This window comes from Actinoplanes sp. NPDC051405 (assembly GCF_055586185.1).
Window position 1 is genome coordinate 111,165 of the sequence record NZ_JBVJIR010000020.1, and the last position, 55,891, is coordinate 167,055.

Genomic DNA, 55,891 nt, shown 5'->3' on the forward strand with positions numbered 1-55,891 from the left:
GTGGACGATCTTGCGGGCCCGTTCGGTGAGCGGCCGCCCGGACAGCCCGCCCGCCTCGCCCGCCCGCGGCTGGTCCGCCGCCGCCAGCCCGTCGCGGGACAGCGTCGTGTTGGTCGCGATGACGCCGGCCGCGCCGTACGCGAGGCAGACCTCGAGGAGCTCCGCGATGGCCGGTTCGGTCAGGTCCGGGGCGATCTTCACCAGCACCGGCTTCTCGCCCACCAGCGCCCCGAGCAGCGCCGCCAGGGCTGACTTGTCCTGGAGGGTGCGCAGCCCGGGGGTGTTCGGTGACGACACGTTGACCGCGATGTAGTCCGCGTACGGGTGCAGCAGGTTGTAGGACGTCAGGTAGTCCTCCACCGCCTCCTCCAGCGGCGTCACCTTGGACTTGCCCAGCGAGATGCCCAGCGGCACTTCCAGCGGCCCCAGCTCGGCCAGGCGGGTGGCCAGGGCCGCCGCGCCCGCGTTGTTGAAGCCCATCCGGTTGATCACGGCCTCGCTGTCACGCAGCCGGAACAGCCGGGGCTTGTCGTTGCCGGGTTGCGGTTTCGCGGTGACCGTGCCGACCTCGACGAAGCCGAAGCCGAGCGCGGGCCAGGCCGGCAGGGCCACGCCGTTCTTGTCCATGCCGGCCGCCAGCCCCACCGGGTTGGGGAAGCGCACGCCGAAGGCCTCGACCGGAGCCTGCACCGCATACCGGCGGTGCAGCAGCGCCCGCGTCCGGTCACCCAGCGACGCCAGCCGGGAGAGCGTGAACTCGTGCGCCTTCTCCGCGTCACCGCCGCCCAGCCGGAACAGAACCGGCCGGACGGCACCGGTGAAGGCGCTCACGCCATCACCTCCGCCGGCGCTCCGGTGATCGCGAGCCCGCTCACTCGCCCTCCCGCAGCATGGCGTGCAGCTCCTGCAGCGGGCGGACCGTCATGTCACCGCGCATCAGGGCCTCGATGCCCATCACCGCCGCGGCCGCGCCCGGCACGGTGGTGATGCTCGGGATGTCGTACGTGACCGCGGCGCTGCGGATCTCGTAGCCGTCCGAGCGGGCGCTCGCCCCCGAGCCCTGCGGCGTGTTGATGATCAGGGCGATCTCGCCGGCCTGGATCAGCGCCACCGCGTTCTGGCCGGGGCTCTCGAAGTGCTTGGGCACGATCTCGCACTCGATGCCGTGCCGGCGCAGCACCTCGCCGGTGCCGGCCGTGGTGACGATGGTGAAGCCCAGGTCGGCCAGGCGCTTGACCGGGAAGATCATCGAGCGCTTGTCGCGGTTGGCCACCGAGACGAAGATCTTGCCGCTGGTCGGCAGCGAGCCGTACGCCGCCGCCTGCGACTTGGCGAAGGCCGGGCCGAAGCCGGGGTCGATGCCCATGACCTCGCCGGTCGACTTCATCTCCGGGCCGAGCAGGCTGTCCACGCCCTTGCCGGCCGGGGTGCGGAACCGCTTGAACGGCAGCACCGCCTCCTTGACCGCGATCGGCGCGTTCGCCGGTACCTCGCCGCCGTCGCGGCTGCGGAACAGGATGCCCTCCTCGCGCAGCTCCTTGATGGTGGCGCCGAGCATGATCCGGGCGGCCGCCTTGGCCAGCGGCACCGCCGTCGCCTTGGAGACGAACGGGACCGTCCGGGACGCGCGCGGGTTGGCCTCCAGGACGTAGAGCGTGTCGTCCTTGAGGGCGTACTGGACGTTGAGCAGGCCGCGCACGCCCACGCCGCGGGCGATCGCCTCGGTGTAGCGGCGTACCTCGGCCAGGTGCGAACCGGCCAGGGTGACCGGCGGCAGCGAGCAGGACGAGTCGCCGGAGTGGATGCCGGCCTCCTCGATGTGCTCCATGACGCCGCCGAGGTAGACCTCGCCGGTGGCGTCGCAGAGCGCGTCCACGTCGATCTCGATCGCGTCGTCCAGGAAACGGTCGACCAGCACCGGGTGGTCCGGCGAGATCTCGGTGGCCCGGGCGATGTAGTCGGCCAGCGTCGGCTCGTCGTACACGATCTCCATGCCGCGGCCGCCGAGCACGTACGACGGCCGGACCAGCACCGGGTAGCCGATCTCGTCGGCGATGGCCTTGGCTTCCTCGAAGCTGGTCGCGGTGCCGTGCTCGGGCGAGCGCAGGCCGGCCCGGTGCAGCACCTGGCCGAACGCGCCGCGGTCCTCGGCCAGGTCGATCGACTCGGGCGAGGTGCCGACGATGGGTACGCCCGCGGCCTTGAGCCGCTGGGCCAGGCCGAGCGGGGTCTGACCGCCGAGCTGGACGATCACGCCGACCACGCCGGGGCCGCCGGCGGCCTTGCCGGACGAGTCCTCGGAGTGGAACACCTCCAGGACGTCCTCGAAGGTCAGCGGCTCGAAGTAGAGCCGGTCGGCGGTGTCGTAGTCGGTGGAGACCGTCTCCGGGTTGCAGTTGACCATGACGGTCTCGAAGTTGACCTCGCGCAGCGCCATCACCGCGTGCACGCACGAGTAGTCGAACTCGATGCCCTGCCCGATCCGGTTCGGCCCGGACCCGAGGATCAGCACCTTGGGCCGGTCGGACGGCGCGACCTCGGTCTCCTCCTCGTACGTGGAGTAGTGGTACGGCGTGTTCGCCTCGAACTCCGCGGCGCAGGTGTCGACCGTCTTGTAGACCGGCCGCACCCCGAGCCGGTGCCGCAGGATGCGTACACCGTCCTCGCCGGCCAGTTCCGGACGCAGGGCGGCGAGCTGGCGGTCGGAGAAGCCCGAGCGCTTCGCGCGGCGCAGCAGGGCCTCGTCGAGCACCGGGGCCGCCTCGACCGCGTCCCGCAGCTCGATCAGGGCCGCGATCTCGTCGAGGAACCACGGGTCGATGCCGCCGCTGGCCTCGTGCACCTGCTCGACCGTCGCGCCGAGCCGGAGGGCGCGCTCGACCGTGTAAAGGCGCCCGTCGTGCGGGACCCGCAAAGCGGCCAAGGTCGACGCGAGGTCGGCATCGTCAGGCAGAGTCCAGAAGCCGGCGGCCTTGGTCTCCATCGAGCGCATCGCCTTGTTGAGCGCCTCGGCGAAGTTGCGGCCCAGGCTCATCGCCTCGCCGACCGACTTCATCGTGGTGGTCAGCTCGGCGTCGGCGCCGGGGAACTTCTCGAACGCGAACCGCGGGATCTTGACGACCACGTAGTCCAGCGCCGGCTCGAACGCCGCCGGGGTCTTGAGCGTGATGTCGTTCGGGATCTCGTCCAGGGTGTAGCCGATGGCCAGCTTGGCGGCGATCTTGGCGATCGGGAAGCCGGTGGCCTTGGAGGCCAGCGCGCTGGACCGCGAGACCCGCGGGTTCATCTCGATCACGACCAGGCGGCCGTCGGCCGGATTGATCGCGAACTGGATGTTGCAGCCGCCGGTGTCCACGCCGACCTCACGCAGCACGGCGATGCCCAGGTCGCGCAGCTTCTGGTACTCGCGGTCGGTGAGGGTCATGGCGGGGGCGACGGTGACGCTGTCGCCGGTGTGCACGCCCATCGGGTCGACGTTCTCGATCGAGCAGACCACCACGACGTTGTCGTGCTTGTCGCGCATCAGCTCGAGCTCGTACTCCTTCCAGCCGAGCACGCTCTCCTCGATCAGCACCTCGTGCACCGGGGAGGCGGCCAGGCCGCCGCCGGCCAGGCGGTCCAGGTCCTCGTCGTTGTGCGCCATGCCGGAGCCGAGCCCGCCCATGGTGAACGACGGCCGGATGACCACCGGCAGGCCCAGCTCGGCGACGGTCGCGTGCACCTCGTCCATCGAGTGGCAGACCCGCGAGCGCGGCGTCTCGCCACCGGCCTTGGCCACGATGTCCTTGAACAGCTGGCGGTCCTCGCCCTTGCGGATGGCGTCGATGTTCGCGCCGATCAGCTCGACGCCGTACTTCTCCAGGACGCCGTTCTCGTGCAGGGCGACCGCGGTGTTGAGGGCCGTCTGCCCGCCCAGGGTGGCCAGGATCGCGTCCGGGCGTTCCTTGGCGATGACCAGCTCGACGAACTCCGGGGTGATCGGCTCGACGTAGGTGGCGTCGGCGAACTCCGGGTCGGTCATGATCGTGGCCGGGTTGGAGTTGACCAGCGAGACGCGCAGCCCCTCGGCGCGCAGCACCCGGCACGCCTGGGTGCCGGAGTAGTCGAACTCGCAGGCCTGGCCGATGACGATCGGGCCGGAGCCGATCACCATCACGTGCTGCAGATCGGAGCGCTTCGGCATCAGCGGGCCTCAACCTTCTCGACGAGCTCCACGAAGCGATCGAACAGGTAGTCCGCGTCGTGCGGGCCGGCTGCCGCCTCGGGGTGGTACTGGACCGTGAACGCGGGCACGTCCAGCGCCCGCAGACCTTCGACCACGTTGTCGTTGAGGCAGACGTGCGAGACCTCGACACCACCGAAATCGGTGTCGATGACCGTGTTCAGCGGGGCGTCGACCGCGAAACCGTGGTTGTGCGAGGTGACCTCGACCTTGCCCGTGGTCTTGTCGAACACCGGCTGGTTGATGCCGCGGTGGCCGTACCCCAGCTTGTAGGTGCCGAAGCCGAGCGCCCGGCCCAGGATCTGGCTGCCGAAGCAGATGCCGAACAGCGGCACCCGGCGGGTCAGGACCGCCCGGGCCAGTTCCACCGGTACGTCCGCGGTGGCCGGGTCGCCGGGGCCGGGTGACAGGAACACCGCGTCCGGGCTGACCTCCAGCAGCTGCTCGATCGTCGAGGAGGCCGGGAAGATGTGCGTGGTCACGCCGCGCTCGGCCAGCCGCCGGGAGACGTTGCGCTTGATGCCGAGGTCCAGCGCGGCGACCGTGTACCGGTGCTCGCCGACCGCTTCGACCGTGTAACGCTCGGTCGTGGTGACCTCGGCGGACAGGTCGGCGCCGGTCATCTGGGGCTGGGCCAGCACCCGCGCCTTGAGCGAGGCCGGGTCGAGATCGACGGTGGAGATGCCGACCCGCATCGCGCCGCGTTCGCGCAGATGGCGGGTCAGCGCGCGGGTGTCGACGCCGCTGATGCCGACGACGCCCTCAGCGGCGAGCCGCTCACCGAGGTCGCCGGTCGAGCGCCAGTTCGACGGCCGGCGGGCCGGGTCGCGGACCACGTAGCCGGCCACCCAGATCCGGTCCGACTCGTCGTCCTCGGCGTTGACGCCGGTGTTGCCGATCTGCGGCGCGGTCTGCACGACGACCTGCCGGTGGTACGACGGGTCGGTCAGCGTCTCCTGATAGCCCGTCATGCCGGTGGTGAACACGGCCTCGCCGAAGGTCTCCCCCTCGGCGCCGTAGGACTGACCACGGAACGTGCGCCCGTCTTCCAGAACCAAGATCGCTGGTTTCACTTAACAGCCTTCCCATCCAGGACTGTCGGCTCTCCCCGGAGGAAGGTCGCGACGATGCGACCCGGCAGGGTGGTGCCCGCGTACGGTGTGTTGCGGCTGCGGCTCGCCAGCTCGGCCGGGTCGACGACCCGGCGGGCGGACGGGTCCACCAGCGTCAGGTTGGCCGGCGTGCCGGCCGCGAGGTCGGTGCCGTGCCCGGTGAGGCCGGCGATGCGGGCCGGGGCGCGGGACATGCGCTCGGCGATGAGCTCCCACTGCTCCCCGAGCACGGAGAGCACGACCGGCAGCGCCGTCTCGAGACCCACCATGCCCGGGCGGGCGTAGGCCCACTCACATTCTTTGTCCTCGACCGCGTGCGGCGCATGGTCGGTGGCCACGATGTCGATCACACCATCGACCAGGGCCTGGCGCAGCGCCCGCACGTCGGCGGCGGTGCGCAGCGGCGGATTGACCTTGTAGACCGGGTCGTAGCTGGCGGCGAGCTCGTCGGTGAGCAGCAGGTGGTGCGGCGTGACCTCGGCGGTCACCCGTACGCCGCGGGCCTTGGCCTGGCGCAGCACCTCGACCGACCCGGCGGTGGAGACGTGGCAGACGTGCAGCCGGCTGCCGACGTGCTCGGCCAGCAGCACGTCGCGGGCGATGATCGCCTCCTCGGCCACCGCGGGCCAGCCGGTCAGCCCGAGCCGGGTGGAGACCTCGCCCTCGTGCATCTGGGCACCCTCGGTCAGCCGCGGCTCCTCCGCGTGCTGGGCGATGATGCCGTCGAACGCCTTCACGTATTCCAGCGCGCGGCGCATCAGGCGCGGGTCGGCGACGCAGTGGCCGTCGTCGGAGAAGATCCGCACCCCGGCGGCCGAGGTGGCCATCGCACCCAGCTCGGCCAGCTGCTTTCCGGCCAGCCCGACGGTGACCGCGCCGATCGGCTGCACGTCGACCAGGCCGGCCTCGCGGCCCAGCCGCCAGACCTGCTCGACGACGCCCGCGGTGTCCGCGACCGGCGAGGTGTTGGCCATCGCGAAGACCGCCGTGTAACCGCCCAGGGCCGCGGCGCGCGAGCCGGTCTCGACCGTCTCGGCGTCCTCGCGCCCCGGCTCCCGCAGGTGGGTGTGCAGGTCGACCAGTCCGGGCAGGGCGACCAGACCGGCGGCGTCGATGACCTCCGCCTGCGCGTCGGTCCCGGTGGCGATCACCCCGTCGCGGATCAGCAGGTCGGCCGGCGCGGCGCCGAGCAGGGAAACACCCTTGATCAGGTACGAGGTCATGCCTTGCCTCCGAGCAGCAGGTAGAGGACGGCCATCCGGGCGCTGACACCGTTGGCGACCTGTTCGACGATCGTGGAACGCGAGGAGTCGGCCACCTCGGGCGCGATCTCCATGCCCCGGTTCATCGGTCCGGGGTGCATGACGATCGCGTGCTCCGGCAGCTTCCTCATGCGCGGCACGTCGAGTCCGTAGCGGCGGGAATATTCGCGGGCCGAGGGGAAGAAGGAGTCCTGCATCCGTTCGGTCTGCACCCGCAGCATCATCACGACGTCCGCGTCGGGCAGGACGCTATCCAGGTCGTACGACACTTTGGTCGACGGTTCCAGGGCCGCGGCCACGCCGATCGGGATCAGGGTGGGCGGGCCGACCAGGGTGACCTCGGCGCCGAGCGTGCTGAGCAGCAGAACGTTGGACCGGGCGACCCGGCTGTGCAGTACGTCACCCACGATCGCGACCCTCAGGCCGGCGATCCGGCCGAGCCGGGACCGCATCGTGTACGCGTCCAGCAGCGCCTGGGTCGGGTGCTCGTGGGTGCCGTCCCCGGCGTTGATCACCGAACCGTCCACCCAGGACGCCAGGCGGTGCGGCGCGCCGCTGGCCGGGTGCCGGATCACCACCGCGTCGGCGCCCATCGCCTGCAGGGTCAGCGCGGTGTCCTTGAGGCTCTCGCCCTTCGACACGCTGGAACCCTTGGCGGAGAAATTGATCACATCGGCGGAGAGCCGCTTGGCCGCCGCCTCGAACGAGATCCGGGTGCGGGTGGAGTCCTCGTAGAAGAGGTTGACCACCGTACGGCCGCGCAGGGTCGGCAGCTTCTTGACCTCGCGGCCGGCCAGTGCGGCCATCTCGCCGGCGGTGTCCAGGATCAGGGTGGCGGTCTCGGCGTCCAGGTCGGCGGCCGAGCGCAAGTGCTTGATCATCGGGTCTCCTCCGAGCCGGAGAGCCGTACCTCGTCCACGCCGCCGTCGGTCTCGGCCAGCAAGACCCGGACGCTCTCCGACTGCGCGGTGGGGATGTTCTTGCCGACGTAGTCGGCGCGGATCGGCAGCTCCCGGTGGCCGCGGTCGACCAGCACGGCGAGCTGCACGGAGCTGGGCCGGCCGACGTCGTTGAGCGCGTCCAGCGCGGCCCGCACGGTCCGGCCGGAGAACAGCACGTCGTCGACGAGGATCACCCGGCGCCCGTCGATGCCGTCGCCCGGGAGCTCGGTCTTGCCGAGCGCGCGGGTGGCGTGCAGCCGCAGGTCGTCGCGGTAGAGCGTGATGTCGAGCGCGCCGACCGGCACGTCGATGCCCTCGAAGGCGTGGATGCGGGCGGCCAGCCGGCGGGCCAGCGGTACGCCGCGGGTGGGGATGCCCAGCAGCACGGTGCCGGTGGCGCCGGAGGTCTTCTCCAGGATCTGGTGCGCGATCCGGTCGACCACCCGATGCAGATCCGCCGAGGAAAGGACGGTTTTACCTTGCGCAGTGCCGATGTGGGTGTCGCGTAGAGACGCCACAGCGGACCTCCTTCCCCGCCTCACGGGACGGGTCGTTAAAGGACGTCGGTCAAGCAGACCCGGGTAGGGGCCGCTTGATGGCTGACGCTACGTTACCAGTGAGCGCGGCGTTGACCATGGTGACGTGGCTGACCCGCGGACCGGACGGACGAATGCGGGCAACTCAGTCTCGGGCTCGGCGACTCATCGGTCGACACTTGACCAGAGGTTGCAAACTCCGTACCGTCACGCAGCGTAGCGATCCGAGGAAGAACCCTCCGGGCCAGCACAGTACTGGGAGTGTCCGAATGCCGTCTGAGTACGCCAAGTCGTTGGGCGCCCGCCTGCGCTCCATCCGCCAGCAGCAGGGCCTGTCCCTGCAGGGCGTGGAAGAGAAGTCGAACGGCCGCTGGAAGGCCGTCGTCGTGGGTTCGTACGAGCGTGGCGACCGCGCCGTCACCGTGTCGCGCCTCGCCGAACTGGCCGACTTCTACCGCGTCCCCGTCTCGGAGCTGCTGCCCGACGGCAGTGGTGTCCGGCTCGAGGCCACCAACAAGATCGTGCTCGACCTGGAGAAGCTGTACGACGCCGCCGGCGAGGACCTGGCCTACGTCGCACGCTACGCCCGGGCCATACAGCAGCAGCGCGGTGACTACAACGGACGCGTCCTGTCGATCCGTGCGGACGACCTGCGCGCGCTCGCCATCGTGTACGACATCTCGCCGTCGGGTCTCATCGAGCGCCTGACCGAGCAGGGTGTGCTGGTCGCCGACCCGCGGGCGTTCTTCGCCTCCTGATCGCCGCCGCCGAAGAGGGGTCCCGCATACGCGGGTCCCCTCTTCGCGTATTCACCGGCCGGTCCTCGACGCGCCCTCCGGCCGATCCGGCCAGCCCGGCCCGCCCGACCGGCACGCCCGCCCATCAGCCCGGCCCGCCCGACCGGCCCGCCCGACCGCCAGCCCCGCCCGACCGGCACGCCCGACCGGCACGCCCGACCGGCACGCCCGCCAGCCCCGCCCGACCGGCACGCCCGACCGGCACGCCCGCCCAGCACGCCCGCCCGGCACGCCCGCCCGGCACGCCCGCCCGCCAGCACCGCCCGCCCGACCGGCACGCCCTCCCGCCAGCCCGGCCCGCCGGACCGGCACGCCCTCCCGCTGGTCCGGCCCGCCGCCCGGTCACCGCGCCGGGTGACCGCCCCGGGCAGCCTCCTCCGCCCTGGTGACCTCACCCAAAGCGATCAACGCGGGCGCGGCACCAGGTGGGAGATACGGAGCGTTGCCGATCCGGCCCCACCACCGCGATCTTGATCACAATCTCGCGTGTGGCCGGCCCGCCCGGAAGCCGACCCGGCACGACCGGACGCGGTCACCACCGGCGCCGCATCGGTCACCGGCCACTCCTCCACCCGACTCCACCGGGCTAGATCGGCCCTGGTCAATGGCTTCCCTGGACTGATCGTCCATGCCGCTGTGCGCCCGCCGGCGGGCATGCATCCCGTGACCGCGGGTGACCGAATCACTCAGCGCAGCGTCGGGGTTGATCTTCGCGCGCAGCGCGGAAGCGCAACCAAGCAAGCACATGGCAGGGAGCGCAGCGACCGGTCTCGACGGGAGTGACGGTCAGCACCATGCAACCAGGCACGACCAGACCTTGATCTTGATCTTGGGTTTCGCACAAGAAACGGCCCGGACCGACAGGCCCGGGCCGTCGCTGCAAAAACTATCTGCTGGCGAAGTCGGCGATGCGTCCCAGCAGCCCGTTGAGGAAGCGCGGGCTGTCGTCGGTGGACATCTGCTTGGCCAGCTCGACCGCCTCGGAGATCGCCACCGGGTCGTCGATCTCGCCCACGTAGAGCAGCTCGAAGACCGCGATGCGCGCGAGGTTGCGGTCCACCACCGGCATGCGGTCAATGGTCCAGCCCTCGGCGTAGCTGGCGATCAGCTCGTCGATCCGATCGAGGTTCTTGGCCACGCCCTCGACCAGGCCGACCGTGTAGTCCAGGTGGTCGGGGCGGGGTTTGTCGATGCGGTCCAGGTAGGTGACCAGGACCTGCGCCGGCGGCAGATCGCGCAGGTCGGCCTCGTAGAGGACGTCCAGCGCCCGCTTGCGCGCCTTGCGGCGCGCCGGCATCTGGGTCTTGGGGCCCTCGGCCATCAGCTACGGCCGAGGTAACGGCCGTCGCGGGTGTCGACCTTGATCTTCTCACCGGTGGTGATGAAGAGCGGGACGTTGACCGTCGCGCCGGTCTCGACGGTGGCGGGCTTGGTGCCGCCGGTGGAGCGGTCGCCCTGCAGGCCGGGCTCGGTGTAGGTCACCTCGAGGAACACGCTGGTCGGCAGCTCGATGTAGAGCGGCACGCCCTCGTGCGTGGCGACGGTGGCCTCGGCCTCGGGGAGCAGGTAACTCGCGTTGTCGCCGACGGTGGGGCCGGGCACGGTGATCTGCTCGAAGGTGTCCAGGTCCATGAAGACGAAGTCCTCACCGTCCTGGTAGAGGTACTGCATCGTGCGCTTGTCCACGGTCGCGGTCTCGACCCGGGTGCCGGCGTTGAACGTCTTGTCAACGACCTTGCCGGAGAGGACGTTCTTGAGCGTGGTGCGCACGAACGCCCCGCCCTTGCCCGGCTTGACGTGCTGGAACTCGACGACGGCCCAGAGGGCGCCTTCGAGGTTGAGCACGAGGCCGTTCTTCAGGTCGTTGGTGGAAGCCATGTCCTGCCTTGGTCTTTGAAAGCGCTGATTTGGAAAGCGAGGGTCTCAGAATGCGTGAGGGTGACCGAGCGAGTTTACCGGCGTGAGTCGTGAACAGGCGAATCGGGTCAACGGCGACCGGCGATGTGCCGCAGCGCCAGGCGGTAACCGTCGACGCCGAGGCCCGCGATGACCCCGGTGGCCACCGCCGAGACGACCGAGTGGTGCCGGAACTCCTCCCGGGCGTGGATGTTGCTGATGTGCACCTCGACCAGCGGGGCGCGCAGCATCGCGCAGGCGTCGCGGATCGCGTACGAATAGTGCGACCAGGCGGCCGGGTTGAGCACGACCGGGGCCTGCTCGTCGGCGGCGGCGTGCAGCCAGGCCAGCATCTCGTGCTCGGCGTCGGTCTGCCGCACCTCGACGTCCAGGCCGAGCTCCCGGCCCTCCTCCTGGCACAGCTTCACGAGGTCGGCGTACGAGGTGACGCCGTAGACGTCGACCTGGCGGGTGCCGAGCCGGCCCAGGTTGGGCCCGTTCAGGACGTACGTCTTCATGCGGACACCGCCCGGTAGGCCTCGGCCAGGGTCTGCTCGGAAGGACCGGTGAGGATGCCCGGCCGCGCCAGGCCGTCGAGCACGACGAAGCGCAACGTGTCGGCCCGGGCCTTCTTGTCGACGCGCATGGCGGCCAGCAGGTCGGGCCAGGCCGCGGCCGGATAGCTGACCGGCAGGCCGAGCAGGGTCAGCACCGCCCGGTGGCGGGCCGCGGTGGCGTCGTCCAGCCGGCCGGACAGCCGGGACAGCTCCCCCGCGTAGATCAGGCCGACGGCGACCGCGTGGCCGTGCTTCCAGGCGTAGTGCTCGTTCTTCTCGATCGCGTGGGCCAGCGTGTGACCGTAGTTGAGGATCTCCCGCAGCCCGGACTCGCGCAGGTCGTTGCCGACCACGTGGGCCTTGACCCGGATCGCCCGCTCGACCAGCTCCCGCAGCACGGCACTGCGCGGGTCGGCGGCCGCGGCCGGGTCACCCTCGATGAGGTCGAGGATCACCGGGTCCGCGATGAAACCGCACTTGGCCACCTCGGCGAGCCCGGCGACCAGGTCGTCGCCGGGAAGCGTGTCGAGCACGTCGAGATCGCAGAGCACCCCGGCGGGCGGGTGGAAGGCACCGACCAGGTTCTTGCCCGCGGCGGTGTTGACGCCGGTCTTGCCACCGACGGCCGCGTCGACCATGCCGAGCAGCGAGGTGGAGACCGGCACCCAGCGCACGCCGCGCAGCCAGCTCGCCGCGACGAAACCGGCCAGGTCGGTCACCGCGCCGCCACCGATGCCCAGGACCACGTCGGTGCGGGTGAAACCGGCCGCGCCGAGCTCGTCCCAGCAGCGCGCGGCCACGTCGATCGACTTGCCGGCCTCGGCGTCGGGGACCTCGATCGGCAGCGGCCGGATGCCCGCCGCGGACAGGGCGTCGGCGACTGCGGCCGCCCGCCCCTTGAGCGGCGGAGCATAGAGAACGGCGGCCCGCACGGCGCCGTCGACCAGGCCGGGCAGGGCGTCGAGCAACCCCCGGCCGACGAGTACGTCGTAGGGCCGGTCACCGGGCACAGGGATTCGCGTCACGTCGTCCATAGGCCTTCGAGCCTAGTAGGGCGGCCCATGGCGATCACTCACACCCTCGAATACGCTCTGGAGTCGATTGACTACGACAACGGTGAATGGCGGTGCCTTGACCGGAATCGAAACGGCCCTGGTGAATGTCGGACGCGCGGTCGTCACCCCCTTCTTCACGCGGTGGCTTTCCGGGCGGAGGGACAAGCGGGAACGGGTGCTGCCGCTCAGTGAGCTGCTGCAGCAGAAGGCCGTCAACGAGTTCACCCGGCGTCGTAGCGAACTACAGATCGAGAACGTGGTGCTCGAAGTCGCCGGCCGGCTCGAACCACTCATTCGGACCAGGTTCGGGGCCTTGCCGGAAGGGGAGATCGCGGCCTGCTTGGATGCGGTCGCGGAAACTTTCACCATCGCCGATCTCAACGATCAGACGCTGTTCGCCGCGGACCTGGACCCGGCCCGGCTGGCGGCGCATCTGCGGGCAGCCGGCAGCGACATCACCGAGCGAGCCGGACTGTCGGAACTCGGCCGACGCCTGTATGCCCTCGCCCTCGACGACTGCTGCCGGTGTTTCACGCAGTTCGTCGTCCGCGTGCCGTCGTTCGCGCCGCGCGCTGAGGTCGAGATGCTCCGTCGGCAGACGGACCTGGGCGCCGCCATTGCCGACATCTCGAATTTGCTGGTGTCGCTGCTCGGCCGGCTCAGCATCCCGGGCCCGGAGGCCACGGAGGACACCGACGCGGACGCGGCCTTTATGATCCGGTACCGCGACCGGGTGATCGGCAAGCTGGACGTCCTGGAACTGGTCGGGGTGGACATCCGCCGGTTCCGCCCTCGGACCCCGCTCAGCGTGGCCTATATCAGCCTCGCAGTCACCGGAGAGGATCGCCGGCGGACGACGCGCACGCCCCGCTGGGATCCCGGCATGCTGCGGCACGCCGCGATCGACGCGGACGGCTCCGAACGCGTGGAAGCGGCCCTGAGCCAGCAGGACAGGTTGCTCATTCGCGGTGAGGCGGGAGCCGGCAAGAGCACCTTGCTGCGGTGGCTGGCGGTGTGCGCGGCGGCCGAGAGGTTCACGGGGCCGCTGGCCGATTGGAACGGTCGGGTTCCCTTCATCGTGAAGCTGCGCAGTCATGCCGGCCGGCAGCTGCCGCGGCCCGAACAATTCATCGACGGGACCGCCGCTCCCATCGCGGCGACCATGCCAGCGGGCTGGGTGCATCGGCAGTTCGCGGCCGGACGGGCTCTTCTGCTGGTGGACGGTGTGGATGAGTTGCCCGCCCGGGAGCGCCCGGCAATTCGTGCCTGGCTCAGGGATCTACTGGAGACGTATCCGGAACAACGGGTCGTCGTGACCTCACGGCCGCCCGCGGCACCGGTGCGATGGCTGGAGGCGGAAGGTTTCGGCTCCACCAGTCTCGAGCGGATGACCCCGCCCGACATCAGCGCCCTCATCCGCCAGTGGCATCTGGCGGCACGCGACGCCGTCTCGCTACCGTGCCCGCCCGACTCGTTGCCGACCTTCGAGCAGGCGTTGCTGACCCGGCTCGCGGCGAACCAGCACATGTACCGGCTCGCCGGCAGCCCGTTGATGTGCGCGATGCTCTGTGCCCTGAACCTGGACCGGGACACCCACCTGCCCCGCGACCGGATGGGCGTCTATCAGGCGGCCGTCGACATGCTGCTGGACCGGCGCGACACCGAGCGCCAGATGCCGTCGGTCGTCCTCGACCTCACCGCCGGCGACCAGTTGCAACTGCTGCAGGACCTGGCCTGGCGGATCTCCGTGAACGGTCGAGCCGAGCTGTCTGCGACAGAAGCGCTGGAGCATCTGGCCCACCGGTTGGCCGCGATGCCCCGAATAGCCGCTGATCCGCCGGCGGTGCTGACTCACCTGGTCGAACGCAGCGGCATCCTGCGCGAACCGGCACCGGGACGTGTCGACTTCGTCCACCGCACCTTCCAGGAATACCTGACTGCCCGCGAGGCCGCCGAGCAGAACATGGGTGGCTTTCTCGTCACTCAGGCGCATCTCGACACCTGGCGGGAGACCATCATCATGGCCGCCGGGCACGGGAACAGCCCGATGCGTACGGAGATGATCCGCGGGATCCTACGCCGGGCCGGGCAGGAACAGACACATCGCCGTACGCTGCGGTTGCTGGCGGCGGCGTGTCTCGAGACGTTGCCCTCCCTGCAGCCCGCGGACCTCGTCGACGAGGTGCACAGCGAACTGGACCAGTTGCTGCCGCCCCGCAATCGCGACGAGGCCCGGTCACTCTACGCAGTGGGCGAACCGCTGCTGGGCCGCCTCCCGACGGATCTGTCCGATCTGACCGCGGCGAAGGCGGCGGCGGTGATCCGCACCGTCGCTCTGATCAACGGCAAGAGAGCCCTGCGGCTGCTCGCAGGATACGCGGCCGATCCCCGGCCAGGTGTACAGCGGGAACTGGTCGCGGTCTGGACCTACTTCGACGCCAGGGAGTACGCCGACACGGTCCTGGCGGACGCCCCACTGGACCAGGGCCGGGTGACTGTCCGGCGCCCGGTGTTGCTGAACGAGGTCGGACGTCTGCGCAATGCCACCCAGGTCGAAGCGATATTCGACCAGCCGGTGGACCTGGACGCCCTGGAGGGGACGCCGCCGCTGCACACACTGTTCATCCGGCAGGGGCTTTCCGGAGCGATCGAGAATCTCCTCCGTTTTCCCCAGCTCGAGCGACTCATGATCGACCGCACGACCCGACAGGTGACCACCGCCGACGTCAGCACGATCAGTCAACTGGCCGGCCTGAAGTGCCTCTACCTCTATGGCGCAGGCGGGCTTGAGCGCGATACCGCCCTCGACGAGCTCGCGAAGATTCGTTCACTCCGCGATCTCTACTTCACTCTCGGCGAATCGATCGAATCGGTTTCACCGTTGGCTCAGCTTCCGGATCTGCGGAATCTCGGACTCTACGAGTCCGTTGTCCGGTCCTACTCGTGCTTTTCGGGCCTTCCCATCGAGCACCTCACCCTTGGGCGTTCGAGGGGGCGATCGGCTTGGAGCCGGCGTCTCGCCCGGTCCTTCAGGAACGTGAAGAGCCTCAACCTCAATCTCCGCGGCAGCGGACAGACCATCGCCGACCTTCAACACCTCCCCGACCTCTATCGCCTGTCGATCTTCGGAGGCACCGCCGGAGTGCTCGCGTCACTGATCCCCCCGGATGCTTTGACCGCGGTGGCCATCGGCTTCAGCGACTCTTTCGACTTCAGTCCACTCAGCAAGATGAGCGGGCTGAAGACCATCGAGTTCATCGGTATCACCGGTGCGATCGATCTGTCCCCGTTCGCCGGGTGGGCCGACGGAACACTCCGTATCACCGCGCCGCCGATCCAGCTGGCGAAGGGTACGGCTCCTCTTCCTCCCAACGTCCGACTCGTTCACCCACCAAGTGGGGTTATAGACAGCTAACCCCATCACGGGTTACATCTACGTCATGCCGAAAATCAACGTCTACCTGCCTGACGAACTGGCCGACGCCGTACGCGAGTCCGGCCTGCCCGTGTCCGCGATCTGCCAGCGAGCTCTGGAGGAGGCGGTCCGGCGGATCACCGTGATCCGGCAGACCGCGCTGGGCGACCTCGACGCCGACCAGCTCGCGGCCACCCTGCCCTCCTTCACTCCCAGAGCGGTCACCGTGCTCTCCCTGGCGATCAACGCCGCCCGCGACGCCGGCGCACCGAACGTCGGCACCGGCCACCTGCTCCGCGCGATGATCACCGAAGGCGAGAACCTGGCGTTGCGCCTGCTGCGGGCGATGGAGATCGAGCCCGCGACCCTCACCTGGGCCGAGCAGGACGAGCCGGGCGGCGGGCCGGGGCTGCGGTACAGCACACCGGCCGCGAACGCGTTGGAGATGCTCGTGGCGGAGGCGACTGCGCTCGGGCACAACTACGTGGGCTGCGAGCACCTGCTCATCGGCCTCGCGGCCGAGCCGGACGGGATCGCCGGGCGGACGCTGCGGGCGGCGGGCGCCGACGCCCGGACCGTGCGGCGGACGGTGTCGGCCGCCCTCAGCGGCTACGCCCACCTGCGGGCGACGAAGCCGCCGGTCGGACCGGAAGAGCTCACCACGGTGGTACGCCAGGAGCTGCGTCCACTGATCCAGCGCGTCGAGGCGCTCGAGGCCCGGCTGGGCTGACGGCCCGTCTGAGCTGGCGGGCGGCCGGGCTGGCGGCCGGCCGGGCTGACGGCCGGCCGGGCTGACGGCCGGCCGGGTCAGCGGGCGGCGTAGCGGACGAGTTGCGCGGCGTGCTCGGCCAGGGCGGTCCGGAGCTCGTCCGGCCGGACCACCGTGAACGGCCAGCCCAGCCCGGCCAGCATCTGCGCCATCCCGGGCAGGCTCTGCGCCCGGCAGCTCAGCCGCACTCCGTCGGCGACCTCGGTGACATCCGCGATGGCGGCGGGGACCCGCCGGCGCACCTGGGCGACGTCGGCCTCGATCAGCACCTCGACCTCCCACTTCCAGGGCAGCCCGGCCCACTGCCGGGTGACGTGCGCGACGGCGTCGAAGTTCGGCGGCGCCTCGAAGTCCTCACCGGTGGGCACGGCGGCGGCGATCCGGTCCAGCCGGAACGACCGGATCTCGTCGGTGCGGTGGTCATGGGCGACGAGATACCAGCGCCCACTGTGGAAGACCAGCCCGTAGGGATCAACCTGCCGCCGGCTGACTCGCGGCGCGGTCCCGGCCCCGGCCTCGCCCGCATCCACCGCCGACCCGTCCGGGTCGGCCGCCGGTCCCGCGCCATCCGGGACCGCCGTTCCCGGACCGGCCGCATCCGCCGCCGGCCCGCCCGGCTGGGTCCGGTGGGTGGATCCGGTCGGCGTGGCCGGGTGGATCCGGTGGGTGGATCCGGTCGGCGTGGCCGGGTGGGTCCGGTGGGTGGATCCGGTCGGCGTGCCCGGGTGGTCCCGACTCTCCGGTCCCCAGCCGCCCGTGGTCGCCGCTCGCGAATCGGCCGCGCCGGCCGCCGGCGCTTCAGCCGTCGGATTCGGCGCATCCGGCGCGTCGTCGCTGGTCGGGCGGCGGCGGGGTGTCCGGTAGGTGAGCGCGAGCCGCTGCTGCGAGCGAGTCGCCGTACCCAGCGTCAGCAACAGATCAGCGGTCGACGGCGTAGCGCCGTGACGCGGCGCGGCGTCCGACTCACGGCGGCGCATGGTCAGGCCCAGACTCGCCCGCAAGGCAGCCAGCCGGTCCCCCAGCGCCGCCGGAAGGATGCGGGTGATCTTCGCTTCGGCGGCGGCACTCGCCGGGGCGTCCGTCGCCAGTCCGAGGCTGTCCGCCGCCACCAGGCCCAGCACCACGGCCACCGCTTCGTCGTCGGTGAGCATCAGCGGTGGCAGCTTGAAGCCGGGCAGGAGCCGGTAGCCGCCGTACCGGCCGCGTTCCGCGGTCACCGGGATGCCCAGTTCGGCGAGGGTGCCGGCGTACCGGCGGACCGTACGCTCATCCACCGCGAGCCGGGCAGCCAGCTCGGCGCCGCGGATGCTGCGGTGGGCCTGGAGCAGTTCCAGCATGGCCAGGACGCGGGAGGCGGGGTGCGGCATGCCGAAGATTCTCCACCCCATACCGGACCGGTATCGTCCGGTATCCGTTTTAGCGTGAGGGCATGACGACATACGTTCTGGTTTCCGGTCTGTGGCTCGGTGGATGGGCCTGGCACGACGTGACGGCGGCGCTGCGCGGCGGTGGGCACGAGGTCTTCCCGCTGACGTTGACCGGCGTCGCCGACCGCTCCCATCTGCTCGGTCCCGGCGTGGATCTGGACACCCACATCGAGGACATCGTCCGGCTGGTCGAGGTCGAGGATCTGCGTGACGTGGTGCTGGTCGGGCACAGCTACGGCGGGATGCCGGTGAGCGCCGCGGCGCTGCGGTTGCGGGAGCGGATCGCCCGGGTGGTCTATGTGGACAGCGGGCCGTTGCCGGAGGGCACCACTCAGCAGTCGATGTCCGGCGAGCCGGCCGGTCCGGGTGACGCGGTGCCGCCCCGCGAGTGGGACGCCGGTGCCGACCCGGTGCTGCTGGCCGGGCTGGACGAGGCGGCGCTGGCGCTGCTGCGTACGCGGAGCACACCGCACCCCCGCGCCTCGGTGGAGCAGCCGCTCGGCGCCCGGGCCACCTCCCGGGAGCTGCCGACCACGCTGGTCGCCTGCACGTTCCCGGGGGAGCAGATCAAGGAGATGATGGCCGCCGGCCATCCGTTCTTCGCCGGCCTCACCGAGGCCGAGGTCGTGATGCTGCCCACCGGCCACTGGCCGATGCTCAGCGAGCCGGTCGCGCTAGCCCGGATTCTTGAGCAGCGCGGCTAGCTCGGCGGCGATCTCCTCGGGACTGCGGGCATCGGTCGCGATCGTGTGGGTGGCCACCGACGCGTAGAGCGGGCGGCGCTGCTCCATCAGGTACTTCAGGGTCGCCCGCGGGTTCACCGACAGCAGCGGGCGGCCCGCGCCGAGCCCGACCCGCTTGACCGCGTCGGACAGCTCCACCGACAGGAAGACCACGGTGTGCTCCCGCAGCGACTCGCGGGTGCCCTCGTGCAGGATCGCGCCACCGCCGAGGGCGAGCACGCCGGGGAACGAGCCGAGCGCCTCGGCGATCGTCTCGCGTTCCAGGGCCCGGAAGGCGTCCTCGCCGTCGTCGAAGAAGATCTCCGGGATCGGCTTGCCGGCGCGCTGCTCGATCAGGTGGTCGGTGTCGGTGAAGTCCACGCCGAGCAGCGCGGCCGCCGCCTGCCCGACCGTGGTCTTGCCCGCGCCGGGCGGACCGACGATCACCGCGGCCGGCGCGGTCACCGGATCAGCAGACTGTCGAGGTAGCCGGCCAGGTTGCGGCGGATCTCGGCGACCGAGTCGCCGCCGAACTTCTCCGTCGCGGCCTCGGCCAGCACCAGCGCGACCATCGCCTCGGCGACCACCGCGCCGGCCGGCACCGCGCACACGTCGGAACGCTGGTTGATCGCCGTGGTGGCCTCGCCGGTGACCACGTCGACCGTCTGCAGGGCGCGGTTCAGCGAGGAGATCGGCTTCAGTGCGGCGCGGACCCGCAGGTTCTCGCCGTTGGTGATACCGCCCTCCAGGCCGCCGGCCCGGTCGGTGATCCGCTTGACGCCGTCCGCGGTCGGGATGATCTCGTCGTGCGCGACCGAGCCGCGCGAGCGGGCCTGGGTGAAGCCGTCGCCGATCTCCACGCCCTTGACGGACTGGATGGACATCAGGGCGGTGGCCAGCCGGGCGTCCAGCTTGCGGTCCCACTGCACATGCGAGCCCAGACCCGGGGGTACGGCCCAGGCCAGCACTTCCACGATGCCGCCGAGGGTGTCCGCGTCCTTCTTCGCCGCGTCGACCTCGGCCACCATCCGGGCGCTCGCCTCCGGGTCGAGGCAGCGCAGCGGGTCGGCGTCGATCCGGGCCGCATCCTCCGGCGTGGGGATCAGGCCGGCCTTGGCCGCGACCGAGCCGAGCTCGATCACGTGGGAGACGATGTCGATGCCCAGTGCCTGCTTGACCAGCGCCTTGGCGACCACGCCGACGGCCACCCGGGCCGCGGTCTCCCGGGCGCTGGCGCGTTCCAGGATCGGCCGGGCGTCGGTGTGGCCGTACTTCTGCATGCCGGCCAGGTCGGCGTGGCCGGGCCGGGGCCGGGTCAGCGGCGCGTTGCGGGCCTGGGCGGCGAGCTCCTCGGGGTCGACCGGGTCGGCGGCCATCACGGTGCGCCACTTGGGCCACTCGGAGTTGCCGATCCGGATCGCGACCGGGCTGCCGAGCGTGACCCCGTGGCGGATGCCACCGATGATCTCGATCTCGTCCTGCTCGAACGCCATCCGCGCGCCCCGGCCGTAGCCGAGACGGCGGCGCGCGAGGTCGCGGCCGATGTCCTCGCTCGTCACCCGCACACCGGCGGGCACCCCTTCGAGAAGGGCGACGAGCGCCGGGCCGTGGGATTCACCTGCGGTAAGCCAGCGCAACACGGGTCACAGTCTGGCACGCCGTCGTCGCACGCCGCCGCCCCGGGCTTGCCCGTCCCGCCTGCCGGACCGCGGGCGGACACCACAGCTATCGTCCGGTGGTGTCGTCCCGGCCCACCACGCCTGTCGTCCAGTCTGTCCCGGCCGTGCACGGGCCCCTGCTCGTCGTCGTGCTCGGGCTCATCACCGCGATCGGTCCGCTGTCGCTGGACATGTACCTGCCCGCGTTCCCGGTCCTGTCGCGGGACCTCGGGGTGCCCGACGCGCAGGTGCAGCTGTCGCTGACCACGTGCCTGATCGGGCTGGCGGCCGGGCAGCGCGGTCCTCAAGGTGACCTCGTGGCACGGCGTCTTCGTCGCCCTCGGCGTCATCGCGACGCATCCAGTCGGTGATCGCGGCGGTGGCCGCGCCGCTGGTCGGCTTCGGTGACCCCGGGCGGGGCACCCCGATGGCGCTGGCGATCGTCAGCTTCGCGCTGGTGGCGCTGCTGCCGGTGCTGACGCTGACCTGGTCGCGACGGCCGGTCTGAGCGGCTCAGCCGACGGCCGACGCCGCCGCCAGGGCCGCCCGCATCGCCGCCTCCGGCGCTGGGCGCACGCCGGTGAACTGCTCGAACTGGCCCAGCGCCTGCGCCAGCAGCAGGTCGAGGCCGGACACCACCGGGACACCGTGGTCGGCCGCCGCGGCAGCCAGCGGGGTCGGCCACGGGTCGTAGATCGCGTCGAACAGCACCGTGCCGGGCCGCCACTTCACGGCGGTCGCCAGCGCGTCGGCCGCGCCCTTGGGCACGGTCGAGATCACGGCGTCCGCGTCGAAGGCGGCCGGGGCGTCGGCCCACTCCACGCCGGTGACGGTGATGCCCAGGGCCGCCGCGGCGGGCGCGAGCTCCTCACGGGCCTCCGGGCGCCGGGTCACCACGGTCACGTCAGCGGCACCGAGCTGAGCCGCGGCGGCCAGGGCGGCCCGGGCCGTGCCGCCGCCACCGAGCACGGTGACGCTCGGGCCGGCGGCGAGACCCGCGTCGCCGAGCACCCGGACCATGCCCGGGACGTCGGTGTTGTCGGCGAACCAGGTGCCGTCGGGACGCCGTACCAGGGTGTTGGCCGCACCGATCGCGGTCGCGACCGGCGACGCCGCCGCGGCCAGCGTCAGCGCGACCTCCTTGAGCGGCATGGTCAGCGACAGCCCGGCCCATTCCGGGCCGAGGCCGGCCACCAGGCCGGGCAGCTCGGCCTCGGCGCACTCGATCGCCGTGTACGTCCAGGTCAGCAGACCGGCGGCAGCGAAGCCGGCGGTGTGGATGACCGGGGACAGGGAGTGCCCGATCGGTTTTCCGCAGACGGCGGCTCGCCGGGCGCGCTCAGTGGATTGCACAGGCACAGATTAGGGGACCGTCAGAGGACGCCGTTCTTCTTGGCGGTCTCGATGTTCTTCTCGTGCTGCGGGTAGCTGTTGGTGAACGCCGAGTGGCCCTGCTTGTCGATCGCCACGAAGTACAGCCAGTTGCCCTTCGGCGGCGCGAGGGCGCCCTCCAGCGCGGCCTTGCCGGGGTTGTTGATCGGCGTCGGCGTGAGCCCGTCCTTGCCGTGCAGGCGGTACGGGTTCTTCGTGTCGTACAGCTCTTTGTCGGTCATCTTGCCGGACGACTTCGTCGGCCTGCCGGTGAGCTGGTAGTAGTAGTTGATCCCGACGTCGAACTCCAGGCACTTGCAGTGGAAGTCGTCGCCGTAGAGCCGGTTGTAGGCCACCCGGGCGACCTTGCCGAGGTCCTCGGCGTTACCGGCCTCGGCCTGGGCCAGCGACGCCACCGTCAGCACCTCGTACGGGCTGATGTTGCGCTGGGTCTCGGCCTGCTTCACGAAGTCCACCTCGTTGGCGACGTTCATGAAGTGCTCGACCATCAGGGTCAGATACTCCGCCGCGGTGCCCTTCGGGGGGAACTCGTAGGTGTCCGGGAAGAGGAAGCCCTCGATCGACTTGGACTTCTTCTGCCCGTCGGTGCGGTTGAACCAGAACGCCGGGACGCCGAGCGCCTCCGGGTCCTTGGCGGCGTTCTTGAAATCGGCCACCTTGACCCCGGTCGCCTTGGCCAGGATCTCGTAGACCTGGTTGGCGGTCTTGCCCTCGGGGATGGTGATGCCGTTGGTGACCCGGCTCTTGGGATCGAGCATCAGGGTCACGGCCTGCTCGGCCGCCATCTGCTTGCGCAGGTTGTACGTGCCGGACTGGATGTTCTTGCCCTTGGGGTTGGCGTCCGCGGCCTCGGTGAAGGCGGCTGTGCTCTTGACCACATCGGCGTCGTACAGCACGTTGCCGATCTCGGTCAGCGACGCGTCCTTGGGGATCTTGACCTGCACCGGATCGGTGCCGGGGCCGTCGTAGTCGGCCGCCGTGAAGAAGCCCTTGATCTTCGAGTAGCCCAGGTATCCGCCGACGCCGAGCACGCCCAGCAGGATGAACACCATGAGGAAGGCGACCGCGGACTTACCGCCCTTGCCGCCGCCGCCCTTCGAACCGCGGAACCCCCGCCGGTGGCGAGGTCTGCCCTTCTCCGCCTGTTCGTCGAACGCCAGGTCCAGCTCGTCGATCATCTCGTCTGCCTCCGCTGCGCGTCCAGCCAGCTCTGCAGGATCTCCACCGCGGCCGCCTGGTCGACGACCGCCCGTTGCCGCTTGCCCCGTACGCCACGTTCGGCCAGCCTACGGGTTGCGACCACGGTCGACATCCTCTCGTCCGCCAGGACGATCGGAACAGACCCTACCGCCCGTTCCAGTCGCCCAGCGTACGCACGTATGTCGATGGCGGCAGGCCCCTCCTCGCCGTTGAGGCGCACGGGGAGGCCCACCACGATCTGCACCACCTCGTGCTCCCCCACGAGGCGGACGAGCTGAGCAATGTCGCCGGGGACGGCGTCGGGCGCCGCACCCATGTCACGGGGCACCGTGACCAGGGGGGTGGCCAGGATCCCGTCAGGGTCACTGAGTGCGACCCCGACGCGGACCTTACCCACATCCACACCCAGCCGCCTACCCCGTGGCAACGGCAACATGTCGACGGCCTCCCTCTCAGGCGGCCTCGCCGACCGCCTTCTCCACCGCTGCGAGCAAGACATTCACCTGGTCAGCGGGCACCCCGCCGCCCTGGGCGAGGTCGGCGTTGCCGCCGCCCCGGCCGGAGAGCGCGCCCTTGACCAGATCGGCCGCGGACAGGCCACGACTCTTCGCCGTGGCGTTGATCGCTACGATGAGTGACGCCTTGCCGTTGGACCGGGCCGCGACCGCGACCACCGCCGGACGACCGGCGTCGATCTTGCCGCGGATCTCCTGGGCCAGGGTACGCACGTCGTTGGTCGCCGCACCCTCGGGTGCCTCGGTCCCGACGTACGCCACGCCCCGCAGATCACGGGCCTGCGCCGCCAGCGCACCGGCCCCACCGAGCACCAGCTGCGCGCGCATCTTCTCGAGTTCCTTCTCGGCGTCGCGCAGGGCTGTCACGGTCTGCTCGACCCGGTCGGCCACCTGGTCGCCCGGCACCCGGAACAGCTCCGCGAGCCGGGCGACGAGCAGGTGCTCCTTGGCCAGGAAGCCGAACGCGTCGATGCCGACGAGCGCCTCGACCCGGCGGACACCCGAACCGATCGACGACTCGTTGAGGATCTTCACCAGGCCGAGCTGACCCGAGCGGGCCACGTGCGTACCGCCGCAGAGTTCACGCGCGTAGTCGCCGACTTCAACCACTCGGACCTCGTCGCCGTACTTCTCCCCGAACAGGGCCATCGCGCCGAGCCGGCGCGCCTCCTCCTGCGAGGTGACGAACGCATGCACTTCCAGGTCACGCAGCAGCACCTCGTTGACCTGCTGCTCGACGTCGTGCAGCACCGAGGGCGAGACGGCCCCCGGGGTGTTGAAGTCGAAGCGCAGCCGGCCGGGCGCGTTCAGCGAACCCGCCTGGGTCGCCGACTCGCCGAGGAACGCCCGCATGGTCTGGTGGATCAGGTGCGTCGCCGTGTGCGAGCGCGAGATCGCCTTGCGGCGGGTCACGTCGATCTCGGCGAAGCCCGCCTCACCCGCGCGCACCTCACCGCGGACGACCCGGGCCTTGTGCACGATCAGGCCGGGCAGCGGCTGCTGCACGTCGACGACCTCGACCTGACCGCCGCCGACGTTGATCAGGCCGGTGTCGGCCTGCTGGCCACCGCCCTCGGCGTAGAACGGGGTGGTGTCGAGCACCAGCTCGACGTAGTCACCCTCGTTCGCCGCCGCGACACTGGCGCCCCCGTCGCCGAGCAGCGCACGCACCCGCGACTCCCGGGAGACCTCCGCGTAGCCGGTGAACTGCACCGGTCCGCCGTTCTCCAGCACCGCGCGGTACGCCGACAGGTCCGCGTGGCCCGTCTTGCGCGCGGCCGCGTCCGCCTTCGCGCGGGACCGCTGGTCGGCCATCAACCGGCGGAAGCCGTCCTGATCGACGTCGAGGCCCTGCTCGGCGGCGATCTCCAGGGTCAGGTCGATCGGGAAGCCGTACGTGTCGTGCAGCTGGAACGCCTGCGCGCCGCTGAGCTTCGCGCCGCCGGACTTCTTGGTGTCGGTGATCGCCGTGTCGAGGATCGTCGTGCCCGCGCGCAGGGTGGACAGGAACGCCTCCTCCTCGGCGTACGCGTACGTGGAGATCCGGCCGAACTCCTCCGCCAGCTCCGGGTACGACGGCGCCATGCAATCACGCGCCACCGGCAGCAGCTCGGGGAACGTGGCCCCCTGCCAGCCGAGCAAGCGCATGGCCCGGATCGCCCGGCGCATGATGCGGCGCAGCACGTAACCGCGGCCCTCGTTGGACGGGGTGACCCCGTCGCCGATCAGCATCAGCGCGGTACGGACGTGGTCGGCGATCACGCGCAGCCGGACGTCGTCGGGGTGCGACAGGCCGGCCTCGTGACCGGAGTGCGCGCCGTACACCTTGCCGGACAGCTCGGCCGCCCGCGCGAGGATCGGCTTGACCTCGTCGATCTCGTACAGGTTGTCGACGCCCTGCAGGATGGACGCGACCCGCTCCAGCCCCATGCCGGTGTCGATGTTCTTCTTGGGGAGATCGCTGACGATCGTGAAGTTCTCCTTGCTCTTCACGTCGGTGATCTCGTACTGCATGAAGACGAGGTTCCAGTACTCCATGTACCGGTCCTCGTCGACCTCCGGGCCGCCCTCTTTGCCGTACTCGGGGCCGCGGTCGTAGAAGAGCTCGGAGCAGGTGCCGCCCGGGCCGGGGATGCCCATGTGCCACCAGTTGTCCTTCTTGCCCCGGCGCACGATCCGCTCGGCGGGCACGCCGGTCGCGCGCCACATCTCGAACGCCTCGTCGTCGTCGAGGTAGACGGTCGGCCAGATGCGCTCGGGGTCCAGCCCGAAGCCGCCCTTCTCGATCGGGTTGGTGGACAGCTCCCAGGCCAGCCGGATGGCCTCGGCCTTGAAGTAGTCACCGAAGGAGAAGTTGCCGTTCATCTGGAAGAACGTGCCGTGCCGGCTGGTCTTGCCGACCTCGTCGATGTCGGGCGTCCGGATGCACTTCTGCACGCTCACCGCCCGCTGGTACGGCGGGGTGCGCTGGCCCAGGAAGAACGGCACGAACTGGACCATGCCGGCGTTGATGAACAGCAGGTTCGGGTCGTCGATGGCCGGCAGCGGGGCGCTCGGCACGACCGTGTGCCCGTTCGCCTCGAAGTGCGCCAGAAAGCGCCGCTTGATCTCCGCCGTCTTCATCGCTGGTCCTCACTCGCGTGCCGTCCCTGCGTGCCGTCACGCAGCTCGGCGAACTGGTCGTCGTAGAGCTCGCCCGCGGCGAAGGCCTCGTGGATCTCCTGCTCGCGCTCGGCCATCCCCTCGCGGACGTCATCCACGAAGCTACGCAGCGACTCGACCAGACCGCCAGCGGATTGCGACAGGGAGGTGGCGATGCCGGTGGGGGTGAACTCATTGGCCTTACGGGTGACCTTGCGCACGACGATGGCGCCGACGGCCAGGCCGACACCCAGCCAGAGCAGCCGCTTCATGGCGGTGTTCCTTCCGAGCTAGAAAAAGCTGGTGAGATGGTCAGCGGGCCGCGCGGGCGGCCTTGCGGCGCTGCTTGAGGGAGGCGCGGACCTCGCGCTCGTCCTCGGCGTGCCGGCGGGCGGCGGCGGCCTTGCGCAGGCCGTAGCCGAACGACGCCACCTTGATCAACGGGTTCGCGGCGGCGGCGGACACGACGGTGGCGAGGTTGGCCACGCTGGCCGTGACGTTCTGGGCGTGCTCGGTCATGGTGTCGACCTTGGCCAGCTGCACGTTGACACCGTCCAAAGAGACCTGGACCTGGCCCAGCGCGGTGTTCACGTTGCCGACCGTCTCGGTGACGTTGCCGAGCAGCGGCCCGGTCCGGTCGTTGAGGTCGTTGATCGCCTGGGTGGCGGCGTCGACCGTGTGGCGCAGCTTGAGAATCGGGACCGCGAGCACCAGCACGAGCATCAAAAACGCGCCCGCCGCGATCAGGCCTGCGATTTCTCCGGCGGTAACGTCCATCTACGCGTCTCCTCTACTGACGTGCCTCACAGTGTGACAACGTGCAGACCCTACCGTCAGTGACCGGTGCACGCTTCACGACGCCGTCGGTGTCGGCTCCAGCAGAGGATCAGGAGTGAGAACAGGGTCGGGCGTCTCGCCGATCAAGGACGGATCCACGGCCGGCTGCGGCTTGCCCCGCTGATCGGTGACGGCGTTCTGCACCTTGATGCTCACGGTCGAACCGGTGCACTTGTCCGGGTCAGGAGTGGGCACCAGCCCGTCCGGCCCGACAGAGGGCTGAGTGGCCGGGTCCTGCGCGGCAACGGCGTCGACAGCGCACTCGGGCAGCCGCACCCACAGGTCCAGAGTGAACTCGTCCCTGGTCCAGCAGGTGTACTTGCCGGAAGTGGTGGGCTGATCGGAGCACTCCCCGCTCCGCGCCTTCCACCCGGCGTCGGTCAGCGCGGTGGCGTAGGCCTTGTCGGTCTCCTCGAACGGCCGCTCGGACTGCGCGGTCCGCTCCCGGAACCGGCAGTCGAAGAAACACCAGATGCTGCCGCTGGTCCGGTCCTCGACCTGCTTGTCGGCCCAGGTGGGGACGCTGAGCGCATCGAGCGAGTTGAACACGGGATCACGCGTCGCGGACCGGATCCCGAACAGCAGCGGGAGCAGCCCGAGCACCACGACGCTGAGCGTGACCAGGGTGATGACCCGTAGCCGCCTCTCGGTGCGCAGCCGGGTGCGCAGCTCGGCACCCTTACCGAGCAGACCACCGCGAGACTCACGCTCGTCATCGGCCGAGCTGTCACCCGCATCGGGTACGCCCCCAGCGCCGACAACCGCAACCCGCCCGGGCGGCGTGACGGTGCCGGTCCCCCGCCCCGCCGCGGTGACCTGTCCGGTCCCCCGCACGGGTGAAACCTCAGCCTTGCCCCGCCCGGGCACCTCCGCAGCACCACGACCGGGCACCTCCGCAGCACCACGGCCAGGCACCTCCGCAGCACCGCGACCGGGTACGCCTGCTGCGCCGCGGCCGGTCACCTCAGCGGTGCCACGACCCGGAACCTCGGCAGCTCCGCGGCCGGAAGCGTCGGGGCGTACCTCAGCGGCGCCGCGACCGGGTACTGCGGCGGCTCCGCGTCCGGGAGCGCCCGGGGTGCCTGGGATGCCGCCTTCCGCCCGGTCGGATGGGGCTCGGGTCGGCACCTCGCCGGTGCCGCGGCCACGGGGAGCGTCGACGGCGGCCCGGCCGGGCAGGACCTCCGCGGCGCCGCGGCTTTGCGGAAGCTCAGGAGTGCCGCGACCCGGCGTCGCCGAGCCCGTGGCGCGACCTGGCGTTGCCGGGCCCGTGGCGCGACCTGGCGTTGCCGGGCCTGCGCCGTGGCCCGGCGTGACCGCGCCTGAGCCGTGGCCTGGTGTGACCGGGCCCGTGCCCCGGCCCGGTGTGACCGGGGCGGCGCCGTGGCCGGATGTGACGGGGCCTGTGGCACGGCCCGGCGTGACCGGGCTCGCGCCGCGGCCCGGCGTGACGGGGCCCTGGCCTAGGGGCACGGCGGCGGCGCCGCGGCCGGGCAGCACGGGACCGGTCCCGCGCGCGGGGCGGCCGGGATCGTCCAGGCTGGCCGGGCGGGCGCCCGCGCCGGTGTGCTCGTCGCCGCGCGGCCCGGCGAGGCCGCTCGGCTGGCCAGGGCCGCCGAGGCCACCAGGCTGACCAGCGCCAGGACGGCCGCCGGGCCGACCCGAGCCGCCGAGATGACCCGGGGCGCCGGGGTGGTCGGGGGCACCGGGCTGACCCGGGCCGCCAGGCTGACCCGGGGTTCCGGGCTGACCGGGACCGCCGGGCTGACCCGGGCGGCCGGGCTGTCGAGGACCGCCGGGCTGGTTCGGGGCGCCGGGCAGGCCGCTGGGCAGGCCGGGGCCGGACAGACCGTGGCCCGGGCCCCCCGGTGCCGGGCTACCGGGTCGGATCGGCAGCCCGCTCGGTTCGGCGGGGCTCACCGGACTGCTGGCGTTGCGACCCGGACGGCCCGGGGCGTTCGGCTGCTGACCCGGCCCACCACGGCCGGGTGCTGCACGACCCGGGCCGCGAACGACACCAGCGCTGCGCTGGCCGCTCTCGACCGGGCCGGAGAAGGCTCCAGGACCGCCCGGCTGGCCCCCAGGACCAGTCGGCTGCCCAGGCGCGCCGGCGAGGCCGCTCGGCTGCTGTTCAGGCGCGACACGGCCGCCCGGTGAACGGCCGGGCACGGCACGACCGGCACCCGGCTGGCCGGGAGCCGGTGGCTGGACACGTCCGGGGGCCGGCGGGCGGGTGCCAGGCTGACCTGGTCCGGGACGTCCGGCACCGGGCTGCGCGCGGCCGCCCGTTCCGGTCCCCGGCGCACCTCGGCCGGGCTGACCGGCAGCCGGCGACCCGGGAACTGACGCACCGGGAACTGGCGCGCCGGGCCCCTGCGGGCCTGCTCCCGGCTGGCCGGGAACGGGACGCTGACCGGGCCGGGGAACCCGTCCGGTGCCGCGGCCCGCCGCACGGGCAGCCGCCTCACCGGCGCGGGCGATCTGCCCGGTCGTACCGATCACACCAGACGTGCTTCCGGCCATCGCACCGGCGCGGCCGGGGACGGCGGGGGTGCGCACGCCTTCGCGGCCGGGCACGACGGGCGGTACGACCGCCGACGCGCGAACCGGACCGGTGGTGGAACCGGGTCCGCCACGGCCGGTGGGGGCGGCAGGGCCCGGGGCGCCGCGTCGGCCGATCGGTCCTGTTCCGGGCTCGTCGGGGTCCGGGGCGCCGTGCTGGCCACCGGCGCGGCCGGTCGGCGGGATCGCCCCGGTGTGGTGGCCGAGACGATCACCGGACTGCTGTCCGGGGGCGGGACGGCCGTGGCGGCCGCCGCCGTCAGTGGGACTGGCGTCCGGCCGGGCATGGGCTGCCGAGCCGGCGTTGCGCGCGCCGAAGGAATGGCCGTCGGCACCGGGTACCGCGGACACCGGGCGGCTCGAGCCGCCGGTCGGCTGACCGGGGCGGCCACCGGTGACGAACCCGCTGACCTCGTCGGGCGCGGCGTGGCCCCCGCGAGCGGGACCGGCCTGCTCCGGCGGGGCATACCCGGCGCGGACAGGACCTGGCTGGTCGGGTGCCGCGTGACTCGCGCGACCGGGATTGGGACCGAACTGTTCCGGCGCGGCATGACCGCCCCTGGCGGGAGCATCCGGCTCGTCGGCCCGGCCACGCCGGCCCCGGGGTACGAAGCCCGACTGATCCCCACCCGGCTGATCAAACTGTCCCTGATCCGCCGGGCGACCGCCGGGATCCTGGTGCCGGGCGGCACGACTCGCGGGCGACACCGGCCCACCGGGCAACGGCCCGGCCGCGGCAGCCGGCGGCACAGCCGCACGACGACCACCGGGAGGCGGCCCACCGGCAGCAGGCGGCACAGCGGCACGACGACCACCGGCAGGCGGCCCACCAGCCGGCTCGCCGGCAGCAGGGGGCACGGCAGCACGACGGCCACCGGCAGGCGGCCCACCAGCAGCAGGCGGCACAGCGGCACGACGACCACCGGCGGGCGGCACAGCAGGCGACCCGGCAGCCCCGGGCGTAGCGGGCCAGCCCGGCGGTGTAACAGGCGAGGTCGGACGGACACCGGGCACCGCCGGAGCGTTGCCGGAAGCAGGCACGGCCGAGGTGGGACTGACCGCCGGGAACGAGCCGGACGGGTTCGGATCGATCCGTCCGCTCAGCTGCCCGGCGTCCATCTGCCGACGTCCGTGACCGGGAGCCGGCCCGGCACCGGGCTCGGGAGCCGCGGGAGCCGCGCGCCGGCCGGGCGGGCGGATGCCGGGCTCGCTGCGATCGATCGGAGCGTGCCGTCCGGTGGACTCGCCCGGAACGCCGCCATGACGTGCTCCGGCCGGACCCTGCCCCGGGGCGCCCTGGCCAGGCGTGGCCTGCCAGCCGCCGGTCGTGTGCTCACCAGACCCGGCCTGCCAGCCGCCGGTCGTGTGCTCACCAGACCCGGCCTGCCAGCCACCGGTCGCGTGCTCACCCGACCCGGTCTGCCACGCCGGTGGCTGGTCGCCGCGAGCCGGGGAAGCCGGTGCTGCCGGAGTGCCATGGACCGGACCGGACCGGGGCCCGGCCGGCGATCCCGGCACCACCGGAGAACGCGGACCAGCCGGAACACCAGGACCAGAACCGGCACCTGCACGGACACCGGGAGCAGAACCAGGCACGGGACCGGCACCCGGACCGGAAACAGGAACAGGACCGGCACCCGGACGGGGACCCGGAGCAGTACCAGGGACGGGACTGCCGCCGGGAGCGGAACCAGCACCGGGCCGGGCGCCGGGAGCGGAACGGGGAACCGAGCGAGGCGCCGCCGGCGACCCCGGAGCAGCAGCGGAACGCGGACCGGCCGGGGACATAGGCGCCGCCGGGAACGGGGAATCGTCCACCGGATCGTCCGGTCCGGGCGCCCGGCGGCCGCTCTTGCTCGTGCGGCCCTCCCCCGACGACGTGCCGGGGCCGATCGCCGAGCGGTCCTCCTTGGCGCTGCGCAGGTCGTCGAGCCAGCCGGTCTCCTCGCGGGGCACCTCGACGGGCTCCACCGGCTCCGGCCGGCCGCGGCCGAACAGGCGGCGGCTGCGACCCGCCTGTTCGCGCTGGTCGGCGTCGTCGTCGGGCCTGTCGGCACCGCGCCTGCTCACGGCTGGTCCTCTCCGGCGGCCGGGCCGCTGTCGTCCACCTTCGGCCCGTCGCCGGACGGGCCGCTCGAGCTGCCCGCACCGGTCGGCGTGGGCCTGGAGTCCGCGGCCGGGCCACGGACGATTCTGCGCAGGCGGGGCAGCCGCTCGCCGACTGCGCGTTCCGCGCCGTGGTCGGTCGGACGGTAGTAGTCCGCGCCGATCAGATCATCCGGCACATACTGCTGCCTAACAACACCCTTGGGGTCGTCGTGTGGATACCGGTAGCCCTTGCCGTGACCAAGGCCACGTGAGCCCGGGTAGTGGGCGTCGCGCAGGGCCGGTGGGACAGCACCGCCGCGGCCGGCCCGGACGTCGGCCAGGGCTTCGCCCAGGGCGGTGGTCACGGCGTTCGATTTCGGGGCTGTGGCCAGGTGGACCACGGCCTGGGCCAGGTTGAGCTGGGCCTCGGGCAGGCCGACCGACTGCACCGCCTGGGCCGCCGCCGTCGCGATCAGCAGCGCCTGGGGATCGGCCATGCCGACGTCCTCGCTGGCGAAGATCACGATGCGCCGGGCGATGAACCGCGGGTCCTCGCCGGCGACCAGCATCCGGGCCAGCCAGTGCAGGGCGGCGTCCGGGTCGGAGCCGCGCATGCTCTTGATGAACGCGCTGATCACGTCGTAGTGGGCGTCGCCGTCGCGGTCGTAGCGGACCGCGGCCACGTCGACGGCCTGTTCGGCGGTGGCCAGGTCGATCTCGGTGGCGCCCTGCGCGGCGGCGGAACCGGCCGCGGCCTCCAGCGCCGTCAGGGCCTTACGGACGTCGCCGCCGGCCAGCCGTACCAGATGCTCCTCGGCCTCGCCGGTGAGCGTGAGCGCGCCGCCCAGGCCGCGGGGGTCGGTGACCGCGCGGCGGACGAGCCGGCGCACGTCCTCGTCGCCGAGCGCCTGGAGGGTGAGCAGCACGCAGCGGGACAGCAGCGGGGAGATGACCGAGAAGTACGGATTTTCGGTGGTGGCCGCGAGCAGGGTCACCGTGCGGTCCTCGACCGCGGCGAGCAGGGAGTCCTGCTGGGTCTTGCTGAAGCGGTGCACCTCGTCGATGAACAGCACGGTCGGCGGGCCGCCGGCGCGGCGTTCGCGGCGGGCGGTGTCGATGACCGCGCGCACGTCCTTGACCCCGGCGGTCAGCGCCGACATGGCCACGAACTTGCGATCGGTGGCCCCGGCGACGAGGTGGGCGATGGTGGTCTTGCCGGTGCCGGGCGGGCCCCACAGGATGACCGACATCGGCGTGGTGCCGGTGACGAGCTGGCGCAGCGGGGCGCCGGGGGCCAGCAGGTGCTGCTGGCCGACAAGCTCGTCGATGCTCGCCGGGCGCATCCGCACGGGCAGCGGTGAGTCCTCGGACCAGGTGGTGAAGCCGGCGGACGCCGCACCGGCCGGTGGCGCGGTGCGGACACCGCCCGGCTCGGTCAGGGGGAAGAGTCCGTCGAATTCCATCGGCAACGACAGTACCGGCCCGCCCTCGTGTGCCGGAAATGCACCGAAGGCGGGCCGTATGCGGAAATCAGCGGATCAGCCGCGGCCGGGGCGACGGCCACGGAAGCTACGGCCACTGCCGCTGCTGGTGTTGCGCGGGCCGCTGCCCACGCCGGCCAGGTACAGCGAGAGCAGGAGCAGGCCCAGCGAGGCCATGGTCGAGAAGTTGAACAGGTCGGGAGCGCCGAGGTTGGTGTCGAAGAGATCGAGCAGCAGCCAGATGCCGAAGACGATGGCGGCGGCGATAGCAAGCATGGGTTCCTCCGGGGGGATGAGAGCACTTGTCGTGCTACTACCCCCCGGCTGGTCACGCGTAAACTCCACCGTGGACGTGACTCATCGTGCCTGCTGGATCGGCTCCAGGTGACGGACGAGCACTTCCTCGAGACCGGTGATGAGCCCGGTCCATGCGTCGCCGTCAGCCGCGATCGGCCCGATGAGGCCGCGGACCACGTACATCAGGACCACATCGTGGCGGCGAACCGCTCGGCGGTCGCTCTCGGCCGCGGCGCCGCTCAGGGCGCCGGGACGGGCTCCGGCGCCGGGGCATCCACCGGCGTCACCGTCGCCGCTGAGCCGCGGGCGACCAGGTAGAGCGGCGCCGCGACCGCCAGGACCGCCGCGCCGACCAGCAGCGACATCCGCAGGTCGACTGCCGAAGCCACGGCGGTCAGCGTGACCAGTCCGAGCGCACCGGCGGGCTGGCTCACCATCGAGTTCAGCGACAGCAAGCTGGCCCGGTACGGCCCGTCGACCTGACGGTGCAGCAGCCCGTTGTGCACCGGGCTGGCCGCCCCGTGCACTGTGTAACAGACCAGGTACGCCGCGATCACTCCCACCGGCCCGGCGAACAGCGCCATCCCGACCACCGTCACGCCTTGCAGGATCCGCAGCACGAAGCCGGTCCACGGTGCTCCGATCCGGCGGGCCAGCAGCGGGATCAACGCCGCGCCCAGGGCCGAGGCCAGCCAGGCCACCGAGCCGACCGGTCCCATCAGCGCCGACGCCTGGCCCGGGTCGCCGACGACCTCGGCCAGCCGGACCGGCATCAGGCTCTCGAACGCCACCATGCCGAAGCCCCAGAAGAGCTCCACCGCGACCAGCGCAGCGATGATCCGGGAGCGGCGCAGCAGGCTCAGCGCGCCGCCGATCGCGGCCGGCACCCCGCGCACGGAGCGGGCCAGCGCGGCGAACCCGCGGCGCGGGCGCCGCTCGGTCATCAGCAGCGCCACCGCCGCCAGCGACACGACCTGCAGCCCGAGGGCGATGTAGACGGGCAGGCTCAGGGCCCCGCCGGGCACGGTCGGGCCGAGGGCGACCAGACCACCGGTGAGGAGAGCGCCCGCGGCGATGGCGACGCCGAGCACGACCCCGCTGCGGCTCAGGCCCGTCTCGATGTCGGCCTTCGCGTCGGCCGCCAGCGCGTGGTCGACGTACCAGGCCTCCAGCGGGCCGCTGTCCAGCGCGCGGTAGACGCCCTGCAACAGGTAGAAGACCATGAACATCAGCACCGAGTCGGCCACGGTGAGCAGCGACAGGGCGGTGATCTCGATGACACCGGCCAGCAGCAGCACCGGCCGGCGGCCGATCGCGTCGGAGAGCCCGCCGGTCGGCAGCTCCAGCAGCAGGACGGTGAGTCCCTGCAGGGCGGCGGCCGAGCCGTACTGGGCGAGGCTCAGGCCACGATCCAGTGGGAGGAGCACGGTGACCGGGATCATCAGGCCGACCGGGAGCCAGCGCAGGGCGAGCAGCCACAGGAAGCGGCGCCGGGCCTGCACTGCTGTCAGCGCGGTCATGCCGGGTCCTCGATCCTCGGCACGGCGTACAGGTAAAGGAGAACCTGGCGGGCGTCCGGCGCCGGGTCGCTCTCGCCGCGGGCGCGATAGCGCTCGATGACCGTGTCGAGCTCGGCGGTGAGCGCGCTGAGCTGCTCGCTGCCCAGGCTCAGGATGTAGTCGGAGAAGCCGGCGGCGGTCCGCCAGGCCGGCGGCTCGGCCGGCCGGGCCCGCTGCCAGCTCTCGGCCCGGGCGACGAGGCGCTGCAGGCCGTAGCTGTCGAGCCAGTCGGAGGCGGCGGTCGCGTCCGGGTCGCCGGCGAAGGCGTCGCGCTGCCAGCTGCTCACGTCGTGGGCGGCCCGCCACCAGCGCTCGCGGCCGCGGCCGGCGATCTCGTCCTCGATGACCAGCCCGACGTCGGCCAGCTGGCGCAGGTGATAGCTGGTGGCGCCGGTGTTGGTGCCGAGCGCGTCGGCGAGCCGGGTGGCGGTGGCCGCCCCGTCCAGGCGCAGCTGGCCGAGCAGCCGCGAGCGCAGCGGGTGGGCGAGCACCCGGATCTGCTTGCCGTCGAGGTGGACCTGAGTGGGCTCCATGAGTTGCACAATACTTGTGCACAGAAATTGTGCAAGCGGTCCGTGCCAGAATGACGGCCATGATCGAGGTCCGGCGCGCCGGCGTGGAGGATGCCGCCGAGCTCCTGCGCCTGCGCAGCGTGATGATGAATTCGGTCCGTCCCGGCGACGGTCGCGACCCGCAGGCCTGGATCGGCCCCGGCGTCGCGGTCGTGCGCCGGCTGCTCGACCCGGGCAACGACGCCATGGCCGCGTTCGTGGTGGACAAGCCGGACGGACCGGGGCTCGCGGCCTGCGTCGTGGGCACGATCGATCAGCGGCTGCCGGGCCCGAACGACCCGACCGGGCTGCGCGGGTACGTGCTCAACGTCGCGACCGACCCCGCGTACCGCCGCCGGGGTTTCTCCCGGGCCTGCATGACCGCCCTGCTCGCCTGGTACGAGCAGCGCGGCATCGGGGCGATCGACCTGCGCGCCTCGGCGGAGGGCGAACCGCTCTACGTCTCCCTCGGGTTCGTCCGCAACCGCGACCCGGGGATGCGCCTGTTCATCCCAGCGCGTTGACCGCCTTGGCGACCACCAGCGCCGCGGTGACCAGCGAAATGGCCGACTGCAGCATCATGGTCAGCTTGGCCCAGCGCGACAGCGGCAGCGTGTCCGTCGGACTGAAGGCGGTCGCGTTGGTGAACGCCAGGTACAGGTAGTCGGCGAACTGCGGCCGCCACTCCTTCGGCGCCATGTCCGGCGTGGTCATCTGCGGGAAGAGAAAATCCGGGTACGGGTCGGTGCCGGCCGCCCGCTCCAGCGCCCCGCCCCGGTCCAGCTCCCAGTACCAGACCGCGAACGTCAGCACGTTGATCAGCCAGATCGAGGCGCCGCTGGCCAGCAGTTCCGCCGCGCTGCCGGTGTCACCGCCGCCGGCGATGTCGACCACCAGCCGCACGACCGACCAGGCCGTGCCCAGGCTGGCCACGGCGATCAGGCCCAGGCTCAGCCGGCGCAGCATCGGGGTCCGGCGCTCCAGCCGGCCCGGATTCGCCGCCACCAGCGCGCCGATGACGACCACCTCGACGGCCGGCAGCACCCACCACGCGCCCAGGCTGTACCGCTCGGGCAGGGTCAGTTGCAGCGCGATCATCACGGCGATGGCGAGGGCGAACGGCCAGCGCTGCTCGCCGCGGCTGAGCCGGCGCCAGAACGGCCGGGCGTCCAGATCCTCCTCGAAACCCACCGGCCCATCATGGCCCCTTGACCTCAACCGAGGTTCAACACGCACGCTGCGACGATGACCGGAATTCTCGACGAGGCCCTGCGGCGGCTGCACAGCACCGGGCCCGAACACGACGGCTGGCTGTCCAACCACGGCCCGATGGCGGCCGAGGCATTGGTCCACCACGGGCACGCGGACGAGGTGCACCGGTGGCTCGACGCGTACGAGCAGCGGTTGGTGGAGGCGCCGCGGGGCATCGCGCCGATCGCCGCGGACGAGTGGCGCGAACCGCTCGGTGACCCGGTGCGCACGGGCGACTGGCTGGCGTTCTTCGACCGGGCCATGCAAGCCGAGCCGTGGCCGGACGTGCTGGCGCTCTGGTGGCCGCGGCTGCTGCCCGGCATCGCGGCGGGGGCGACGCACGGGGTGATCAGGGTGGGCCACGCGGTGCGGGCGCTGCGCGAGCGGGAGACCCCGGCGCGGGTGGCGGAGCTGGGGCAGGGGCTGGCGTACTGGGCGGCGCGGTGGCAGCCGCTGGCGCCGGCCGGGCGGGGGCCGTACCGGGGCTCGGATCCGAGGGCGGCCCTCGATGCCATGCCGCGCGTGCCGGACCAGCGCTCCGGCATCCGCTCCCGGCTGGCCCAGCTCGCCGACCTGCCGGGCTGGCCGGCCGCGGTCGGGGCGGTGCCCGGCCCGGATCAGGACACTGTCGAGGACCGGCTGGCCGGGATCGTCACGGCGGCGGTGCGACTGCACACCACCCACGGGTACGGGAACCCGGTGCTGCTCGTGCACGCGGCAACGGCACCGCTGGCCGTACTGCGGACCCTGCCGTCGCTCCCGGTCGCGCTGCACGGGCCGAGCCTGGCGGCGGCGTGGGCGGCCACCGCCGCGGTGACGGCCGCCTACGCTCCCCCGGCCGCGCGCGCCTTCACGTCCGGTGCCGGTGATGCGCCGGCCGTGCTGCGGCAGGCCACCGAGTCCGGTGACGCGCACGCCATCAAGTTCGCCGACGCGGCGATCGAGATGTGGCAGCGCGATCCGGATCCGGTGCTGCTGGCCGCGTCCCGCCACGCCACGGAACTGATCCTGAACGAATGAGACGTACGCGGGTGCCGCTCCTGAGCGGCGGCGCCGACTATCCCACTGTCCCTCCTGGACTGCTCATCGTGCTGGCCGCGGTCGCGACCTGCGTGTGGTGGCGGCGCTGGTGGGCCCTGCTGATCGCGGCGGCGGTCAGCGCGTTCCTGCTCGTGGGCGGGGCACTCGCACCGGCCGCCGGCGTCGAACTCGATGCTGGCGGTGGCCGCCGCCGGGGGCACCGTCCTGCAGCCGGCCGCCCTGGTGGTGGCGCTGGGAACGGCAGGGGCGGGCGCGGTCGCCGAACGGCGGCGAGGTGCCCGCGCGGTCCTTCACTGACAGCCTCCGCGCTTCTCGGCGGGCCGAAATCAATCGGAGTCCTTTAACGACAGTGCTTGTGCAGAAATACGGCGAGGCGGTTCGGCGCGCGCGGTTCTGCTGGCATTCCGCGACTTCGCTGGACAAGATTTTCCGGAGCACTAGAGTGGTCGCTGCTTCCACAGTGGAATTCGCTGAATGCGTAGCCACCAAAAAGTCTCCCGCCGACTGAGGACGCCCATGCCCGAATCACCCTCGTCCGCCGTGCCCGCGCCGGACGACACCCTGTTGCGGGGTCGGCTGCTGGGGCTGGTCGCGGCGCCCGCCGGGGCCGCCGCACTGCTGTTCGCGGTCACCGCCGGCTACCTCTGGGCCGGCGGGGCGGACCGGTCGGACCTGGTGCTGATCATCGTCTTCCTGCTGGGCGTGGTCGCGCTCACCGTCGTGGCCGGCCAGGCCGTGGGGACGGTCCGGCGCCTCGACGACCGGCCGGCCCGGCTGCGGGCCGAGCTCGCCGAGGCGCGCGCGCAGACGGCGCTGGCCCGCGCCGATCTCGCCGACAACCGCGCCGAGACCACGGCGGCGCTGACCGAGGCGGCCGGCTACCGCGCCGCGGTCGACAACGCCCGGGCCGAGATCGAGACGCTCAGCGAGCGGGTGCGGCTGGCCGAGGAACGGCCGATGCCGGTACGCACGTCAGCCGGGCGCCAGGTCGAGGTGTTCGTCAACCTGTCCCGCCGGCTGCAGTCGCTGGTGCACCGCGAGATCAAGCTGCTGGACGCGCTGGAGAACGAGGTCGAGGACCCCGACCTGCTCAAGGGCCTGTTCCAGGTCGACCACCTGGCCACCCGCATCCGCCGCCACGCCGAGAACCTCGCGGTGCTGGGCGGCGCGGTCTCCCGGCGGCAGTGGAGCCGGCCGGTGGCGCTGACCGAGGTGCTGCGCTCGGCCATTGCCGAGGTCGAGCACTACTCCCGGGTCAAGCTGGTGCCGCCGATCGACGGCACCGTGCCCGGGCACGCGGTGGCCAGCATCATCCACCTGGTCGCCGAGCTGATCGAGAACGCGACGATGTTCGCCCCGCCGCAGACCCAGGTGCTGCTGCGCGCGCAGCACGTGGCGGCCGGGGTGGCGGTCGAGGTCGAGGACCGGGGGCTGGGCATCCAGCGCGAGGACCAGGAACGGCTGAACAGGCTGCTGCTCAACCCGGAGGACATCAACCTGGACGAGCTGCTGCGCGACGGCCGGATCGGCCTGTTCGTGGTCTCGATGATCGCCCGCCAGCACGGCGTCACCGTGCAGCTGCAGGGCAACATCTACGGCGGCACCCAGGCCGTGATCATCCTGCCGCAGCAGCTGCTCGGCTCGGCCCAGGACGACCGCGGCCCGGTGGCGGCCCAGCCGGCCCTGACCCAGAACACCATGGAGCTGGTGCAGCGGGTCCCCGGCCCGTCCCAGATCGCGGCACCCCCGCCGACCTGGCCCGCCTTCGCCGGCGCCCCGGACACCCCCTCCCCCGCACTCGTCTCCCCCGCACTCGTCTCCGCAGCGCCCGCATCCGAAAGCCCGGCGCCTTCGGATCCGGTGCCGGCGGTTGCCGGGGTGCCGCGGCGCACCGGGGCCGAGGTGGCCGAGGGCCGGCCCACCGTCACCCCGCCCCCGCTGCCGCGCCGGCACAGCCAGACGCACCTGGCGCCGCAGCTGCAGTTCGGGCCGCCGCCGCCGGCCCCCGAGGACGACGGCGCTGAGCACGATCCCGGCCTCATGGCCTCGTTCATGCAGGGCGTCTCCCGCAGCGACGCCGGGCCGCACTCCCCGGCCGAACCGGCCGCGCCCGATCAGCACTGACGGTCCCCTCCCCCAGCTCCACCGAGACCCGAGCCCCACTGAGAAAGGTGTGCTCAGATGCTGAGCAACGACCCGGTACGTTCCGCCCAGGACCTCGTCTGGCTGCTGTCCGGGCTGGTGGAGCGCGTCCCGGACACCCGTAGCGCGCTGCTGCTCTCCTCCGACGGGCTGCGCAAGGCCGCGCACGGACTGGACGACGACGGCGCCGACCATCTGGCCGCCATCGCCTCCGGCCTGTTCTCGCTGGCCCGCAGCGCCGGGTCGCGGTTCGGCGGCGGGGAGGCCGTACGCCAGGTCGTGGCCGAGCTGGAGGACGCCCTGCTGTTCGTGTCCGCCGCCGGCTCCGGTGCGGTGCTCGCCGTCATCGCGGGCAAGGAAGCCGACCCGGGAGTGCTCGGCTACGAGATGGCGCAGCTCGTCAAGAGTGTGCGGCCGTACCTGGGCACCCTGGTCCGGCAGGCGGCCGGCCATCCCGGCGGCGCGGGACGGTGACGATGGGGCGGGCCGACGACGAGCACTGGCTCGACGACGCCGCGGGACGACTCGTCCGGCCGTACACGGTGAGCAACGGGCGCACCCAGCCCAGCACCCACCTGGAACTGCTGTCGATGGTCCGGGCGACCGGCCGGCTGCCGCACGGTCAGCTCGAGCCCGACCACGCCGAGGCCCTCGGGTTGTGCGGCAGCCCCACGACGGTCGCCGAGGTCGCCGCCCGGCTGCGGCTGCCCGCGGTCGTCACCAAGATCCTGCTTTCCGACCTGGTCGACGCCGGCGCCATCGACACCCGATCCCCCGGCCCGGCGGCCGAACCCACCAACACGGCGGTACTGGAGACCATTCTCAATGCCTTACAGCGACGACTCTGATCCGTTCCCGACGCCGCTCAAACTGCTCATCGCCGGCGGGTTCGGCGTGGGCAAGACGACGTTCGTGGGCGCGGTCAGCGAGATCGAGCCCCTGCGGACGGAGGAGATCCTGACCACCGCCGGCGTCGGCACCGACAACCTGACCGGTATCGAGCGCAAGACGACCACCACGGTCGCGATGGACTTCGGCCGGATCACCATCAACCGGCGGCACATTCTCTACCTGTTCGGCACGCCGGGCCAGGAACGCTTCTGGTTCATGTGGGATGAGCTGTCCGCCGGGGCGATGGGCGCGGTCGTGCTGGCCGACACCCGCCGCCTGCAGGACTGTTTCGCGGCGGTGGACTTCTTCGAGTCGCGGGGCATCGGCTTCCTGGTGGCCGTCAACCAGTTCGACAACGCCTTCCGGTACGAGCCGGCCGACGTGCGCAGCGCGCTCGACCTGCGGCCCGACGTGCCGATCGTCAGTTGCGACGCCCGTGACAGCCGGTCCGCCACGGGTGTGCTCGTCCAGCTCATCCAGCACCTGCTCGGCGTACATCCCACCCCGACGGCCATCCGGAGCTTGGCATGATCTACGACTCGTCCCCGCACCACCCGCTGACCCCGACCGACCTGGAGGTGCCGCTGCGGATGCGGCGGCTGCGCGAGCTGGGCCTCGGCGAGCAGCCGGACCCGGAGTTCGACGACTTCGCGCGCAAGCTGACCGAGGTCACCGGCGCCCCGTACGCGATGGTGAACTTCATCAGTGAGGACCGGCAGTACTTCGCCGGCCTGCACACCGTGGCCAAGGGTGACCCGTCCGCCTCGCCGGGCCGGGTCATGGACCGCGATCACGGCTACTGCCCGCACGTGGTGGTACGCCGCAAGGCGCTGGTCCTCGACGACGTCTGCGACTACCCCCGCTTCGCCGGCAACCCGGTGGTCGACGAGATCGGCATCCGGTCCTACCTCGGGGCGCCGCTGATCGACCGGACGGGCACCACACTCGGCACGATCTGCGTGGTGGACGTGGAGCCCCGCCCGTGGGGGCGGCCCGGCCTGGAGACCATCAAGTCGATGGCCGCCGAGCTGATCACTCAGATCCACCGCCGGGAGGACAGCCGCTGATCGCGGTCAGGGGGTGACCGCCTCCGCGGCGGGACGGGTGGCCAGCCGCTGGGACCACTGGCCTTTGGCCGTGCCGAGGGCGACCTCGGCCAGGCGGATCAGCTGCACGTCCGAGGTGCCGGCCGGGGCGAAGATGTGATGGGCGTCGCGCAGGTAGCGCTCCACCGGCCGGTCCGCGTGGAGCCCGGCCGCGGCGTGGATCTCCATCGCGTTGCGGGCACTGTCCAGAGCGGACTCGACGTTGATCAGCTTGGCGTTCATCAGCTCCGCGTCGCAGGGCAGCCCCTGATCCAGTGTGTGCACGGCGTGGTAGGCCGCCAGCCGCGCGGTCATCAGCCGGGACTGCATCTGGCCGAGCTTGAGCTTGATCGGCAGCAGTTCGCCGAGCGGCTTGCCGTAGCGGTGCCGCTCGGTCACGTACGCCGAGGTCTCCTCGACCAGGGCCTGGTGGATGCCGAGCGCCACCGCGGTCAGGTTCGGGCGGCCGTACAGGATGCTGGAGGAGTAGGCCACGGAGAGGCCGTCGCCCTCGGCACCCAGCCGGTTGGCCGCCGGGATCCGGCAGTCGGCGAAGATGAGCTCGCCGAAGCTGAAGCCGTGCAGGCCCATCGCCGGCCGGTGCGGGCCGAGGGAGAACCCTGGCCGGTCCGCCTCGACCAGGAACGCCGACAGGCCCTTGGAACCGGGGCCGGTGCGCACAACGACGCCGTGCAGGTCACCGACGTGGCTGTTGCCGACGAAGACCTTGCGTCCATTGAGGACGTAGTCCGAGCCGTCGCGTACCGCCGTGGCCGACATGCCCAGCACGTGCCCGCCGGAGTGCTCCTCGGTGACCGCGATCGTCGGCAGGCACTCCCCCGCCGCGATGGCCGGCAGCCACTTCGCCTGCTGGTCCGCGTCACCGAAGTGCAGGATCTTGGCCACGCCCAGCTGGGACGCCTGCACCATGGCGCCCATCGCGCCGCTGACCCGGGCCAGCTCCTCGATGATGATGGTCTTGGCCAGGTGGCCGAGACCCATGCCGCCGTGCCCGGGGCCGATCGTGACCCCGATCCAGCCCTGGCGGGCGATCAGCCGCGACAGGTCGTACTGGACCGCGCGGGAGGCTTCCATCTCGTCGATCCGCAGGCGTACCTCGGTCTCCGCGAAAGCCCGAACCTCCTGACGCAACTGTTCATGGCGCGCGGTCATGAAGTACGCGTCCACTGCAACTCCTCGTGGGGTCGGCAAGCGGCGAGAGACAACGGCGAGTCGGACACGGACACCGGTGGGCGCGCCGTCGCTGCCGCTGATCGTATCCGCGCAGACACGTATAGTGATAGATCAACGATCAAGAGAAATGCTCACGATTGACTGGCGCCACACGGGAATCCGGGCATAACGGTCTACAGTGGAGCGACGATCAGGGCCGTCCACCGAACGCCCAATTGTGCACCTCGACGCCGGCGTACCGGTCGGCGGTCAGCACCGTCCGCGCCCGGTCCGGATCCACCGCCCGGACCAGGGCCGCCGTGCCCAGCCAGGTGGCACCGTCGTCGGACAACAGCGGCCCGTACGCGATCAGATCGTCCGCCGCGGCCGGCACGGTGAGGTCGGCGCCCTGCCCCGCGCCGAACCCGAGCACCAGGTAGCGGTGGCCGCCGCTGCGGCCGCCGGAGAAGTCCCACATCGTGCGCCCGAGCAGGTTGCGCCACCGGCGCAGCAGCACGTCCCGGTACGCGCCGGCCTGATAGTTGGGCTCCTCGAAGGCAAACGTCCGTGCCGCGGCGGGATCGGGCAGGTCGACGATGTGCACGCTGCCGGTCGGCGTCTCACCGTCGTCCGCGAAGGTCGGCCCGCGGGCGATCATCCCGGTCGCGTACCCGTCCATGTAGGACCAGTGGTCCGCCAGCAGCTCGCCGCGCAGCGCCGCGGAGCCGGGCCGGTCACGGTGGTAGCAGAAGAACTCCATACCGCAGGCTAGTCGGCCAGGCGGAACAGCAGCGCGGTCTCCCACTTGTGCATGTCCGGCTCCTCGGCCGGGTTGGTCAGCAGCACCTCCAGCCGGGCACCCCACACCTCACCCTCCGGCGTCGGGGTCACGTCCCAGCGGACGCCCTGGTGCTGCCCCCAGTCCAGCAGCGTGGCGGTGACGCCCATCAGCTCGTCGGGGTGCCCGACGTGGGTGAGGGTCGCGTACCGGCCCGCGGGCAGCACGTCGACGAAGTCCGGCTCGGCGACCTCGATCGGCGCCGGCAACGGGATGCCGGCCTCCACGACCAGCTCGGCGGACATGTCGATCACGCGGTAGCGGAAGAAGGGGGCACCGGCCGGGACCACCCCGCGCTCGCCCAGCCAGCCGAACATGGCCGGCAGGTGATCGGCGAGCCGCGCGAACTCGGTCATGGTGATCGACTCGCGCCGGGCGACGTACAGCTGCTCGTCGCGCCACAGGATGGTGGGTTCGGCCAGCACGGGCGCCTCCTCGGTGACGGGTCCGGCTCCATCATCGGCAACAGTCAGCCGAAGCGCACCTCGATGGCCAGGGCGCGGCCGAGACGGGCGTCGCGCCGATCGGGCCTTGGCATGGCTGTGCTCGGCGCGTGGGCTGCCGCGGCCTTGCTCGCCCGCGGGCTGCTGAACCGGCTAACCGACGCCCAGCGCCTCGGCGACCCCACGCAACCGGGTCTTGAGCAGGCCGGCGGCGAGGGTGCTGTCCAGCCGGACCTCTGCGGCGCCGGCCGTCAGGTCGCTCTCGGCGATCGCGCACACCGGCACGGCCTCCGGGTCCAGTCCGTACCGCCTCGCCACCAGGCGACCAAGCTCCGCGCGGCTCACCGCCTGCGGCCCGGCGACGTTGATCAGGCCCCGGTATCCGCCCGCGGCCAGTTCCAGGAGCGCGGCGGCCAGGTCGGTCGCGTCGATCGGGCAGCGGACCATGTCGCTGAAGAACAGGACGGCTGCCGGGTGACCGCCGTCTCGGCCGCTGCTTTCGCCGCACCGTACGGGTAGATCGGGGTCGGCACCGCGTCGTCACCATAGGGCTCGGGCCGGCCGCCGTGCAGCGCGCCCGCGCCGGTGGTGGAGGTCCCGACAACCTCGGCGCCGGCCGCCGACGCCAGCCGTGCCACCTCGCCGCCGAGATGACCGCTGGCGCCGACGACCAGCACCCGCATCAGTTCGAGCGCTCCACCGGGGCTGCCACGCCGTCCGTGCCCGGCGTCGCCGCCGCGGCCTTCGGCTTCGCGTCGATGCCGGCCTCCAGCCGCTGCTGGGCGGTGATCGGCGTCGGTGCGGTGGTCAGCGGGTCGTAGCCGCCGCGGGTCTTCGGGAACGCGATGACCTCGCGGATCGACTCGTTGCCGGAGAGCAGCATGCAGGTGCGGTCCCAGCCGAGCGCGATGCCGGCGTGCGGCGGCGGGCCGTACTTGAACGCCTCCAGCAGGAAGCCGAACTTGTCCTGGGCCTCCTCCGGAGTGATGCCGAGCAGGTCGAAGACCCGGCTCTGCACGTCACCGCGGTGGATACGGACGCTGCCGCCGCCGATCTCGTTGCCGTTGACCACGATGTCGTACGCGTAGGCCAGCGCCTTGTCCGGCGCCTCCTCGAACGTGTCCATCCACTCGGCGTTCGGCGAGGTGAACGGGTGGTGCACGGCCGTCCAGCCGCCGTCGTCGGTCTTCTCGAACATGGGGGCGTCGACGACCCAGCAGAATGCCCACGCCGACTCGTCGATCAGCCCGGCCCGCTTGGCGATCTCGATGCGGGCCGCGCCCAGCAGCTCCTGGGCCTCGCGGCGCTCGGTGGCGGCGGCGAAGAACACCGCGTCGCCCGGCTTCGCGCCCACCACGTCGGCGAGACCGGCCAGGTGCGCCTCGGAGAGGTTCTTGGCGACCGGGCCGCGCGCCGCACCCGTCTCGGCGTCCAGCACGACGTAGGCCAGGCCGCGGGCGCCGCGCGCCTTGGCCCAGTCCTGCCAGCCGTCGAGCTCCTTGCGGGTCTGCGAGGCGCCGCCGGGCATGACGACCGCGCCGACGTAGCCGCCGTTGTCGATCGCGCCGGCGAACACCCGGAACTCGGTGCCGCGCAGGTAGTCGGTCAGCTCGGTCAGCTCGAGGCCGTACCGCAGGTCGGGCTTGTCGGAGCCGTACCGGTTCATCGCGTCGGTCCAGGTGATCCGCGGGATCGGCGTCTGCACCTGGTAGCCGGCGAGCTCGCCCCAGAGCTTGACCACGAGCTCCTCGCCGAGCTCGATGATGTCGTCCTGGGTCACGAAGGACATCTCGATGTCGAGCTGGGTGAACTCCGGCTGCCGGTCGGCGCGGAAGTCCTCGTCGCGGTAGCAGCGGGCGATCTGGTAGTAGCGCTCCATGCCGGCCACCATCAGCAGCTGCTTGAACAGCTGCGGGGACTGCGGCAGGGCGTACCAGGTGCCCGGCTGGAGCCGGACCGGGACCAGGAAGTCCCGGGCGCCCTCGGGCGTCGACCGGGTCAGGGTCGGCGTCTCGATCTCGTTGAAGTCCCGCGCGTGCAGGATCTCCCGGGCGATCTGGTTGGCCCGGCTGCGCAGCTTCAGCGCGTTGGCCGGGCCACTGCGGCGCAGGTCCAGGTAGCGGTACTTGAGGCGCAGGTCGTCGGAGGCGGTGATGGTGTCGTCGACGGGCAGCGGGAGCGGCGCGGCCTCGGAGAGCACGACCAGCTCGCTCGCGGTGACCTCGACGGCCCCGGTGGGCAGGTCCGGGTTCTCGTTGCCGGCCGGGCGCTGGGTGACCTCGCCGGTGACCTTCACACAGAACTCGTTGCGCAGCGCGTGCGCGTCCTCCTCGCGGAAGACGACCTGGACGACCCCCGAGGCGTCACGCAGGTCGACGAAGATGACACCGCCGTGGTCGCGGCGGCGGGCGACCCACCCGGCGAGCGTCACCGTCTGACCGGCGTGGCTCGCACGCAAGCTGCCGGCGTCATGGGTACGGATCACGGAAACTTCTCCTCACAGGGTTACGGGGCGCACCCGACATTGTGTCAGCTACGCCTCCGACCGCCGGGCACCGGGCCTGGGACCCCGTACCCACGTATTGTTCCTCCCGTGGTAGCACGCAGCTCGGCGGAATCCGCCGCGGTCGACCAGTTGGATCGGCAGATCCTCCAAGGGCTGCGGCTTGCCCCGCGGGTTCCGTTCGCCCGGCTGGCGGCCGTGCTGGCCGTCTCCGAGCAGACCGTCGCCCGGCGCTACCAGCGGATGCGGACCCGGGGCCTGATCCGGGTCTTCGGGCAGGCCGATCCCGAGCGGCTGCCCGGGACCACGTACTGGACGCTGCGGATCTCCTGCCGGCCCGGCACCGCCGCCGTGACGGCGCAGGCGCTGGCGCGGCGCACCGACACGAGCTGGGTGACCATCGGGGCCGGCGGGGCCGAGCTGACCTGCGCGGTCCGGGTGACCGCGGACCACGACCGCCGCGAGGGCCTGTTGCATCACCTGCCGCGGGCGACGAACGTGCTCTCGCTCAGCGCCCATCAGGTGCTGCACCGCTTCGTGGGCCGGGGTGAGACCGACTGGATCGCCGGCGACGAGCAGCTGAGCGCGGATCAGCGCGAGCAGTTGCTGGACGGGCACGACCCCGGCGTACGGGTGGGATTTGATCTGCGGGTGAAAGACGAGGGCGGCGCCCGGGTCGAGCCCGGGGACCGGGCGCTGCTCGCCGCGCTCGCCCGGGACGGCCGGGCCGGTTATGCCGCGCTGGCCACCGTCACCGGCTGGACCCAGCGCAAGGTCGCCCTGCGGCTGGGCGCGCTGATCGCCGCCGGGGCGGTGTACTTCGACACCGAGGTCGCGGCTTCGCTGATGGGTTTCCGGTCGGCGGCGAACCTGTGGCTCACCGTCGCGCCGGCCGATCTGGCTGCGGTCGGCGCCCGGCTCGCCGATCACCGCCAGCTGGCCTGGGCGGCGGCGGTCACCGGCACCGCCACCATCACCGCGATCGCGCTGTGCCGGGACGCCGAGGAGCTCTACCGCTATCTGACCACCGAGGTCGCCGCCATCCCGGAGATCCGCACCTGCGAGACGGTGCCGGTGCTGAGCCGGGTCAAGCATGCCGTCTCACTCGTGGACGCCGGTGTACTCGGGGAGCCGGTCCTCTGAGGGTGCCGGGGCGGCCGGCCGTACGAGGATCAGCACCGCGATCCCGCCGAGCAGGCCCACCCCGGCCGCGACCAGGAAGCCGGCGTCCAGCCCGGCGACAGCGGCGCCGTGCAGCGCCCGGTCGAGCGTGCCGCGCAGGCCGTCGGGCACCGCGGCCAGGATGCGGCCGGCCTGTCCTCCCGCCAGGGCGTGCGCGGTCTGCTCCGGTTCCGGCGCGCCCTGGGCGCCGAGGTGGTCCTCCGCGCGGGCCGCGAAAACCGTGCCGAGTACGGCGATGCCGATCGCGAAGCCGAGCTGCCGGGCGGTGGTGACCGCGCCGCCGGCCATGCCACCGCGGTGGGCCGGGACAGCACCCATGGCGGATTCCGCGAGGGTGGGCATGACCAGGCCGACGCCGGCGCCGATGATCGCGTACCCGGCCAGTAGTGCGGGCCAGCTGGACTGCGCGCCCAGCAGCAGTGCGCAGAGGGCGCTGCCCAGGCCGATCAGCAGCATCCCGCCGCCGATGAGCAGCCGCGGGGACCGGCCGTGCAGCTTGGCGCCCGCGACGCCGGAGACGATCACCGAGACGATCGACATCGGCAGCCCGGTCAGGCCGGCCTGCAGCGGCGAGAGCCCGATGACCGTCTGAAGCCAGATCGAGGTGTAGGTGAACGCCGCGAAGGCCGCGAAGTTCACCAGCAACGCCGCCACCAGGATGCCCACGAAGGAGCGGCTGCGCAGCAGGGCCAGATCCAGCATGGCGTGCGGGCTACGACGTTCCACCAGGACGAAAGTGACCAGCGCCAGGCCGCTGAGCAGCAGCAGACCCCAGGTCTGGACCGAGCCCCAGCCGACCGTGGTGGCGCGGATGACGGCCAGCGTCAGGGCACCCGCCGCGACGGTGAAGGTCAGGGTGCCGGCCAGGTCGAAGCGGCCGCGGCGAGCCGCGCGATCGGCGGTCAGCGCCGTGAAACACAGCACGAGCGCGGCGATGCTCACCGGCAGATTGACCAGGAAGATCCAGCGCCAGCTCAGCGCCTCGGTGAGCAGGCCACCCAGGATCGGGCCGATCGCCGCGGCCGCGCCGGAGACACCGCCCCAGACGCCGTAGGCCACGCCCCGGGAGCGGCCCTGGTAGGCGCTGTTGAGCAGGGCGAACGTGGTGGTGAACATGGCCGCGGCGCCGATGCCCTGCACCACCCGGGCGGCGATCAGCAGGCCGTCGTTGCCGGCGAGCCCGCAGGCCAGCGAGGACAGGGCGAACACGGTCAGGCCGGCGATGTAGAGCCGGCGATGCCCGAGCAGGTCACCGAGCGCCCCGGCGCCGAGCAGCAGGACGGCCAGTGACAACGCGTAGCCGTCCACGACCCATTGCAGGGAGCTGAACGACGTGCCGAGGTCCACCGCCATCTCCGGTAGGGCGACGTTCACGATGGTGACGTCGACGAGCAGCATGAAAGTACCGAGGCACACCGCGATCAGCGGCCACCATTTCCGCACGGGAATCTCCTCACTGGGCGTGACCGCCTCACGATCTCCCAGCGCGACGTCGATCCGCCAGCCAGAGCCCACTTGACGTCGGAATCCGACATGTGAGGGCTCCGAGGAATCAGGGATCGGCTCAGTGGCTTTCTGGCGGAGGGGAATCCGCCACGAACCATCCGTCGGTCAGAATCGGCACCGCCGTGGTGGCGCCGAGCTGCGCCGCCACCGTGACGTCCGCCGGGAAACCATGCGCCTGCAACTCGCGCCCGGAGGCGCAGTCGCGCAGGGCTGTCGCCAGGTCGTCTGCGACGCTCCGGTACGCCGCCAGCGCCGTCCCCGCCTCGACGGAGAGATCACCGGCTCCCCGCCGTACCAGGGCCTCGATGAACGACCCGGCACCCCACAGGTCCTCGACCGCCGGCCGCAACGAACCGTCCGGCCAGCGCTCCCCCGCCGCGACCACCGCGACCGCCTCCCCCGCACCCAGCCGGCGCACGACGCTCGCCGCGGCCGCGTCCGCGTTGCGCAGCGACACCCCGATCACGGTCGCGCCGGTCTCGGCCAGCCGGGCGGAGATCGTCGCGCCGTTCGGGGAGGGCAGCACGAGCCGTTCGATCCCGGCGCTGCGCCGGATGCTGTCCGGCGACAGGCTCACCTGGCCCGGCCGCACCACCCGCTTGCGCCCGACGGCGAGCACCGCGCGATGCTCCCGGGCGACCCGCTCGGCCGAGTCGTCACCCCACCGGTACGGCAGGACGGCGATCCCCCGCTCGACGGCGACGGTCAGCGCCGTGGTGAAGGAGAGCACGTCGACCACGGCGACGAGGCCGGCACCGGGGCTGACGGCGTCCGCCCCGGCCGGACCCCAGTCGAAGCGGACCCGGCCACCGGCCTGCGTCCAAGCGTCGTTCATCCGGCGATTGTGCCGTCCGGTCCCTCGTCGAGCTGCCGCAGTGCTGTCTGGACGGCGCGGTGCTGGGTGGCGCGGTGGCCGTTCTCCGGCGGCGGGCCCAGCGCCACCACCCGGTCGGTGACCCCGTGGGTGATCCGGTAGAGCACCACCTGGACGGCGACCTCCCGCCAGTCGGCGGCCCGGGCGGGCAGCGGCCGGTGCCCGAGCACGGTCGTGAACCACGGCGGGAACAGCTCGTAGTCGGCGACCGCGGCGTCGACCCGGTCCCGGACGTGCGCGGCGAGCCGGTCCGCGACCGAGGCGCCCGGATGCGCGCTGTACGCCTGCTGCCGCGCGGCGTCGCGATGCAGCTCCTGCTCCGCCTCGTCACGTTGCACCCGCGCCGCCGCGACCTGCGCCTCCTGCTCGTCCATCAGGGCCCGCTCCGACCGGTACGCCGCAGCCGCGCGCCGGAACGCCCACCCGCCCGCCTTGCGGACCGCGAGCGAACGGCTGACGCCCAGCGCCCGCTGCCGGGTCTCCGCGAGCCGGCGTTCGTCCTGCTCGAAGCGCTCGATCCGCTGCCGGCGCAGCGCCACGGCGGCATCGTCCATGATGGTGGACCGGACCTGCTCGGCCGCCCGGACGTCCGCGACCAGCGGCGCCAGCTCGGCCGGCACGGTGTCCAGGTCGACCGGGACCTGACCCTGCTGCCGGCGGAGCAGCCCCTCGATCTGCTGGATCTCCCCCTCCAGCCGGCCGGCCCGGGTCGCGTACTCGCGCAGCTTGCGCTCGACGTGCCGGCGCATCTCGGCCTGCTCCGCGGCGAGAGCGTCCACTCGGGCGTCGGTGGCGTCGAACCGCGCGAGAGCCTCCCGGGCACGCCGCTCCGCGTTCTTGTCGATCCGCTGCATCTCCTGGGTGAGCTGCAGGCGCAGGGTGTTGACCTTGCTGCCCATCTCGCGGCGCAGCCCGGCGGCGACCCGGGCGAGGTCACCGGAGGCGTCGGCGCTCACGGGCCCGTCCCCGGCACGGCCCGGGTGGTGAGCCAGAGAGCGATCGCCGCGGCGAGCACGACCACGACGCCGAGCAGTGCCCAGGCGGGCAGCACACTCGCTGCGACGAGCACGGCAACCAGGGCGGCCACACCGAGCAGCACGAACGTCAGCATCAGCCGGCGCTGGGCGGCGTCGGCCGCGAGCTCGTCGACCACCGTCATCAGCTCGTCGGTGCCGGCGAAGACCCGATCGAGCTGCCCGGCGTCGTACGGCGGCTCCGCGCCCAGCCCGCCCAGCGCGTCGTGCCGGGCGCGCAGCTCCCGCTGACGTTCGAGCAGCTCGGCCCGCCGAGACGAAGCACCCACACGCACTCCCTGCGGTCGCGTAGGGCAATGCTGGGCCTAGGCGGTGAGACCGGTCAATCCCTCGGAAGGGTCGAGGGCGTCCAGGACGGCGACCAGCCGCTTCTCCTCGCCGATGAAGTGCGTCTCGAGCACGGCGGCGAGCCCGTCAAGTTCGCTCTGGATCGCCGCGGCCCGGGCCGCCGTGTGCTCGTCGCGTAACTGCCCGCTCAGCGTGCTCACCCTGGTCAGCAGGCCGGCGATCACCTGATGGTCGCGTTCCAGCCCGGCCAGGAACGCGCGCAGGCCGGGATGGCGCTCGGCCAGCAGCGGGAACACGCCGGTGTCCTCACCGATGTGGTGCCGGGTGACCGCGGCGCAGAACGCGAGGCAATGGACGCCCAGCTCAGCGTCGGGGACGAAGCCCTCCCGCAGGTCGGCGAGCATGTCGCGCAGGCCGATGTGGATCTCGATCAACTGCTGTCCGTACGCCCGGAACCGGGAGTATTCACTGTCCACGGAGATGTCCCATGGTCCGGCGCCTCCATGCCCGCGGCGGTCTCCTGGCCGGGTGCACTGCGACGCTGTGACCATCCGATCAGCCGGCGCCGGGCCGCGTCAAGCCGGCCGCCGTGCGAGGCTGGATCCATGATCACACCGGACATGATCTCTCCCGACTGGGAGCGGCGGATGGACGGCGCGTGGGCGGCGTTTGACGAGCTCGACGAGGCGCCCTTCCTGCAGCTGGTCGAGCAGCTCACCGGCGAGCTGGCGCCGGACGACCCGGTCGGTCTCTTCGAGCGGGCCGGCTCCTTGGACGCCGTCGGGCGCACCGGGCAGGCTGTGCCGCTCTACCGGGAAGCGCTGGCGGGCGGGCTGTCCGGCAGCCGTCGTCGGCAGGCCGTGATCCAGCTCGCGAGTTCGCTGCGGGAGCTGGGTGAGGCTCGGGAGAGCGTCACGCTGCTCACCGCGGAGCTGGCCGCCGGCTCGGACGAGCTCGACGACGCGGTGCAGGCGGTGCTGGCGTTGTCGCTGGCGGACGCGGGGCGGGAGCGGGAGGCGGTGGGGATCGCGGTGGGTGCGTTGGCGGCACACCTGCCGCGTTATCAGCGTTCGATGGAGAACTACGCCCGGCTGCTGCTGGAGCCGGACCCGGCCGCCGACCCGGAGGCCGACGTCCGCTCCTGAGCGGCCGACTGCTTTCAGCGCCGCAGATCGGCCGTCATCTCGTGCACCTCGGCCAGCCGGTCCGCCAGGTCGCGGGGGTGGCCGGGCGCGTCGGGGCGGGCGTTCCACGGCCGCGGCCCGGACAACGGCCGATAGTTGACGCCCAGCGCGTCCAGCCGGGCCAGATGCGGCCCCAGCCGGGCGGTGAAGTCGGCGTGGTCGCGGTCCGCCGGACCCCACACCGTCTCGGCGAACGCGCACAGCCGCGGATAGGCCTGGTAGTCCACCCGGCGGGCCGACTCCAGGTGCTCGGTCCAGACGTTGGCCTGCGCCCCGATGATCCGGCTCGCCTCGGCTTCGCTCAGTCCGGGCGGGACCGGCTCGAAGGCGTACACGTCGGCGAGGGTGAGCAAAGTGCCGACCGGGGTCGGCTCGCCCGGGTCGTCGGACTGGCGGTAGTCCAGATAGACCGAGGTGTCCGGGCACGAGACGACGTCGTGGCCGGCCCGGGCGGCCAGGATCGCCGGTTCGGCACCGCGCCACGCGGCGATGGTGGCCCCGGCCGGCGCTCCACCGGCGAGGATCTCGTCCCAGCCGTAGATCCGGCGGCCGTGCCCGGCCAGATGCTCGGCGATCCGGGCGGTGAACCAGGCCTGCAGCTCGTGCGGGCCGGCCAGGCCGGCGGCGGCGATCCGGGCCCGGGCCGCCGGGGTGTCCCACTCGCCCGACGGGCATTCGTCGCCGCCGATGCCGACCAGTTCACCCGGGAAGATCGCGACGACATGGTCGAGGACCTCACGGCAGAAATCCAGGGCCTCGTCGGAGACGTTCAGCACGTGCGGGGAGATGCCCCAGGAGGTACGGACCCCGCCCGCGAACCCGTTGCCCAGCTCCGGGTACGCAGCGATCGCGGCCTGCATGTGCCCCGGCATGTCAATCTCCGGAACCACGGTGACGTGCCGGTCGGCCGCGTAGGCGACGATCTCCCGGAGATCACCGGTGCTGTAGAAGCCGCCGTGCGGCCGGTCGTCGTAGCGGTCGTGGATCCGCGAGCCGAGCATCGTCCGGGGCCGCCAGGCGCCGACCGTGGTCAGCCGGGGCCGGCCCGGGACCTCCACCCGCCAGCCCTGGTCGTCGGTCAGGTGCAGGTGCAACACGTTGAGCTTGTGGAACGCGGCCAGGTCGATGAAACGCAGCACCTCGGCGACCGGCATGAAGTGGCGCGCCACGTCCAGCAGCACACCGCGCCAGCCGAAACGCGGCGCGTCCTCGATGTGCACGGCCGGTACCGGCAGCGGTCCGGGCACGATCGGGGCGCGGCGCAGGGTGTCGGCCGGCAGGAGCTGGCGGAGCGTCTGCACGCCGTGGTGCACGCCGGCCGCGGAGCCGCCCCGGATGTCGATCCCCGTGGCGCCGACATCCAGGACGTACCCCTCCGGCGGCAGCCCGGCCACGACCCGCAACCGGATCCCCCGGCCCGGCCCGACACCACCCGACCCGGCACCGCCCGCTGCGGGACCGGCCGGGAGCAGGTCCCGGACACGAGCGGCCAGGCGCTCCAGGCCCGGATCGGCGGTCACCGCCGTCCCGGAATGCAGGGTGAAGCTGCCGGCCCCGGGCACCAGCACCGCCGGGCGGGGGATCAATCCTTCACCGCCCCGCCCAGGCCGGCGATCAGCCGGCGCCGGACCAGCAGGAAGAAGATCAGGACCGGCACGGTCATCAGGGTCGACGCCGCCATGATCGCCCCCCAGTCGTTCTCGTCGGGCTTGAAGAAGACCAGCAGCGCCATCGGCAGGGTCTGCCGGTCGGTCGCGCTGATGATGAAGGTACGGGCGAACAGGAAGTCGTTCCACGCCGTGATGAAGGAGAACACGCTGGTCGCGGCCAGTCCCGGGGCGACCAGCGGGAACAGGATCCGCCAGAGCACGGTGAACCGGCCGGCGCCGTCGAGCTGGGCTGCCTCGTCCAGTTCCTCCGGGATCGCCGCCACGAAGCCGCGCAGCATCCAGATCGCGAACGGCAGCGTGAACGCCGTGTGCACCAGCATCAGCGAGCCCAGCGTGTTCAGCCCCATGCCGGGGACCTGGGTGCCGAGGTCGCGGACGAGGAAGAACAGCGGGATGGTCAGCGCCTCGATCGGCACCATCTGCGCGACCAGGAACAGCACCAGCACGGTGGTGCGCAGCCGGAACCGGAAGCGGGTCAGCGCCACCGCCGCCAGGAACGCGCACAGCCCGGAGACCGCCACGACCACCAGCGCGACCAGCAGGCTGTTGAGGAAGTAGCGGCCGAAGCTGTCGACGGCGAGCACCCGGTGGAAGCTGTCCCAGCTCGGCGCCAGAGTCCACGGGCGCTGGTGCAGCGACTGGATCTCGCCGGGCGGCTTCACCGCGGCCAGCACCATCCAGTAGATCGGGAACACCGTGCCGACGGCGAGCACGATCGCCAGGACGTCGAGCAGGCGGCGGCCGGTCCTCACAGCGGTTCCCCCGATCGCCGCAGCGTCCGCAGGTAGAGCAGCGTGACGACGAGCAGGATGACCATCATGACCACGCCGATCGCCGCGCCCAGGCCGTACTCGCTCGCGGCGAAGGCCTGCTGGTAGGCCCAGACGTTGAGGGTGAGGTTCTGCCCGGCGATGCCGCCGCCGCGGGTCATCACGTAGATCTGGGTGAAGACCTTGAAATCCCAGATGATCGACTGGATCACCACGATGGCCAGCAGCGGGCGCAGGACCGGCACCATGATCCGCCAGAAGGTGCGCCACGCGCTCGCGCCGTCGATGGCCGCGGCCTCCAGCACCGATTTCGGGATCGCCTCGATGCCGGCGTACAGGGTGACCATCACGAACGGGAACGAGTGCCACACCACCACCGCGCCGACCAGGGCGAAGGCGGTGTAGCGGTCGTACATCCAGTTGAAGCCGGTGACGCCGAGGCTCTGGTTGACCAGCCCGAGGTCGGTGTCGAAGAGGAACATCCACACGGTGGAGCCGGAGACCGCGGGCACCGCCCAGGCGGCC

56 protein-coding genes and 1 pseudogene (2 of these 57 only partly in view) are annotated in these 55,891 nt (G+C 72.2%); 16 read left to right on the forward strand and 41 right to left on the reverse strand.

Translation table 11 applies throughout. From position 1 onward, the window contains the following. The 6 genes in view from ACZ6S4_RS35650 to pyrR are tightly spaced (at most 40 nt apart) and all read right to left on the reverse strand, a layout consistent with a single transcriptional unit that may run on beyond the window. Positions 1-831, reverse strand: the 5' portion of a protein-coding gene (locus tag ACZ6S4_RS35650; RefSeq protein ID WP_465479135.1) for a quinone-dependent dihydroorotate dehydrogenase. 198 nt of this gene lie to the left of the window's left edge; 831 of the gene's 1,029 nt are visible here — the first part of the coding sequence; its start codon is at positions 829-831; its stop codon lies off the left edge, out of view. A 40-nt stretch (positions 832-871) separates the two neighbouring features. Beyond that, positions 872-4,183 carry a carbamoyl-phosphate synthase large subunit gene (gene carB / locus ACZ6S4_RS35655; protein WP_465479136.1) on the reverse strand — a complete coding sequence of 1,104 codons (3,312 nt, stop codon included), beginning with the start codon at positions 4,181-4,183 and terminating at the stop codon, positions 872-874. Further along, on the reverse strand, positions 4,183-5,295 hold the full coding sequence (gene carA, locus ACZ6S4_RS35660; RefSeq protein ID WP_465479137.1) for a glutamine-hydrolyzing carbamoyl-phosphate synthase small subunit: 1,113 nt from the start codon (positions 5,293-5,295) through the stop codon (positions 4,183-4,185). Before carA ends, carB begins: the two co-directional genes overlap by 1 nt. Continuing rightward, entirely contained in the window at positions 5,292-6,557 is a 1,266-nt protein-coding gene (locus tag ACZ6S4_RS35665) for a dihydroorotase (protein WP_465479138.1), read from the reverse strand. Before ACZ6S4_RS35665 ends, carA begins: the two co-directional genes overlap by 4 nt. Continuing rightward, the gene (locus ACZ6S4_RS35670) at positions 6,554-7,477 is read right to left on the reverse strand and encodes an aspartate carbamoyltransferase catalytic subunit (protein WP_465479139.1); all 924 of its coding nucleotides are present in this window, start codon (positions 7,475-7,477) and stop codon (positions 6,554-6,556) included. Before ACZ6S4_RS35670 ends, ACZ6S4_RS35665 begins: the two co-directional genes overlap by 4 nt. Beyond that, entirely contained in the window at positions 7,474-8,055 is a 582-nt protein-coding gene (gene pyrR / locus ACZ6S4_RS35675) for a bifunctional pyr operon transcriptional regulator/uracil phosphoribosyltransferase PyrR (protein ID WP_465479140.1), read from the reverse strand. Before pyrR ends, ACZ6S4_RS35670 begins: the two co-directional genes overlap by 4 nt. 287 nt (positions 8,056-8,342) lie before the next feature. Between pyrR and bldD the strand changes: the two genes are divergently transcribed. Next, positions 8,343-8,831 carry a transcriptional regulator BldD gene (bldD, locus tag ACZ6S4_RS35680; RefSeq protein WP_015624001.1) on the forward strand — a complete coding sequence of 163 codons (489 nt, stop codon included), beginning with the start codon at positions 8,343-8,345 and terminating at the stop codon, positions 8,829-8,831. 925 nt (positions 8,832-9,756) lie between these two features. Here bldD and nusB read toward each other — a convergent pair. The 4 genes from nusB to aroB form a co-directional block, all read right to left on the reverse strand. After that, positions 9,757-10,167: a transcription antitermination factor NusB gene (gene nusB, locus ACZ6S4_RS35685; RefSeq protein WP_465479212.1), complete on the reverse strand. Its 411-nt coding sequence runs from the start codon at positions 10,165-10,167 to the stop codon at positions 9,757-9,759. Between the two features lie 23 nt (positions 10,168-10,190). After that, positions 10,191-10,748, reverse strand: a complete 558-nt coding sequence (efp, locus tag ACZ6S4_RS35690; RefSeq protein ID WP_360827541.1) for an elongation factor P — start codon at positions 10,746-10,748, stop codon at positions 10,191-10,193. A gap of 107 nt (positions 10,749-10,855) precedes the next feature. After that, a complete protein-coding gene (gene aroQ, locus ACZ6S4_RS35695; protein ID WP_465479141.1) occupies positions 10,856-11,284 on the reverse strand; it encodes a type II 3-dehydroquinate dehydratase in 429 nt (142 codons plus the stop codon). After that, entirely contained in the window at positions 11,281-12,357 is a 1,077-nt protein-coding gene (gene aroB / locus ACZ6S4_RS35700; RefSeq protein ID WP_465479142.1) for a 3-dehydroquinate synthase, read from the reverse strand. The genes aroQ and aroB overlap by 4 nt, the downstream gene beginning before the upstream one ends. Before the next feature lie 97 nt (positions 12,358-12,454). Here aroB and ACZ6S4_RS35705 point away from each other — a divergent pair, with 97 nt between their 5' ends. After that, positions 12,455-15,793, forward strand: a complete 3,339-nt coding sequence (locus ACZ6S4_RS35705) for an NACHT domain-containing protein (protein ID WP_465479143.1) — start codon at positions 12,455-12,457, stop codon at positions 15,791-15,793. Positions 15,794-15,818: 25 nt separating this feature from the next. After that, complete coding sequence (locus ACZ6S4_RS35710; RefSeq protein WP_465479144.1) at positions 15,819-16,523, forward strand: Clp protease N-terminal domain-containing protein; 705 nt, start codon at positions 15,819-15,821, stop codon at positions 16,521-16,523. Between the two features lie 77 nt (positions 16,524-16,600). Here ACZ6S4_RS35710 and ACZ6S4_RS35715 read toward each other — a convergent pair whose 3' ends face one another. Beyond that, a complete protein-coding gene (locus ACZ6S4_RS35715) occupies positions 16,601-17,929 on the reverse strand; it encodes a helix-turn-helix transcriptional regulator (RefSeq protein ID WP_465479145.1) in 1,329 nt (442 codons plus the stop codon). 62 nt (positions 17,930-17,991) lie between these two features. Between ACZ6S4_RS35715 and ACZ6S4_RS35720 the strand changes: the two genes are divergently transcribed. Further along, positions 17,992-18,693, forward strand: coding sequence for an alpha/beta fold hydrolase (locus tag ACZ6S4_RS35720; RefSeq protein WP_465479146.1), 702 nt, complete (start codon positions 17,992-17,994; stop codon positions 18,691-18,693). Here ACZ6S4_RS35720 and ACZ6S4_RS35725 read toward each other — a convergent pair. Continuing rightward, the gene (locus ACZ6S4_RS35725; RefSeq protein ID WP_465479147.1) at positions 18,664-19,176 is read right to left on the reverse strand and encodes a shikimate kinase; all 513 of its coding nucleotides are present in this window, start codon (positions 19,174-19,176) and stop codon (positions 18,664-18,666) included. The two genes, ACZ6S4_RS35720 and ACZ6S4_RS35725, sit on opposite strands and share 30 nt — an antisense overlap. Next, positions 19,173-20,351, reverse strand: a complete 1,179-nt coding sequence (gene aroC / locus ACZ6S4_RS35730; protein ID WP_433719926.1) for a chorismate synthase — start codon at positions 20,349-20,351, stop codon at positions 19,173-19,175. Before aroC ends, ACZ6S4_RS35725 begins: the two co-directional genes overlap by 4 nt. Before the next feature lie 98 nt (positions 20,352-20,449). Here aroC and ACZ6S4_RS35735 point away from each other — a divergent pair. Beyond that, positions 20,450-20,698 (forward strand): annotated as a pseudogene (locus ACZ6S4_RS35735) (Bcr/CflA family drug resistance efflux transporter); the annotation flags it as partial. Between the two features lie 38 nt (positions 20,699-20,736). Further along, entirely contained in the window at positions 20,737-20,877 is a 141-nt protein-coding gene (locus tag ACZ6S4_RS35740; protein ID WP_465479148.1) for a hypothetical protein, read from the forward strand. Between the two features lie 5 nt (positions 20,878-20,882). On the opposite strand, the gene ACZ6S4_RS35745 is transcribed toward ACZ6S4_RS35740, so the two are convergent. The 9 genes from ACZ6S4_RS35745 to ACZ6S4_RS35785 form a co-directional block, all read right to left on the reverse strand. Beyond that, entirely contained in the window at positions 20,883-21,722 is an 840-nt protein-coding gene (locus ACZ6S4_RS35745) for a shikimate dehydrogenase (protein ID WP_465479149.1), read from the reverse strand. 20 nt (positions 21,723-21,742) lie between these two features. Continuing rightward, positions 21,743-22,939, reverse strand: coding sequence for an endolytic transglycosylase MltG (gene mltG, locus ACZ6S4_RS35750; RefSeq protein WP_465479150.1), 1,197 nt, complete (start codon positions 22,937-22,939; stop codon positions 21,743-21,745). Further along, positions 22,936-23,397: a Holliday junction resolvase RuvX gene (ruvX, locus tag ACZ6S4_RS35755; RefSeq protein WP_360556172.1), complete on the reverse strand. Its 462-nt coding sequence runs from the start codon at positions 23,395-23,397 to the stop codon at positions 22,936-22,938. Before ruvX ends, mltG begins: the two co-directional genes overlap by 4 nt. 16 nt (positions 23,398-23,413) lie before the next feature. Continuing rightward, entirely contained in the window at positions 23,414-26,098 is a 2,685-nt protein-coding gene (gene alaS, locus ACZ6S4_RS35760; RefSeq protein WP_465479151.1) for an alanine--tRNA ligase, read from the reverse strand. Further along, a complete protein-coding gene (locus tag ACZ6S4_RS35765; RefSeq protein ID WP_212992667.1) occupies positions 26,095-26,388 on the reverse strand; it encodes a hypothetical protein in 294 nt (97 codons plus the stop codon). Before ACZ6S4_RS35765 ends, alaS begins: the two co-directional genes overlap by 4 nt. A gap of 40 nt (positions 26,389-26,428) precedes the next feature. Beyond that, positions 26,429-26,893, reverse strand: coding sequence for a DUF948 domain-containing protein (locus tag ACZ6S4_RS35770; protein WP_433719936.1), 465 nt, complete (start codon positions 26,891-26,893; stop codon positions 26,429-26,431). 75 nt (positions 26,894-26,968) lie between these two features. Continuing rightward, positions 26,969-27,787: a hypothetical protein gene (locus tag ACZ6S4_RS35775; protein WP_465479152.1), complete on the reverse strand. Its 819-nt coding sequence runs from the start codon at positions 27,785-27,787 to the stop codon at positions 26,969-26,971. A 629-nt stretch (positions 27,788-28,416) separates the two neighbouring features. Next, entirely contained in the window at positions 28,417-28,659 is a 243-nt protein-coding gene (locus ACZ6S4_RS35780) for a hypothetical protein (RefSeq protein WP_465479153.1), read from the reverse strand. A gap of 210 nt (positions 28,660-28,869) precedes the next feature. Beyond that, positions 28,870-29,421 (reverse strand): hypothetical protein, encoded by a 552-nt coding sequence (locus ACZ6S4_RS35785; protein ID WP_465479154.1) that lies wholly within the window; start codon positions 29,419-29,421, stop codon positions 28,870-28,872. Positions 29,422-30,945: 1,524 nt separating this feature from the next. Between ACZ6S4_RS35785 and ACZ6S4_RS35790 the strand changes: the two genes are divergently transcribed. Further along, complete coding sequence (locus ACZ6S4_RS35790; RefSeq protein WP_465479155.1) at positions 30,946-31,305, forward strand: hypothetical protein; 360 nt, start codon at positions 30,946-30,948, stop codon at positions 31,303-31,305. Between the two features lie 276 nt (positions 31,306-31,581). On the opposite strand, the gene ACZ6S4_RS35795 is transcribed toward ACZ6S4_RS35790, so the two are convergent. The 5 genes from ACZ6S4_RS35795 to ACZ6S4_RS35815 form a co-directional block, all read right to left on the reverse strand. Beyond that, entirely contained in the window at positions 31,582-33,066 is a 1,485-nt protein-coding gene (locus ACZ6S4_RS35795) for a replication-associated recombination protein A (RefSeq protein WP_465479156.1), read from the reverse strand. Positions 33,067-33,141: 75 nt separating this feature from the next. Next, on the reverse strand, positions 33,142-33,360 hold the full coding sequence (locus ACZ6S4_RS35800) for a hypothetical protein (RefSeq protein ID WP_212992672.1): 219 nt from the start codon (positions 33,358-33,360) through the stop codon (positions 33,142-33,144). 81 nt (positions 33,361-33,441) lie between these two features. After that, the gene (locus ACZ6S4_RS35805) at positions 33,442-33,564 is read right to left on the reverse strand and encodes a hypothetical protein (protein WP_465479157.1); all 123 of its coding nucleotides are present in this window, start codon (positions 33,562-33,564) and stop codon (positions 33,442-33,444) included. 56 nt (positions 33,565-33,620) lie between these two features. After that, positions 33,621-34,901 (reverse strand): MFS transporter, encoded by a 1,281-nt coding sequence (locus ACZ6S4_RS35810; protein WP_465479158.1) that lies wholly within the window; start codon positions 34,899-34,901, stop codon positions 33,621-33,623. Beyond that, complete coding sequence (locus tag ACZ6S4_RS35815) at positions 34,898-35,473, reverse strand: helix-turn-helix domain-containing protein (protein ID WP_465479159.1); 576 nt, start codon at positions 35,471-35,473, stop codon at positions 34,898-34,900. Before ACZ6S4_RS35815 ends, ACZ6S4_RS35810 begins: the two co-directional genes overlap by 4 nt. A gap of 59 nt (positions 35,474-35,532) precedes the next feature. Here ACZ6S4_RS35815 and ACZ6S4_RS35820 point away from each other — a divergent pair, with 59 nt between their 5' ends. After that, positions 35,533-36,015 carry a GNAT family N-acetyltransferase gene (locus ACZ6S4_RS35820; protein WP_465479160.1) on the forward strand — a complete coding sequence of 161 codons (483 nt, stop codon included), beginning with the start codon at positions 35,533-35,535 and terminating at the stop codon, positions 36,013-36,015. Here ACZ6S4_RS35820 and ACZ6S4_RS35825 read toward each other — a convergent pair. Next, positions 35,999-36,682, reverse strand: coding sequence for a hypothetical protein (locus ACZ6S4_RS35825; protein ID WP_465479161.1), 684 nt, complete (start codon positions 36,680-36,682; stop codon positions 35,999-36,001). The two genes, ACZ6S4_RS35820 and ACZ6S4_RS35825, sit on opposite strands and share 17 nt — an antisense overlap. A 54-nt stretch (positions 36,683-36,736) precedes the next feature. Between ACZ6S4_RS35825 and ACZ6S4_RS35830 the strand changes: the two genes are divergently transcribed. From ACZ6S4_RS35830 to ACZ6S4_RS35855, 6 genes are all read left to right on the forward strand, one after another. Then, positions 36,737-37,762 (forward strand): questin oxidase family protein, encoded by a 1,026-nt coding sequence (locus ACZ6S4_RS35830; RefSeq protein ID WP_465479162.1) that lies wholly within the window; start codon positions 36,737-36,739, stop codon positions 37,760-37,762. Between the two features lie 537 nt (positions 37,763-38,299). Next, positions 38,300-39,907 (forward strand): ATP-binding protein, encoded by a 1,608-nt coding sequence (locus tag ACZ6S4_RS35835; protein ID WP_465479163.1) that lies wholly within the window; start codon positions 38,300-38,302, stop codon positions 39,905-39,907. 57 nt (positions 39,908-39,964) lie between these two features. After that, complete coding sequence (locus ACZ6S4_RS35840) at positions 39,965-40,399, forward strand: roadblock/LC7 domain-containing protein (RefSeq protein ID WP_465479164.1); 435 nt, start codon at positions 39,965-39,967, stop codon at positions 40,397-40,399. A 2-nt stretch (positions 40,400-40,401) separates the two neighbouring features. Beyond that, on the forward strand, positions 40,402-40,773 hold the full coding sequence (locus ACZ6S4_RS35845; RefSeq protein ID WP_360556151.1) for a DUF742 domain-containing protein: 372 nt from the start codon (positions 40,402-40,404) through the stop codon (positions 40,771-40,773). After that, the gene (locus tag ACZ6S4_RS35850; protein ID WP_465479165.1) at positions 40,751-41,347 is read left to right on the forward strand and encodes a GTP-binding protein; all 597 of its coding nucleotides are present in this window, start codon (positions 40,751-40,753) and stop codon (positions 41,345-41,347) included. The genes ACZ6S4_RS35845 and ACZ6S4_RS35850 overlap by 23 nt, the downstream gene beginning before the upstream one ends. Further along, entirely contained in the window at positions 41,344-41,883 is a 540-nt protein-coding gene (locus tag ACZ6S4_RS35855) for a GAF domain-containing protein (RefSeq protein ID WP_360819124.1), read from the forward strand. The genes ACZ6S4_RS35850 and ACZ6S4_RS35855 overlap by 4 nt, the downstream gene beginning before the upstream one ends. A gap of 6 nt (positions 41,884-41,889) precedes the next feature. On the opposite strand, the gene ACZ6S4_RS35860 is transcribed toward ACZ6S4_RS35855, so the two are convergent. The 5 genes from ACZ6S4_RS35860 to aspS all read right to left on the reverse strand — a co-directional run bounded on the left by ACZ6S4_RS35860 (position 41,890) and on the right by aspS (position 46,840). Next, positions 41,890-43,089 carry an acyl-CoA dehydrogenase family protein gene (locus ACZ6S4_RS35860; RefSeq protein WP_465479166.1) on the reverse strand — a complete coding sequence of 400 codons (1,200 nt, stop codon included), beginning with the start codon at positions 43,087-43,089 and terminating at the stop codon, positions 41,890-41,892. 196 nt (positions 43,090-43,285) lie between these two features. After that, positions 43,286-43,834: a YciI family protein gene (locus tag ACZ6S4_RS35865; protein WP_465479167.1), complete on the reverse strand. Its 549-nt coding sequence runs from the start codon at positions 43,832-43,834 to the stop codon at positions 43,286-43,288. A gap of 8 nt (positions 43,835-43,842) precedes the next feature. Continuing rightward, the gene (locus ACZ6S4_RS35870; RefSeq protein WP_465479168.1) at positions 43,843-44,337 is read right to left on the reverse strand and encodes a GyrI-like domain-containing protein; all 495 of its coding nucleotides are present in this window, start codon (positions 44,335-44,337) and stop codon (positions 43,843-43,845) included. A gap of 171 nt (positions 44,338-44,508) precedes the next feature. Continuing rightward, positions 44,509-44,802, reverse strand: a complete 294-nt coding sequence (locus tag ACZ6S4_RS35875; protein WP_465479169.1) for a hypothetical protein — start codon at positions 44,800-44,802, stop codon at positions 44,509-44,511. 235 nt (positions 44,803-45,037) lie between these two features. Further along, positions 45,038-46,840, reverse strand: a complete 1,803-nt coding sequence (gene aspS / locus ACZ6S4_RS35880) for an aspartate--tRNA ligase (RefSeq protein ID WP_465479170.1) — start codon at positions 46,838-46,840, stop codon at positions 45,038-45,040. Between the two features lie 108 nt (positions 46,841-46,948). On the opposite strand from aspS, the gene ACZ6S4_RS35885 reads away from it, so the two are divergent. Beyond that, a complete protein-coding gene (locus tag ACZ6S4_RS35885) occupies positions 46,949-48,001 on the forward strand; it encodes an Lrp/AsnC family transcriptional regulator (RefSeq protein ID WP_465479171.1) in 1,053 nt (350 codons plus the stop codon). On the opposite strand, the gene ACZ6S4_RS35890 is transcribed toward ACZ6S4_RS35885, so the two are convergent. From ACZ6S4_RS35890 to ACZ6S4_RS35910, 5 genes are all read right to left on the reverse strand, one after another. Continuing rightward, entirely contained in the window at positions 47,960-49,483 is a 1,524-nt protein-coding gene (locus ACZ6S4_RS35890) for an MFS transporter (protein WP_465479172.1), read from the reverse strand. The genes ACZ6S4_RS35885 and ACZ6S4_RS35890 overlap by 42 nt on opposite strands. Positions 49,484-49,604: 121 nt before the next feature. Next, on the reverse strand, positions 49,605-50,381 hold the full coding sequence (locus tag ACZ6S4_RS35895; protein ID WP_465479173.1) for a 2-phosphosulfolactate phosphatase: 777 nt from the start codon (positions 50,379-50,381) through the stop codon (positions 49,605-49,607). After that, a complete protein-coding gene (locus ACZ6S4_RS35900) occupies positions 50,378-51,376 on the reverse strand; it encodes a hypothetical protein (protein WP_465479174.1) in 999 nt (332 codons plus the stop codon). Before ACZ6S4_RS35900 ends, ACZ6S4_RS35895 begins: the two co-directional genes overlap by 4 nt. Continuing rightward, the gene (locus tag ACZ6S4_RS35905; RefSeq protein ID WP_465479175.1) at positions 51,373-51,723 is read right to left on the reverse strand and encodes a hypothetical protein; all 351 of its coding nucleotides are present in this window, start codon (positions 51,721-51,723) and stop codon (positions 51,373-51,375) included. Before ACZ6S4_RS35905 ends, ACZ6S4_RS35900 begins: the two co-directional genes overlap by 4 nt. A 36-nt stretch (positions 51,724-51,759) precedes the next feature. After that, on the reverse strand, positions 51,760-52,218 hold the full coding sequence (locus tag ACZ6S4_RS35910; protein ID WP_465479176.1) for a hemerythrin domain-containing protein: 459 nt from the start codon (positions 52,216-52,218) through the stop codon (positions 51,760-51,762). Positions 52,219-52,347: 129 nt separating this feature from the next. Between ACZ6S4_RS35910 and ACZ6S4_RS35915 the strand changes: the two genes are divergently transcribed. Continuing rightward, positions 52,348-52,887 (forward strand): tetratricopeptide repeat protein, encoded by a 540-nt coding sequence (locus ACZ6S4_RS35915; protein WP_465479177.1) that lies wholly within the window; start codon positions 52,348-52,350, stop codon positions 52,885-52,887. A gap of 14 nt (positions 52,888-52,901) precedes the next feature. Here the strand turns inward: ACZ6S4_RS35915 and ACZ6S4_RS35920 are convergent, their stop codons facing one another. The 3 genes in view from ACZ6S4_RS35920 to ACZ6S4_RS35930 are tightly spaced (each overlapping or abutting the next) and all read right to left on the reverse strand, a layout consistent with a single transcriptional unit that may run on beyond the window. Then, positions 52,902-54,512 (reverse strand): beta-N-acetylhexosaminidase, encoded by a 1,611-nt coding sequence (locus ACZ6S4_RS35920; protein ID WP_465479178.1) that lies wholly within the window; start codon positions 54,510-54,512, stop codon positions 52,902-52,904. Further along, the gene (locus ACZ6S4_RS35925; RefSeq protein WP_465479179.1) at positions 54,509-55,348 is read right to left on the reverse strand and encodes a carbohydrate ABC transporter permease; all 840 of its coding nucleotides are present in this window, start codon (positions 55,346-55,348) and stop codon (positions 54,509-54,511) included. The genes ACZ6S4_RS35920 and ACZ6S4_RS35925 overlap by 4 nt, the downstream gene beginning before the upstream one ends. Then, positions 55,345-55,891 carry the 3' portion of a carbohydrate ABC transporter permease gene (locus ACZ6S4_RS35930; protein ID WP_465479180.1) on the reverse strand. Its footprint extends 365 nt past the window's final position, so the window shows 547 of its 912 coding nt (coding positions 366-912); its start codon lies off the right edge, out of view; it ends in the stop codon at positions 55,345-55,347. The genes ACZ6S4_RS35925 and ACZ6S4_RS35930 overlap by 4 nt, the downstream gene beginning before the upstream one ends.

Coding starts and splice junctions, on each gene's coding strand:
- carB (WP_465479136.1), bottom strand. CDS start 4,183: ATGCCGAAGCGCTCCGATCTGCAGCACGTGATGGTGATCGGCTCCGGC.
- ACZ6S4_RS35665 (WP_465479138.1), bottom strand. CDS start 6,557: ATGACCTCGTACCTGATCAAGGGTGTTTCCCTGCTCGGCGCCGCGCCG.
- ACZ6S4_RS35670 (WP_465479139.1), bottom strand. CDS start 7,477: ATGATCAAGCACTTGCGCTCGGCCGCCGACCTGGACGCCGAGACCGCC.
- bldD (WP_015624001.1), top strand. CDS start 8,343: ATGCCGTCTGAGTACGCCAAGTCGTTGGGCGCCCGCCTGCGCTCCATC.
- nusB (WP_465479212.1), bottom strand. CDS start 10,167: ATGCCGGCGCGCCGCAAGGCGCGCAAGCGGGCGCTGGACGTCCTCTAC.
- efp (WP_360827541.1), bottom strand. CDS start 10,748: ATGGCTTCCACCAACGACCTGAAGAACGGCCTCGTGCTCAACCTCGAA.
- aroQ (WP_465479141.1), bottom strand. CDS start 11,284: ATGAAGACGTACGTCCTGAACGGGCCCAACCTGGGCCGGCTCGGCACC.
- aroB (WP_465479142.1), bottom strand. CDS start 12,357: ATGGACGACGTGACGCGAATCCCTGTGCCCGGTGACCGGCCCTACGAC.
- ACZ6S4_RS35710 (WP_465479144.1), top strand. CDS start 15,819: ATGCCGAAAATCAACGTCTACCTGCCTGACGAACTGGCCGACGCCGTA.
- ACZ6S4_RS35715 (WP_465479145.1), bottom strand. CDS start 17,929: ATGCCGCACCCCGCCTCCCGCGTCCTGGCCATGCTGGAACTGCTCCAG.
- ACZ6S4_RS35720 (WP_465479146.1), top strand. CDS start 17,992: ATGACGACATACGTTCTGGTTTCCGGTCTGTGGCTCGGTGGATGGGCC.
- mltG (WP_465479150.1), bottom strand. CDS start 22,939: ATGATCGACGAGCTGGACCTGGCGTTCGACGAACAGGCGGAGAAGGGC.
- ruvX (WP_360556172.1), bottom strand. CDS start 23,397: ATGTTGCCGTTGCCACGGGGTAGGCGGCTGGGTGTGGATGTGGGTAAG.
- alaS (WP_465479151.1), bottom strand. CDS start 26,098: ATGAAGACGGCGGAGATCAAGCGGCGCTTTCTGGCGCACTTCGAGGCG.
- ACZ6S4_RS35765 (WP_212992667.1), bottom strand. CDS start 26,388: ATGAAGCGGCTGCTCTGGCTGGGTGTCGGCCTGGCCGTCGGCGCCATC.
- ACZ6S4_RS35770 (WP_433719936.1), bottom strand. CDS start 26,893: ATGGACGTTACCGCCGGAGAAATCGCAGGCCTGATCGCGGCGGGCGCG.
- ACZ6S4_RS35795 (WP_465479156.1), bottom strand. CDS start 33,066: ATGGAATTCGACGGACTCTTCCCCCTGACCGAGCCGGGCGGTGTCCGC.
- ACZ6S4_RS35800 (WP_212992672.1), bottom strand. CDS start 33,360: ATGCTTGCTATCGCCGCCGCCATCGTCTTCGGCATCTGGCTGCTGCTC.
- ACZ6S4_RS35805 (WP_465479157.1), bottom strand. CDS start 33,564: ATGTACGTGGTCCGCGGCCTCATCGGGCCGATCGCGGCTGACGGCGAC.
- ACZ6S4_RS35810 (WP_465479158.1), bottom strand. CDS start 34,901: ATGACCGCGCTGACAGCAGTGCAGGCCCGGCGCCGCTTCCTGTGGCTG.
- ACZ6S4_RS35815 (WP_465479159.1), bottom strand. CDS start 35,473: ATGGAGCCCACTCAGGTCCACCTCGACGGCAAGCAGATCCGGGTGCTC.
- ACZ6S4_RS35820 (WP_465479160.1), top strand. CDS start 35,533: ATGATCGAGGTCCGGCGCGCCGGCGTGGAGGATGCCGCCGAGCTCCTG.
- ACZ6S4_RS35830 (WP_465479162.1), top strand. CDS start 36,737: ATGACCGGAATTCTCGACGAGGCCCTGCGGCGGCTGCACAGCACCGGG.
- ACZ6S4_RS35835 (WP_465479163.1), top strand. CDS start 38,300: ATGCCCGAATCACCCTCGTCCGCCGTGCCCGCGCCGGACGACACCCTG.
- ACZ6S4_RS35840 (WP_465479164.1), top strand. CDS start 39,965: ATGCTGAGCAACGACCCGGTACGTTCCGCCCAGGACCTCGTCTGGCTG.
- ACZ6S4_RS35845 (WP_360556151.1), top strand. CDS start 40,402: ATGGGGCGGGCCGACGACGAGCACTGGCTCGACGACGCCGCGGGACGA.
- ACZ6S4_RS35850 (WP_465479165.1), top strand. CDS start 40,751: ATGCCTTACAGCGACGACTCTGATCCGTTCCCGACGCCGCTCAAACTG.
- ACZ6S4_RS35855 (WP_360819124.1), top strand. CDS start 41,344: ATGATCTACGACTCGTCCCCGCACCACCCGCTGACCCCGACCGACCTG.
- ACZ6S4_RS35865 (WP_465479167.1), bottom strand. CDS start 43,834: ATGGAGTTCTTCTGCTACCACCGTGACCGGCCCGGCTCCGCGGCGCTG.
- ACZ6S4_RS35875 (WP_465479169.1), bottom strand. CDS start 44,802: ATGGTCCGCTGCCCGATCGACGCGACCGACCTGGCCGCCGCGCTCCTG.
- ACZ6S4_RS35895 (WP_465479173.1), bottom strand. CDS start 50,381: ATGAACGACGCTTGGACGCAGGCCGGTGGCCGGGTCCGCTTCGACTGG.
- ACZ6S4_RS35915 (WP_465479177.1), top strand. CDS start 52,348: ATGATCACACCGGACATGATCTCTCCCGACTGGGAGCGGCGGATGGAC.